We start from the raw sequence: 56,485 nt of genomic DNA, 5'->3' as shown, positions 1-56,485 counted from the left end.
CGGCAGGCTGATGAGGGAGGTGTCGGGAACCACCTTGCTGAGCGCCGTGGTGACGCCCAAGGCGAACATGTAGAAGCAGAGGCCGACGAGAAGGCGGAAGATGAACTTGCTCATCTCCACGCGGTTCTCGGCCTCGTTCAGCTGGCGGCGCAGGGTCTGGACCGTCACCTCGTTGGTGCGGCGCAGACGTGCGGCCAGTTCATAGGCCAGATTGATCTTGAGACGGCTGTCGACGCCGAGCCGGCTGTCGGGATGCTCGCGCAGGCGGGCGAGCGGAACGGCGATGACCTCGCTGTCTTCGGCGGCGCGGACGGCGCCGGAGCGCGGACCGCTGTCGAGCAGCGACACCTCGCCGATGGACTGGCCCGCCGTCAGCAGGGCGAGGCGATGGCGGACGTCGGTGCCCTCCTCGCGCTTCAGGACCTCGAAGCTGCCGGAGAGGATGAAGAAGAGCGCGTCGCCAGGATCGCCCTCTTCGAACAGAAGCTGGCCCCGGGGGATCTTGCGGGGGCCATCCATGATGGCGGCCAGTTGCCGGATGTTCTCGTCCGAGAAGCCTTCCAGAAGAGGCGCGTTCCTCAGACGCTCGTCGATTTCCAGATGCCGCGCATCCGACGGCGCGCCACCAAAACCTTCCATCTCATCCCCCTCGCCCGAAAAGCGCGGGCACCTTAGCGCAAGGGAGAAGGGGTTAGAAGTGACATGAGAAATCGGGACGCGCCCGGCTCACACGACGCAGAGGCAGGCCCCTTCCTGGTCCATGGCGATGGAATCCACGGCGACCGGCAGTTTCTGCGCCTTCTCCGGCATCTTGGGCCGGTGGGCCTCGCCGCGGCAGGCGTCGATCGGCACATCCTCCCCCTGCATCAGCGGGCAGCGTTCGAAGATCTCCGCCACCCAATCGACGAAGACCCGCACCTTGGGCGACAGGTGGCGGTTCTGCGGATAGAGGGCGGAGATCGGCATCAGGGCGGGGCGCCAGTCCGGCAGAATCTCCACCAGGGCGCCGCTGCGCAGGTGGGGCAGGGCCATGAAGCGGGCGGGCTGGATGATGCCAAGCCCTTCCACCCCGCAGGTGACGTAGGCGTCGGCGTCATTGACCGAGACGGTGCCGGCCATCTTCACCTCGCGCTCCACCCCGTCGCGCTCGAAGCTGGGCTCGTGGACCTTGCCGGTCCGGGTGAAGTATTTGACGGCGACATGGCTTTGCAGCTCGTCCAGCGTATTCGGCGTGCCGTGGGCGGCGAGGTAGGACGGGCTGGCGCAGGTCACCGACCGGAAGGCGCCGACCCGGCGGGCGATCAGGCTGGAATCCTGAAGCTCGCCGACGCGCAGCACGCAGTCCACCCCCTCCTGGATCAGGTCGATGGGCCGGTCGCTGAGCCCCAGCATCAATTCGATGTCGGGATAGGCGCTGTGGAACTCGTGGATCGCCGGGATGATGACCAGCCGGCCGATGGAGCCCGGCATGTCCACGCGCAGCCGGCCGCGCGGCGACTTGCGCGCGCTGGTGAAGGAGGACTCGACTTCCTCCAACTCCTGCAGGATGCGGGTGGCGCCTTCCAGATAGGCGGCGCCGTCCAGCGTCAGGTTCAGCTTGCGGGTCGTCCGCTGCAGAAGCCGGACGCCCAGCGACGCCTCCAGGTTCTGGATGGTGGTGGTGACCGAGGCGCGCGGCAGGCCCAGCGTGTCGGCCGCCTTGGTGAAGCTGTTTGCCTCCACAACCCGAACGAAGACGCGCATCGCGTGAAGCTTGTCCATGGCCGTCCTGTCCCGCCCTGCGTCGGCACCGCGCCCGGTATGGACGGTGCCGCTGGTTGAAGAGCGGCTATTTAACCATGACGGGCGTCGCTGTCGATCATTCGGACGGACATGGCTGGGCGGACATGACTGGGCCGATGGGGCAGGCAGGGGCCGCTACGGCTCGCTGTAGCTGGTGGGAACGATGCGCAGCTCGAAGCGGGCGGGGTCCTGCTGGAAGATCAGGCCGCCGAAGCGTTCCGAATAGGGCGGGAGATAGTCGAATTCGGCCTCAGCCGCCTCGACGACGCGGTCGCCGGACCGCAGCTCCCCGCGCACGCGCAGGGTGGCGGCGGTGGCGGTGGTGCGGTTGCGGATCTGGAAGCGCACGGTGTGGCCATGGCCGCCGGCCTGGGTTTCCACAACGGTGATGTCGATCCTGCCGGGCACCTCGCCGTGCTCCCGCAGGCCGTACTGCACCATGTAGACGATCATCGCGGCGATCAACAGGGCGCCGATGCCCGCCGCCACCCATTCCAGGGGGGAGGTCGGCACCGCCCGCTCCGTCTCGCTCCTGCCCGTCTTCCGATCCGCCGGCTGCGGCGGAGGTCGGGTCCGTTCCGTCGCGGCGTCCTTGCGCCGGGGTGCCGGTCCGCCTTGTGGGGTCATGGTGGGTGTGCCCTTCCTTCCGGTCACAGGATCAGGCGGGCGGCCGCCGCGCCGATGGCGCAGGGGAAGCCCAGGACGACGGTGGCGCTGATGATCTCGGCCAGCCCGGTGCCGTCGGTCCGGCCGAAGGTCCACAGCAGGTAGAGGCAGATCGCCAGCACGATGACGTAGCCGACGACGGTGAAGCGCAGGAACAGGCTCCAGAATCCCACGCCGCCGGGCGGCTTCGACCCGCCGGGCAGCTCCACCGCATAGACGAAGGCGTGCATCAGCACGAGCGACAGCAGCAGCAGCGCAATTTCCCGCCACGGATCCATCATGTAGGACAGCAGGACCATCTCCTCCGTCGGGGCGACGTTGAGGCCGAGGAAGAGCGCGCCGACTCCCATCAGGAACAGTTCCTGCCCGTATGTCATGGAGTCCTGGCGCTGCGTGCTCTCGGCCGTCTTCTCGCCCAACTGGTCGCGGGCCAGCATGGCGCCGATGGCGGCGGGGAAGCTCTGCAGCGCGATCTTGCCGATCACCTCGCGCGCGGGCATGTCGAAGGACAGGACCTTGAAGATGCCGAGGATGACGGCCGACATCGCCACCGCCACCGCGATGGCGACGAAGGCGTCGGCGATGTCGTCGCGCAGGCTGGCGTTGACCTTGAAGCCGCTGACCACCGACAGGCCGATCAGCAGCGGGATCAGCAGGACCAGCAGCAGCACCAGCCGCCAGGGCGTCATGGTGAAGCCGATCCACCACATCTCCATCGTCATCAGCATCGGCAGCGAGAAGATCAGCGCCCCGGCGAAGGCGCGTGCCAACCCGACCAGAAAGGACCGATGGTCCTCGTAGACGGGCCTTTCCGGTGTAGCGGCATCCGAGTGGCCGGTATCGGCGGTCATGCATCGTCTCCCAAACCCCGCCGCACGGTCGTCGCGGCCCGCTTCCCAGGGTCAACGCTTACGGCCACGCACAGGTTTCCGGGTTCTCCGAAGGAAGATGAGGTGCCGAGGAAACCGCCGAGCCTCTGCTGTGTTGACCCTGGTGGGACCATGGGGTGCGGGGCCAATCGCATTTCGGATCCGAGCGGCGATGTTCCGTGTCGAATACCCCTCTCCCGCAAGGGGAGAGGGGCTGTTGCTGCTCGCGAAAGCAAGGCGCTGTTGTCGAAGAGCGGGGAGAGGAGGAGGCATGGACTGGCCGGGCCGGCGAACAGCGCGAAATCCTCTGCGGCCGGTCTTGCCGGCCGTGGTTCTGGCGCTTGCCGGGTGCGAGGGGAGGCAGTCGGCGCTGGATGCGGCCGGCGTCAGCGCGCAGGAGATTCTGGTCACCAGCTGGATCCTGTTCATCGGCGGGGCCGCGATCTTCCTGGCGGTGATGGCGCTGGCGCTCTATGCCGCCTTCGTCCGGCCGGAGCGGTTTCCCGGCCGCCGCGCCTGGGTGATCGGCGGCGGCATCCTGTTCCCGGTCGTCACGCTGACAGCACTCCAGCTGCATGAATTCGCGCTGGCCCGCCGGCTGGCGACGCTGGCGCCGGAACCCGCCTTCGTGGTCGAGGTCACCGGGCTGATGTGGTGGTGGGACGTCCGCTACCTCCTGCCGGGGCAGGAGCCGCTGCGCGCCGCCAACGAGATCGTGCTGCCGGCCGGCCGGCCGGTGGAGTTGCGGGTCGCCAGCGCCGACGTGATCCACAGCTTCTGGGTACCCAGCCTCGCCGGCAAGATCGACATGATCCCCGGCCATGTGAACCGCCTGCCGCTGGTGGCGCAGCGGCCGGGGCTCTACCGCGGCCAATGCGCCGAATATTGCGGGGCGCAGCACGCCCTGATGGCCTTCGACGTCCGTGTCCTGCCTCCGGACGAGTTCGACGCCTGGATGGCGGCACAGCGCCGCCCGGTGCCGGAACCGCCGACGCCGGAGCTGGTGCGCGGCCGCGATGCCTTCTTCGCGCTCGGTTGCCATTCCTGCCATGCGGTGCGCGGCACGGAGGCGGACGGGCTGGTCGGGCCGGACCTCAGCCGCATCGGCGCCCGCGCCTCGCTCGCCGCCGGGACGCTGCCGACGCGGGTGGAGACCATCGCCGCCTGGATCGCCGGCGCCCAGCACATCAAGCCCGAGAACCGCATGCCGTCCTTCGACGTGACCGACGGCGAGACCCTGCATGCCATGGCCGCCTGGCTGGAGAGCCTGAAATGACGCTGCGCACCGACGAGCCCCGCGACGAGTTCACCGGCGGCCGGCCGACTCCCAGCCCCATGCCCCGGCCGCCGGGGGAGGAGGAGGAGCTGCGCCGCCTCTGGCGTCTTCCGCAGGGAATCGCCCGCCTCACCGCGGTGAACAATACCAAGGTCGGCGTCTGGTACATCGGCACCGCGCTGCTGTTCTTCCTGATCTCCGGGGTGCTGGCGCTGGTGATGCGGCTGCAATTGGCGATGCCCGGAAACGACCTGCTCGACCACGGCACCTACAACCAGTTCTTCACGGTTCACGGCACCGGAATGATGTTCCTGTTCGCCGTGCCGATCGTCGAGGCCATCGGCGTCTTCCTGCTTCCCTCCATGCTGGCGGCGCGCGACCTGCCCTTTCCCCGGCTGTCGGCCTTCGCCTTCTGGGCCTATTTCTTCGGCGGCATCTCCTTCTTCTGCTCGCTGATCTTCGACGCGGCGCCCGACGGCGGCTGGTTCATGTATCCGCCGCTGACCAGCTACGAGCATTCGCCCGGCATCAACGCCGATTTCTGGCTGCTCGGCATCGGCTTCATCGAGATCTCGGCCATCGCCGGCGCCATCGAGATCGTGGTCGGCATCCTGCGCACCCGCCCGCCGGGCATGACGCTGGACAAGCTGCCGATCTATGCCTGGTCGATGCTGGTGATGGCGGGGATGATCATCTTCGCCTTCCCTGCCGTCATCGTCGCCACCGCCCTGCTGGAGATCGAGCGCGCCTTCCACTGGCCCTTCTTCATCGCCGAGCGGGGCGGCGATCCGCTGCTGTGGCAGCATCTGTTCTGGTTCTTCGGCCATCCGGAGGTCTACATCATCTTCCTGCCGGCGGCCGGTTTGGTGTCGATGATGGTGCCGACGCTGGCCCGCCGGCCGCTGGTCGGGCATGACTGGGTGGTGCTGGCGCTGGTCGGCACCGGGTTCTTCAGCTTCGGCCTGTGGGTCCACCACATGTTCGCCACCGGCATCCCGTCGCTGTCGCTCAGCTTCTTTTCCGCCGCCAGCATGGCGGTGGCGGTGCCGAGCGGCATCCAGGTGTTCGCCTGGATCGCCACGCTGGGGGCGGGGCGGGTGCAATGGACGGTCGCCACCCATTTCCTGTTCGGCTTCCTGTTCATCTTCGTGCTGGGCGGGCTGACCGGCGTGATGGTGGCGGTGGTGCCCTTCGACTGGCAGGCCCATGACAGCTACTTCATCGTCGCGCACCTGCATTACGTGCTGATCGGCGGCATGGTGTTCCCGGTCTTCGCCGGGCTGTACCATTGGTGGCCGACGCTGAACGGCCGGCTGCTGTCGGAGCGGCTGGGGCGCTGGGCCTTCTGGCTGATGTTCATCGGTTTCAACGTCGCCTTCTTCCCCATGCACATCAGCGGCCTGCTGGGCATGCCGCGGCGGGTCTACACCTATCCCGGCGATCTCGGCTGGAACCTGCTGAACATGATCTCCACGGTGGGCTCCTTCGTGCTGGCCTTGGGCGTGCTGCTGGTGCTGATCGACATTGCGCGCAGCGCCTTCGGCGGCGGGGAGAAGGCGTCCGACAACCCGTGGAACGCCGGCACGCTGGAATGGCTGCCGAACGAGCTCTACGCCACCCGCAGCATCCCGCACGTCACCAGCCTCTATCCCCTGTGGGACAAGCCGGACCTGCCGTGCGAGGTGCGCGAGGGTGCCCATTTCCTGCCCGGCGCCCCGACCGGCCGGCGCGAGACCATCGTCACCAGCCCGATCGAGGCCAAGCCGCAATATCTGATGCCGCTGCCGGGTCCGCATTGGGGTCCGTTCCTGGCCGGGCTGTTCACGGCCGCGCATTTCCTGTGCCTGACCGTGCAGTGGTATTATCCCTCGCTGATCCCGGCGGTGCTGGCCATCGCCATGGTGATCTGGTGGCTGTGGGGCCTCGACACCGGTGCCGACCACCCGCCGCAGGATGTCGGCGGCGGCTGGCGCGTGCCGGTCTACATCCAGGGGCCGAAGAACCATTCCTGGTGGGGCGTGGTGGTCCTCCTGCTGGTGGACGGCACCGCCTTCGCCTGCCTGATCTTCACCTACCTGTTCCTGTGGACGGTCAGCCCGGACGTCTGGCCGGTGGGCGGAGACGGGCTGCCGGGACTGCCCTGGCTGGCCGGCGGGCTTGCGCTGTGGGGACTGTCGGCGCTGGCAATCGGATGGGCGCGCAGGGCGGTCGACCGCAACCGGCACGGCCGCGTCCGCATCGGGCTGATCCTGGCCTGGGCGGCGATGGTCGGCGGCATCCTGCTGGACGCCAATGCCCAGATCGGGACCGGCCTCGTCGGTGCGGCCAGCGCCTATGGCGCCATCACCTACATGCTGGTGGCGTGGCAGGCCTTCCATGTGGCGGTGATGACGCTGATGCTGGGCTACACGCTCGCCCGCTCTGCCGCCGGGCTTCTGCATGCGGAGCGGCGGGTGACCTTCGACAACACCCTGCTGATGGGCTGGTACAGCGCGGCGCAGGGGACGATCGCCCTGCTGCTCCTGCACCTGTTCCCACGTCTGGCGATTTGAGAGGGGGCGTCATGTCGGGCCGCAGCTTTCCCGTTACCTTCGGCGCGATGCTGGCGCCCTTCCTGATCTGGGCCGGGCATTTCGGCCTGGTCTATGCCATCAACGGCGCGGTTTGCGCGCGGGCACCGGACGGGGCGATGCTGTTCGGCTATCCGATGTCTGCGACATTGGTCGCCGCCGCGACGGTCCTCGCGATGGCCTGGGTAGCGATCCTGCTGGTGATGGCGCTGCGCGGGACCGGGCCGGCCGGGCATGTCGCCTCCGCCGACCCGCGCCGCTTCGCCCGCTGGTTCGTGGTTGCCGGGGCGGGCTCGGCTCTGGTCGCCATCCTGTGGGTCGGTCTGCCGGCCCTGTTGGTGCCGGCCTGCGGGTGATGCCGAAACCCTGAAAAAGGCTTCGCCGGCTTCGAGGCACCGGCGGCGGCCGGAGGGGCCGCCGCGGATGTCTCGAAACCGGCGTTGCGGCTTCAGAAGACCCTGGCCGCTGGAGTTACTGCTGGGTGCCGGTCTGGCCCATGGAGCCCTGCGGGGTGCTCTGGTTCTGCGGGGTATCGCTCGGCACGGTGCCGGTGGTGCCCGTCGTACCCGTGGTCCCCGTCGTGCCGGTGCCCGTGTTGCCGGTCGTGCCCGTGCCGCCGGCGGTGCCGGTGTTGCTGGTGCTGCCGCTCAGGTTCAGCGCGGCCATGGTCTGCTCGTCGGCGCGGCCGGTGGCGCGCAGGCCGTTCTCGCGCTGGAACTGCATCAGGGCGCGGCGAGTGTTGGCGCCCCACATGCCGTCCACGGCGATGTCGCGGCCGTCGGTGCGGTCGTTCAGCGCCTGCTGGATCTCGCGCACCTGCTCGCTGCTGAGATTGCTGGACGTCATGCTGCCGGAGCGGCGGGCCGACGAACGGTCGGAGCCGCTGCCCGACGTCTCTTCCCGGACCTCCTTGGTCGCACGGTCGGTCACGCGGTCGGTCTTCTTGCTCAGGCTCTCGTCCATGCTGTTGCCGGCAACGGCGCCGCCGACGCCACCGACCACCGCACCGACCGGGCCGCCGACCACGGCGCCGGCCACGGCACCGCTGCCCGCGCCGGTCGCCGTCCGCGAGGTTTCCGTGCTGCCGCAGGCGCTGAGCGCGAACAGGGCGCCGGCTGCCGTGGCGGTCATGACGATCTTCGAAATCCCACGCATGGTTGCCATCCTTCTCGATTACGCTTCGATGTTGGCGACCCGCCGCCCGGTGCGGCCTGTACTGTCCTGCCGCACGGCAAGCGACAGCTGGGTCATGTGATGAACAATCAACAGCGGGCCTTCTTGTTCCCTGGCATCGTATCAGGATTTTCCGTCATCGCCCTTCACCATGGCGTCACCGTGAGCGCGGCGGGAGTAATACTCGGCGACTGCATCGATCTGTTCGTCGGTCAGTCGGCGGACCGCGGCCTCCATGATGCGGGACAGCGCCGTGTTGCCGCGCGCCTCGTCGCGCCACAGCCGCAGCTGCCCGGCGATGTAGGAGGCATGCAGGCCGTCCAGCGTGGGATAGCGCGGGTCGCGCGCATGGCGGCTGTCGCCCGCCCCTTCGTGACAGCCGGAGCAGGCGGCGACGCCGCGTCCCGGATCGCCGGACTCCGCGATCCGCCGGCCAAGTTCCTGCAGTTTCGGATCGGATTCTCCGGCTGCAGGCGTTGGTGTTGCAGGCTTTTGCGCGGCGTAATGGTCGGCCAGCCCGCGGATGGCCTCCTCGTCCAGACCGGCGGCGACGGGCTGCATGATGCCGCTGAACCGATTGCCCTGGGCATAGGCGCGCAGCGTCTCGAACAGGTAGTCCGCCGACTGCCCGGCGAGCCGCGGGAAGGCGCCGTCGGCCCCGCCATTGCCATCCCGGCCGTGGCAGCGGGCGCAGTCCTGCAGCGTCTCCCCCAGACGGGCGGTTTCCGGGCCGCTGACGGGGCCGGTCAGATCAGCCACATGGGTGCGCCCGTCCGGCTGGGTCCCGCCGAAAGCGAGGCTGCGGTATTCTTCCGCGCTCATCCCTTTGAGCCGCAGGAGAAAGGCGGTAACCGCCCAGGGCTCGTCCTTGCGCTGCTGTGCCGGCCAGGCCGGCATCCCGGCATATTTGATGCCGTTCAGCGTGATCCAGTACAGCTCCTGCGGCTTCCAGTCCGCCAACTGGCTTGGCAGATAGGGCGGCTCCGGCATCATGTGGCGGGAGATCGGGTTGCGCGGCGCGTCGGGCGCGCCGTGGCAGGGCGCACAGCCATTCTCATAGTGGCCGGCGCCGCGGCGGATCAGCGCCGGGTCGTCCAGGTCGGGCGAATCCTCGACGAAGGCGGCGTGCGTTTCGACCGAGCTGCGCATCGCCATCTCGAAGAACATCTCGACGGGTGTCCAGTGCTCCTTGGTCGCCGCGACGCTGTAGAGGCCGGACCATGCGAACAGCAGCCCGCCGATGCCGGCCGCCACCGCCGCCAGGGCGAGGGTCGTCAGGATGCGCCGCATGCCCTCACCCGGCCTTTCCGCCGGAGAACCGGCCGTCCTTGATGCGATCGTCCCAAATCCGATCATCAGCGCTCTGCCGCAGCCAGCGCGCCGCACCGGCCAGCACCAGCGCGACATAGGCCAGCGACCCGACCACCCCCATGATCAGCCCGCCGAGCTGCTGGTCGGCCAGCGGCGACAGGCCCCAGGCCGCGGTGGTGGTCAGGTGGTAGGGGAACAGCGGCGTCCCGGCGAAGATCAGCAGCCCCGCCAGCATCGCCAGATGGACCGAGGTCCCGAAGGCCGCCAGCAGCCCGCGCAGGCGCATGGCGTTCCCGGCCGGCGCCAGCACGCTCCGCCATGCCGCCACCGCTCCGGCGAGCAGGGTGCCGTGCATCAGCCACAGCACCGCGTCGTTCGCCAGCGCCGCCATGTAGGGGCCCGGCAGGTGCCAGACCCACAGCGTGATGCCGAACAGGCCCCAGGCCAGTTCAGGCCGCTCCAGCGGCCTGACCGCGGTCCGAAGCCAGCCCGGCCAGCGCACCGCCCCGGCCGGCCAGCCGAGCACGAACAGCGGGGCCGCGACCTGCACGGTCAGCAGATGCTGGGCGACGCGGGCGGAGAACAGGGCGGAGGTGAGGTTGCACAGGGGAGAGACGAAGGCGATGCCCAGCACCAGCCAGCCGGCGGCGAGGCACCAGGGCCGGTGCCCCGAAACGCCGCCTGCCGCCTGCGTCCGGCGCGTCACCGTCGCCAGCCCGGCCGCCGCCAGGACGAAGACGGCCAACAGCCATGGATCGGTGTTCCAGGCCATCGACAAGCTCCCCGGCACCGGCGGGGCGCCGCAATAGGGGACGAAGGGAAGGGCGTCTGTCGGCATGGCGTGGCCTCGCGGAATCCGGGATCTCTCCGTCCTGTCCAATGACCCGGACGGCGGGATGTTCCCGATAAGGCGACGTTTCAGCCCGATTGACCGTAATGGGAGGGAGCAGAAAGCCCGCTGGGATGTTGTTCCGCGCATGGCCGATCGGACATCCACTCGGATACGGGCCAATCGGAACTGTTGCCGGAGACCGTGATGCCCTCCGTCCATCCCTGCCGCGCCCGCGTCCTTCCCGCCTTCTGTGCGGCGATGCTGGCGGGGCTGCTCGCCGCCGGACCCGCGAAGGGGCAGGGACAGCCGGGCGCCGGCCGGAATGCGCCGCCGCCTGCGGTGACAACCGTGCCGGTGCAGAACCGCGACGTGGCCCCGGTGACGGAGTTCATCGGTCGGATCGAGGCGATCCGCTCCTTCGACGCGAGGCCGCGGATCGAGGGAACCGTGGAGCAGGTTGCCTTCCAGGAGGGGCAGGACGTCCATGAGGGCGACCTGCTCTATGTGATCGAGCCGGCGCCGTACCAAGCGGCTCTGGACAGTGCCAAGGCGCAGCTCGCCAGTGCAGAGGCCAAGCTGCGCGAGGCGGAGCGGGCCTACAGCCGCGCCGACGAACTGCGGCAGCGGGGTAACGTCTCGCAGGCGCAGCTGGATCAGGCGCTGGCCGACCGCGACGCCGCCCAGGCGGACGTGATGATGAACCAGGCGCAGGTCCGCACGGCGGAGATCAATCTCGGCTACACCCGCATCTCCAGCCCGGTGGACGGCCGCATCGGCGCCACGGCGGTGACCCAGGGCAACCTCGTCAACCCGTCCACCGGCGTGTTGGCGACGGTGGTGCAGCTCGACCCCATCCGCGTCGTCTTCTCGGTCGCCGACCGCGACATGCTGGCCTTCCAGCGCCGGTTCGACGTGCGCCGGCCGGCCCAGGCGGCGGCGGAGAAATACGTGCCGACGCTGATCCTGCCCGACGGCAGCGAGTACGCCGAACAGGGCCAGGTCGAGTTCGCCAACAACCGCGTCGATCCGCAGACCGGCACCGTCAGCATCCGCGCCACCTTCGCCAACCCGCAGCGTCTTCTCCTGCCGGGCCAGTATGTGACGGTGCAGCTCCGCCGCGACCAGCCGGAGCAGCGGCCGGTGGTGCCCGTCGCCTCCATCCAGCAGGACCAGCAGGGCAGCTACGTGCTGGTGCTCGACGACCAGAACAGGGTGCAGCGCCGCCCGGTGCAGACCGGCGCGCAGGTGGACCAGTTGCTGGTGGTGGAAAAGGGCCTGACCGCCGGCGAGACCGTGGTGGTCGGCGGCGCGCAGAAGGTGCGGCCGGGCATGGTCGTGCAGCCCACCCCGGCGGAGCAGATGACCGAAAGCACGCAGGCGGGGGTCGCTCCAATCGGAACCGGCCCCGCGGGTGCGGCCGGCAGCAGCGGTGCCGCTCCGGCGAACGGTGCCGGCTCCGGCGCGGCGAAGGAGTGAGGCGATGTTCTCCGCGCTCTTCATCCGCCGCCCGAATCTGGCAATCGTCATTGCGGTCGTCACCCTGATCGCCGGCTTCCTGGCGCTGACCGCCATCCCGGTCGCGCAATATCCGTCGATCACCCCGCCCACCGTCCAGGTGTCGGCGACCTATCCCGGCGCCAATGCCCAGGTGGTGGCCGACAGCGTCGCCGCCCCCATCGAATCGCAGGTGAACGGCGTGGAGGGCATGCTCTACATGTCCTCCACCAGCACCGACACCGGCAGCTATTCGCTGACCATCACCTTCGCTCCCAGCACCGATCCCGACATCGCCGCGGTGAACGTGCAGAACCGCATGTCGCTCGCCACCGCGAGCTTGCCATCGGAAGTGACACGCCAGGGCGTCACCGTGCGCCGGCAGTCGCCCAACATGCTGATGGCGGTGAACGTCTATTCGCCCAGCGGCACCTTCGACCCGATCTTCATCTCCAACTATGCCAGCCTGAACCTGCGCGATTCCATCGCCCGCGTTCCCGGTGTCGGCGACGCGCAGGTGCTGGGCGCGCTGGATTACAGCATGCGCATCTGGATGAATCCGGACCGCATGACGGCGCTGGGCATCACCGCGACGGACGTGGTCGGCGCCATTCAGAATCAGAATGTCCAGGCGCCCGCCGGCCAGATCGGAGCGCCGCCCATCGGCGGCGACCAGCAGCAACAGTTGACCATCATCGCTCGCGGTCGCCTTAACGATCCGCAGGAATTCGCCAACATCATCATCCGCAGCAACGAGAATGGCGGCATCGTCCGCGTCGGCGACGTGGCGCGGGTGGAGTTGGGGGCGCAGTCCTACACCTCCTCGTCCAAGCTGAACGGCGCGCCCGCGGCGACGCTGGTCGTCTACCAGTCGCCGGGCGCCAATGCGCTGGACGTCGCCAACTCGGTGCAGGCGGAACTGCAGCGGCTGTCGCAGCGCTTCCCCGAGGGGCTGGAATACGCGGTCGTCTTCAACACCACCATCTTCGTCACCGCAACCATCGAAGAGATTGTGCTGACGCTGGGCATCACCTTCCTGCTGGTGGTGGCGGTCATCTACGTCTTCCTGCAGGACTGGCGGGCGACGCTGATCCCAACCCTGGCGATCCCGGTGTCGATCATCGGCGTCTTCGCCGTGCTGCTGGTTCTGGGCTACAGCGCCAACACCATCACGCTGTTCGCGCTGATCCTCGCCATCGGGCTCGTCGTCGACGACGCCATCGTGGTTGTGGAGAATGTCCGCCGTGTCATGGAGGAGCATCCAAAGCTTTCGGCAAGGGACGCGTCGGCCAGGGCGATGGGGCAGGTCAGCGGCGCCATCGTCGCCTCCACCCTGGTGCTGGCGGCGGTGTTCGTGCCAGTGGCCTTCCTGCCGGGCATCACCGGCCAACTCTACCGCCAGTTCGCCGTCACCATCGCAGCGTCCTTCATCATCTCCGGCATCAATTCGCTGACGCTCAGCCCGGCGCTTTGCGGCCTGCTGCTGCGTCCGCCGACAGCACCCTGGCGGCCGCTGGCGGCCTTCAATGGCGGGCTGGACCGGGTGCGCGACGGCTATGGCCGGCTGGTCCATGGGCTGGGGCGGCGGCTGATCGTCGGGCTGTTGCTGTTCGTGGCGATCACCGCCGGCGCCTTCGCCCTGCTGCGGGCCTTGCCCACCGCCTTCCTGCCGGCGGAGGACCAGGGCTATTCCTTCGTCAACGTACAGCTTCCCAGCGCCGCGTCCGTCACCCGCACCCAGACCGTGATGGACAACATCAGCGAAACCATCAAGCAGGAGCCGGGCGTCGCCGACGTCATCGCCATCTCCGGCTTCAGCATCCTCAGCGGCCAGGGCTCCAACGTCGGCCTCGTCATCGTCGCGCTCAAGCCCTGGGCGGAGCGGGGCAGCGACCAGACCGTCGACGCCATCCTGGGCAGTCTGCGCCCGCGCTTCGGCGCGATGCCGCAGGCGACGGTGACTGCCTTCAACCCGCCCTCCATCCCCGGGCTGGGCGCCACCGGCGGCTTCGATCTGCGCGTGCTCGCCACCGGCGGCCAGACCCCGCAGGAATTGGGCGCCGTTCTGCGCGGCCTGCTGGTCGCCGCCAATCAGGACGCCAACCTGCAGGCGGTGTTCAGCACCTACAGCGCGGAGGTGCCGCACCTGTATCTGGACGTGGACCGCACCCGCGCCTCGCTGCTGGGGGTCTCTCCGGCCGACATCTTCACGACGTTGCAGGCCCATCTCGGTGCCAGCTACGTCAATGATTTCAACCTGTACGGCCGTGTCTTTCAGGTGAAGGTGCAGGACGCCGCGGGCTATCGCGATCAGGTGAAGCAGATCGACCAGCTCTATGTCCGCAGCCAGACCGGCGACATGGTCCCGCTGCGCAGCCTCGTGTCGGTGCGCACCACCCTGGCTCCCGACAGCATCACCCGCTACAACCAGTTCATGTCCGCCTCGGTCAATGGCCAGCCGGCGGCCGGGATCAGCACCGGCCAGGCGCTGATCGGGATGCAGGGGGTGGCGCAGAACACGCTGCCGCAGGGCTACGCCACCGAATGGACCGGCCTGTCCTATCAGGAGAGCCAGGTCGGCAACCAGGGCCTGATGGTGTTCGGCCTTGCCCTTCTGTTCGGCTACCTGTTCCTGGTGGCGCAGTACGAGGACTGGCTGGTGCCGCTGGCGGTGCTGCTGTCGGTGGCGGTCGCCGTGCTGGGGGCCGGCGTCGGGCTTTGGGTCACGGGGATTCCGAACGACGTCTATGCGCAGATCGGGCTGGTTCTGCTGGTCGGTCTGGCGGCGAAGAACGCCATCCTGATCGTCGAGTTCGCGCGCGAGCAGCGGGCCGACGGCCGGTCCATCGTCGATGCCGCGGTGGCCGGCGCCCGCCAGCGCTTTCGCGCCGTGCTGATGACGGCGCTGGCCTTCATCCTGGGCACGGTCCCGCTGCTGGTCGCCACCGGCGCCGGGGCGGCCAGCCGGCGGTCGATCGGCACCACCGTGTTCGGCGGCATGGTGGCGGCGACGGTGATCGGCATCATCTTCGTGCCGGTGCTGTTCGTCGCCTTCCAGCGCCTGACCGAACGGCTGCGCCGCCGCCCGGCCGAGGCGCGCGTGCGCCCGGCGACGGAGGGGTAGAGGGATGCCGAAGGACTGCCGGGGCCTTGATTCGTTTGCATAAGAACCCACATCAGCATGGTCCCCGACATCCTTGAAAGTGGCGTCCTTTGTGCGACGCTTCCCCGCGCATCGGCGCGATGGCGGCCGGCTCCGGGCCAGACGCCGACCGACCTGTTCCCTGCCCGGTCTGCGGCTGACCGGGAGGGCGGGCGGCGGCCTTGCAGAGCGATGGGCGGTCGGGGCAGGGAGTTTTCCATGCCGAACAAGAACCAACCGCTTCCCGAAACCCGGTCGGCCGAACCGCTGACCCTCTTCCTGAAGGACATGCGCCGCTACGAAGTCCTCGCTGCCGAGGAGGAGCGGGAGCTTGCCCGCCGCTGGCGCGACCATGACGATGCCGAGGCGCTGGACCGGCTGATCGGCGGACACCTGCGTCTGGTCGTCGGCGTCGCCAAGCGATTCCAGCGCTATGGGCTCCCGCTGTCCGATCTGGTGGCGGAGGGCAACATCGGGCTGATGCGCGCCGCGCGGAAGTTCGATCCCGACAAGGGCTTCCGCTTCTCCACCTATGCCCACTGGTGGATCCGCGCGGCGATCCAGAACCATGTTCTGCAGAACTGGTCGCTGGTGAAGATCGGCACCACCACCGCGCACCGCACCCTGTTCTTCGGCCTGCGCCACCTGAAGGCCAAGCTGAAGGAACTGGACAGCGGCGACCTGTCGCCCGAGGCGGCGGCGGCCATCGCGATCGAATTGGACCTTCCGGAACGCGACGTGGTGGAGATGAACCGCCGCCTCACCGCCGACCGCTCGCTGAACGCCACGGTGGGCGAGGAGGGCGAAATGGAGTGGCAGGACCTGCTGGCCGACGACCGCGCCGACCAGGAGACGGCGCTTGCGGAGACGGAGGAGCGTATCCAACACAAGCGCCTGATCGCGCTGGGTCTGGAAAAGCTGAACGAACGCGACCGTCAGATCCTGATCGCGCGCCGCCTGCTGGACGAGCCGGTGACCGCCGACGAACTCAGCCGGCGATTCAACCTGTCGCGCCAGCGCATCGGACAGATCGAGGCGGCGGCGATGCAGACCGTCCGCAAGGCGGTGCTGGCCGGACGGGCCGCCCAGGCGACGCAGCGGCCTGCCGCCCGCAAGCCGGTCAAAGGGCGGTCGAGACGGACGGGCGGGGTGCCGGCCTGAACCAGTCCAGGCACCCGGCGGGCACCACGCCGTTGCTGACCAGCAGCGCGCCCTTGCGGTAAAGGTCGAGCGCGCTGCCGCCCTCCGGCAGGTCGATGGCCCAGAGCTGCCCGCTGGGATCGCTCCACACGGTGAGGCCATCCACGGAGGCGAGGGCGGTGAGCGCCTCGGCCGGTGCGGTGCCGGGACGGAACAGCACCAGCGTGGCGGTCCCGCCCGGCGGCGGCAGGGCGGCGACCGCCCCGGCGACTCCGGCCGTCAGTGCCAGCAAGAGCGGTGCGGCGGCGCGGCGCAAGCCTCCGCCGCCGGAATGTCCGCTGCCGGTTCGCCCCAGCCACCAGCCGGCGGCAGCGACGGCGACGCCGAAGGCGAAGAACCACAGCAGGTCCCAGAACAGCTTGTTCTCCACGTCCATGCGGATGCGGTGAAGGCCCAGGAGCCAGTGCGACATCAGCCCGTCCAGCATGTGCCAGACCCCGAAGCCGACCAGCGCCCAGCCCATCAGCCGGCGCCCGCCGACCTCGGCAAGCCCCCGGTGCCCGCGCCACAGCTGCCACAGCCCCACCGCGGCGATCACATACATCAGCGCATGGAAAAGTCCATCCGCCAGGACCTGGACCCCGATGTCGGCGAAGGCCGGATCGGCGAGGCCTGAGAGCAGGTGGTGCCATTGCAGGATCTGGTGCAGCAGGATGCCGTCGAAGAAGCCGCCCAGTGCGAATCCCAGGCTGAACCCGCCCAACAGCAGGGTCCGGCCAGGGCCGCGCCTGACATCGGACATCGGCATCGGGTGCGGCATCGGATCGTTCGGATCGGCGGTCATGGGCTGATGTCCCCGGTTTCTGTCTGGTGGTTTCTGATTGGATTTGGCCCCGCATCCCTAACAAAGCCGCCATGGGCGGGTTCCTGCCCTTTCGGGTTCACCCGATTCCGGGTTGGTTTCCGCAGCCGCCGCGAGAAGGGCGTAACGCTTTTCCCCTCCCGCGCCGCGATGGAAGGATCCCCCCATCGCGTTGGACACCCGGCCGGTGAAAATGGCCATGGTGGACTAAGTCCCCCGTGGTGATGCCGGACCGGCAGTGGTCCTGCACCGCCGCGATTCGTGCGCCCTTGCCGAAGGTGGCGAGCGGCCAGTCCTGCCCGGCCAATTCCCCGGCAGGAAGCCCCGCGACAGCAGGAGAGGCACAGCCGCATGCAGCAACGTCAGGCTCGCGACGTCCGGCTCGATCTGTTCAAGGGCGTGGCCCTTCTGATCATCTTCATCAACCATGTGGGCGGAAATCCGCTGGCCAAGGTGACGCCCGGCCGGTTCGGCCCATCCGATTCGGCGGAGATCTTCGTCTTCATCTCGGGCTATGCCATCGCCCTGGCCTATGGCCCGGTGCTGGCGGAACGCGGGTTCGCGGCCTGCCAGCGCAAGGCGCTCGGCCGCTGCCGCCAGCTGTGGGCGGCCAACATCGCCACCATGCTGGTCAGCGCGCTGGTGGTGGCGCTGGCGGTTCATGTCGGCGATCTGCCGATGGAGGCCTCCAACCGGCTGCAGAGCTTCGCGCCGCTGTTCGACAGCCCGGTCATGGCGATGGCGTGGCATCTGGTGCTGATGTATCTGCCCTTCGCGCTCGACATCCTGGCGCTCTACATCCTGCTGGTGGCGGCGGCGCCGCTGTTCCTGTGGTCCTACGCCCGCTTTGGCATGACGGCGGTGGTGGGGTCGGTGGTGCTCTATCTGCTCGCCCAGGGGGCGCCCGGCCTGATGCCGCCCAACCTGTGGGAGGGAAGCTGGAACTTCAGCCCGCTGGCGTGGCAGTGCGTGTTCTTCCTGGGCACCAGCCTTGCGCTGGTGGTGCGAAGCGGCCGGATCACCCTTCCGCGCTCTCCCTGGCTGCTGGCGGCGGCGCTGGCGGTGGTGGTGGGCATGGCGCTGTGGAAGGGGGCGGCCTCCGACCTCGGCCGGGCGCTGGTTCCGGCAGGGCTGCATGGCTGGCTACCGGAGCAGACGATCCCCTTGGCGGACAAGGACACGCTGGGCCCGATGCGGCTTCTGCATTTCCTGGCGCTCGCCTGCGCGGCGGCGCTGCTGGTGCCGCGGGATGCGGCATGGCTGCGCTCGGCGCCCGCGCGGCTGCTGACCGCCTGCGGGCGGCACTCGCTGCCGGTCTTCTGCGTCGGGGTCGTGCTGTCCATCACCGGAACCGCGCTGTTGATGGCGGGGAAGGGGTTGGTGATGGTGCTGGCGGTCAATCTGGGCGGCATCGCCCTGCTGCTTGCGCTGGCGGTGGTGCTGGAGCGCCGGCGGACCCGCCAGCTGCCGGCGAAGGGGGCCGCGGTCCCGGCATCGCCGTCACCGTCGGCCGCCGTCGTCCCGGAAACGCCCTGAGGCCGGGGGAAAGCTACGGCTGGGCTTCTTGAATCCTGCGCCGGGTGAGCGCATATTTCTTATATGCAATTCAACCCGGCCATACCGTCTTTCCAGACGCTGAAGCCAAACCCGCAGACACCCGCGGTGCAGATCGCGATGTCTCCGGCGGTGCAGGCGGCGCAGCAGACGGCGCCGCCGGTCCGTACCCAGACCATCGCCGCTCCGCAGGCGGCCGGCAAGGCCGACCAGACGCGCGAGACGCGCACCGCCACCCAGGGCAACCAGTCGGTGGACACCGTCGCCAATGCGCTGACCGCCCAGGTGAACGGGCAAGGGTATCGCAAGCGCGGATCGCTGCTGGACGTTTCGGTCTGAAGGCCGGCTTTTCAAAGCTCTTGCCGATTAACGCACTGATAAAAGAAAAGGGGCTTTCCTCCCGCCGGAGGAAAGCCCCTTTTCAATGTCCGCCGGAACGAACGGTTACTTCAGCTCGTCCATCGTGTCGATGACATGGGTGACGATGCCGTATTCCTTGGCCTCGTCGGCTTGCATCCAGTAGTTCCGGTCCGTGTCCTTGGCGACCTTTTCGAAAGGCTGCCCGGTCTCACGCGCGATGATTTTGTTCAGACGCTCGCGCATGCGGATGATTTCCTTCGCCTCGATGGCGATGTCCGTCGCCCGGCCGCCCGTTCCGCCCAGCGGCTGGTGGATCAGGAAGCGGGTGTTCGGCAGGCAGAACCGGTCTTCCTTCTTCGCCGCCAGATAGATGTGGCAACCGGCGCTGGCGACCCAGCCCGTGCCCAGCATCTTCACCCGCGGCTTGATGAAGCGGATCATGTCGTGGATGGTGTCGCCCGCCTCGACGTGGCCGCCCGGCGAGTTGACCACGACGGTGATGTCGTCGTCGTTCTCATGGGCTAGCGCCAGCAGCTGGGCCGAGACGACCTGCGCCAGCTTCATGTCGATCTGACCGAAGATCAGGACCGTGCGCGCCTTGAACAGGCTCTGCTGCACGGCGGCGAACTGCGGCTGGGCGCTTTCCTTCGACTTCTCGTCCGGTTCCTTTTCAGGTTCGTCGTCGAACCGGGTGTATCCGACCTGCGCCATTGATGTTCTTCTCCCTGGTATCGGAAGCGGGGTATCGGGACCGGGATGCGCTGCCGGAGGGGTGCCCCGACTGCTGTCCCGCTGCCGCATGCGCCTTGCCTGCTTCACCACATAGCCCGTCCGGGCTTCATGTTCAACGTCCGGCGGGGCAAAATCGATGGGCGGAGCCGCGGCCGGATGGAACGTTTGAAACGCCGTGCAACGGTTTTCCGGCCCTGTTCCACTGTTCAACTCGCCGAACACGAGGGTGTCCTCCAAGGTCGCAGGCACGACGCCCATTCCTACCACGCGGCAGTGGGGCAGGTAAGAGGCGGTTCGAAATCCCGGCTGGGGCATTGACGCCCTTTGCCGCCCGCAGCCAAAATCGCCCGGGCAGGAGCGGGGGCGGCGGAATGCACGGAACTGGAACGGGGCAGGGCTGGCTCGACGACGGTTCGACGGGCGTTTCGGTGATCATCGCCGCCCACCGCGCCCACGACACCATCGTCCGGGCGGTGCAAAGCCTGCTGGACCAGGATTGGACGGCTTGGGAGGCGGTGGTCGTCAGCGACGACGGTACCGACTACCGCCCGACCCTGCAGGCCGCCGGGATCGACGATCCGCGGCTGATTTTTACCGGCACCGGCCGGGTGGGCGCCGGGGCGCCCGCCGCCCGCAATGCCGGGCTGGCGGTGGCGCGGCTGGCGCTGGTGGCGCCGCTGGACGCCGACGACCGGTTCCGCCCCGGACGCCTTTCCGCCCTGGCGCCGCTGGCTCTCGCCCAAGGTGCGGCCTTCGACAATGTCGCCGTGGTGCGCGACGAGGACGATTCGCCGCTGCTGCGCCTGTACGAGGAGGGTCAGGCCCCGGCGCGGCTGGATGGCGAGGGGTTCCTGGCGACCTCCGTGCCGATGTTCCCGGTGGTGCGGCGCGATCTGGTGCCGGCTTGGGACGAGGATGTGAATTTCTGCGACGACGTGGTGTTCAATGTCCGGGTGCTCGACGCCGCTGGTCCGGTGCCGCTGGTGGCGACGCCTTTCTACGAATACCGCCAGCGCGCCGGATCCATCACTTTCTCCGCCGACAGCGGAGAGCGGGCGGAGCGTTGCTACCGCCATGTGCTGGACCGGCTGGCCGGCGACGGGCTGGGCATCCGGGACGAGGCACTGCGCCGCCGGTTCATGCAAGCCATCGCCGCCAAGCGCGCCCGAAACGCGGCATACGAGGCCGCCTTCAGGGCAGGACGCTGCGCCAATTTCCAGGAGTTCCTGGCGTTGGGAGAGGGGGTAAACCCTTAATCGCCAAGCTCCCGCTGGTTTTGCTTTACCATTTTGTGTCAGCCTTGGTGCGTCGCACACCGCCGGACCGGACAAGGGGTAAACCCCATGAGCGCCCCGACCTGCTGCCTCGCCCGCATTCCCGCCAGTGGCAAATTCTGGCTGAAGAACGCGTTGGTTCATGACGCCCTGCGCGACATCAGGATCGAAGATGGACGTGTCCGGGCGCTGGTTCCGGCCGGCGAGTCGCCCTGCTGCGCGCCGGGGCTGGACCTTGAGGGCGGCGAGGTCCGCCGGATGGACGATGGCGGAGCGGTGGCGGCCGGCGATCCCGCCGATCTGTGGGTGACGCTGTGCGGCGGACGGACGGTCCCGATGCGGGCGGGCAGGCTTGACAATGCCGACCGTCGGGATGTGGCGGCCATAAACGGTCCGGCGGACGGTTCGGATCGTTGAACCTTCTCGACATCGGATGTGAACTGAACGATATAGTTCAGTTTGCCTCGCGCGCTTTTCGGTTGCGCTGCGGCAAGGTGAAACTCGTCCGGGTCCCGGTCCCATGCGCCACACGCTTCGCATCGCTGCTCTTCTCGTCCTGGCGACTCTCGCCGGTGGGGCCTACTGGTACTTCGTGAAGCAGGGCGGCAGCGTCGCCGGGCTGACTGCGATGGTGAACGGCGCGGTGTCCGGCGGTGCGCCGGCCGCCGGCGGTGCATCGGGGGGAGGCAAGCCGCCGGGCGGCGCACCGCCGATGCCGGTGGAGGCCGTCCCCGTGCGCATCGGCACGGTGGAGCGGACCGTCACCGCAGTCGGATCGCTGCTGTCCAATGAATCGGTGGTGATCCGGCCGGAGATCGCCGGCCGCATCAGCGAGATCGCCTTCAAGGAGGGGCAGCGCGTCGCAAAGGGCAGCGTGCTGGTCCGGCTGGACGACGCCATCGCCCGCGCCACGCTGGCCCAGGCCCAGGCGAGCATCGCCTTCTCCCGCGCCGAGCTGTCGCGCGCCGACCAGCTGGTCCGCCAGAACACCGGCCCCCTGCGCAACCGCGAACAGGCCTCCGCCAAGCTGCTGGCCGACGAGGCGGCGGTGCAGCTGGCCAAGGCGCAGCTCGACAAGCAGGTGATCACCGCGCCCTTCGATGGGGTGCTGGGCCTGCGCAAGGTGTCGGTCGGCGACTTCGTCCAGGCCGGCAAGGACATCGTGAACCTGGAGGACATCGATACGCTGAAGCTGGATTTCCGCGTGCCAGAGATGTTCCTGCCGGCGGTGAAGGTCGGCCAGACGGTGAAGGTGGCGGTGGATGCCTTCGGCGGGCGCGGCTTCGACGGCACCGTCTATGCCATCGACCCGCTGGTGGACGTGAACGGCCGCGCGCTGGCGATCCGCGCTCGCGTGCCGAATCCCGACGGCGCGCTGCGTCCCGGCCTGTTCGCCCGCGTGTCGCTGACGCTGACCACCGTTCCCGACGCCGTGCTGGTGCCGGAACAGGCCATCGTCGCCTTCGGCAAGGACCAGTTCGTCTTCAAGGTGGTGGACGGCAAGGTGGCCCAGACCAGGGTCGTGCTGGGCGAGCGCCGCAATGCGGAGGTGGAGATCGCCAAGGGGCTCGCCCCCGGCGACATGGTGGTGACCGCCGGCCAGCTGAAGATCCGCGACGGCGCGGCCGTCGCCGTGGTGCCGGCCAAGCCGGCGGCCAACAAGTCGACGGGGAGCTGAGGCGATGGTCCTCTCAGACATCTCGATCCGCCGCCCGGTGCTGGCGACGGTGATGAGCCTCGCCCTGATGCTGATCGGCATCGTGTCGTACCAGCGCCTGTCAGTGCGCGAATATCCCAAGATCGACGAGCCGGTCGTCACGGTGGAGACGACCTACAAGGGCGCCTCGGCCCAGATCATCGAAAGCCAGGTGACGCAGACGCTGGAGGACAGCCTCGCCGGGATCGAGGGCATCGACGTGATGTCCTCGATCAGCCGGGCGGAGAAATCGCAGATCACCCTGCGCTTCCGGCTGGACCGCAATGTCGATGTCGCCGCCAGCGACGTGCGTGACCGGGTGGGCCGCGTCCGCGCCGCCCTGCCGTCTGAGATCGACGAGCCGGTCATCGCCAAGGTGGAGGCCGACGCCCAGCCGATCATCTATCTCGCCTTCTCCTCCGACCGGCATTCGCCGCTGGAGGTGACGGATTTTGCCGACCGCTACGTCAAGGACCGGTTGCAGAACCTGCCCGGCGTCGCCCAGGTCCGCATCTTCGGCGAGCGCCGCTTCGCCATGCGGCTGTGGCTCGACCCGCAGCGGATGGCCGCCTACCGGGTGACGCCGCAGGATGTCGAGAACGCTCTGCGCCGGCAGAATGTCGAAATCCCGGCCGGCCGCGTGGAAAGCGTGGCGCGCGAGTTCACCGTGGTTTCGGAAACCGACCTGCGCAGCCCGGCCGAGTTCGAGAACATCATCCTGCGCGACGATTCGGGCTATCTGGTCCGCCTGCGCGATGTCGGCCGGGCGGAGCTGGGGGCGCTGGACGAGCGGGTCAGCGCCCGCTTCAACGGCCGCGGCGCCGTCGCCATCGGCGTGGTGAAGCAATCCACCGCCAACCCGCTGGACGTGTCGAAGGCGGTCAACGACGCGCTGCCGAAGATCCGCGCCGCGGTGCCCGACGGCATGGGGGTGGATGTCGGTTACGACAGCTCCGTCTTCATCGCCAAGTCGATCGATGCGGTGTTCCACACCATCTTCGAAGCGATCATCCTGGTCGTTCTGGTGATCTTCTTCTTCCTGCGCTCGCTGCGGGCGACGCTGGTGCCGCTGGTGACAATCCCGGTGTCGCTGATCGGCGGCTTCGCCCTGATGTACGCCTTCGGCTTCTCCATCAACACGCTGACCCTGCTGTCGATGGTGCTGGCCATCGGCCTCGTCGTCGACGACGCCATCGTCATGCTGGAGAACATCTTCCGCTATGTGGAGGAGGGGATGCCCCCCTTCCAGGCGGCGCTGAAGGGGTCGCGCGAGATCGGCTTCGCCGTCATCGCCATGACGATCACGCTGGCGGCGGTCTATGCGCCCATCGGCTTCATGACCGGCCGGACCGGGCGGCTGTTCACCGAATTCGCGCTGACGCTGGCCGGTGCGGTCATCGTGTCGGGCTTCGTGGCGCTGACCCTGTCGCCGATGATGTGCTCCAAGCTGCTGAAGCACGAGACCAAGCACGGCATCCTCTACCGCGCCATCGAACGCTTTCTGGAGGGGATGACCAACGGCTACCGCAGCCTGCTGCGCCTGTCGCTGCGGGCGCGGCCGCTGGTGCTGCTGATCGGCTTCGGCGTCGCGGCGGCGAGCTATGGCCTGTTCACCGGGCTGAAGTCGGAGTTGGCGCCGGTGGAGGACCGCGGCACCATCGTCGGCATCGCCATCGCGCCGGAAGGCTCCACGCTGGACTACACCATGGGCTATGCCCAGCAGATGGAGGCACTGTTCCGGCAAATCCCGGTGCTGGAGAAGTTCTTCGTCGTCGTCGGATTTCCCGTGGTCAACCAGGGCATCGCCTTTGTCCGCCTGATCGACTGGGATCTGCGCGACGTGAAGCAGCAGGCGATCACCGCCCAGCTGTTCCCCAAGATGTTCGGCATCCCCGGCATCATGGGCTTCGTCACCAACCCGCCGTCGCTGGGCCAGAGCCCGACCGAGAAGCCGGTGAACTTCGTCATCCAGACCTCTCTGCCCTTCGAGGAACTGCAGGCGATGGTCAACGCCATGATGGCGGAGGCCCGCAACTTTCCCGGACTGGTCAACCTCGACACCGATCTGAAGCTGAACAAACCGGAACTGAAGGTGTCGCTGGACCGCGACAAGGCGGCCGACCTGGGTGTGGACGTCGATACCGTGGGCCGCACGCTGGAAACCCTGCTGGGCGGCCGGCAGGTGACGCGCTTCAAGAAGGACGGCAAGCAGTATGACGTGATCGTCCAGGTCGCCAACATCGACCGCCGCAACCCGGACGACATCGCCGGCATCTATGTCCGCGGCGGCACCAGCGCCACCGGGGGAGCCGGGCAGATGATCTCGCTCGCCAATCTGGTGAAGGTCGAGGAGCGGGTCGCGCCGAAGGAGCTGAACCACTTCAACAAGCTGCGCTCCGCCACGATCACCGCCACGCTGGCGCCGGGGACCTCGCTGGGCGAGGCGCTGGGGGTGATGCAGGCGGCGGCGAACAAGGTGCTGCCGGCCACCGCCCAGACCGACTATGCCGGGCAGAGCCGCGAGTTCCGCGAATCGGCGACCGGGCTCTATTTCGTTTTCGTGCTGGCGCTGGCCTTCATCTATCTGGTGCTGGCCGCGCAGTTCGAGAGCTTCATCGACCCCTTCGTCATCATGCTGACCGTGCCGCTGTCGATGACCGGCGCGCTGGCGGCGCTGCAGATGAGCGGCGGGACCATGAACGTCTACAGCCAGATCGGCCTCGTCACCCTGGTCGGCCTGATCACCAAGCACGGCATCCTGATCGTGGAGTTCGCCAACCAGCTCCAGCGCGCCGGCACCGACATCCGCAAGGCGGTGGAGGAGGCGGCCGTCCTGCGCCTGCGCCCGATCCTGATGACCACCGGCGCCATGGTGCTGGGGGCCCTGCCGCTGGCCTATGCCGAGGGCGCGGGCGCGGAAAGCCGGCAGGCCATCGGCGCCGTGATCGTCGGCGGCATGACGCTGGGCACGCTGCTGACCCTGTTCGTCGTGCCGACGGTCTACAGTTATCTTGCCCGCAAGAGGCCGATGCAGGATGAGGGGGAAGGAGTGGGCGTAGCGCATGGCGCGGCCCATCCGCCCGCCCATCCGGCCGAGTGAGGAGCCTTGCGCCATGGCGAGCATGCGCTCCGTTCTGGAGGGCTGAGCGCGGCAGGCTTTTGGGCGTCACTTTTCCATCGTCTTCCCCGCGAAGTCGGGGATCCAGGGAACTCCGCGTGTAAGCTGCTGAGCCGGCCATCATGCGGTCCGTCGTCCATATGCAGAAACGCAAAGCGCCGCCGGACCGGACTTCATGCCGGTTCGGCGGCGCTTTGCGTTAGGGGTGATCCCTGCTGGGAGGGACCTGTCGGATGGCCGAGATTGTTTGGAAAGGGATCCAGCCGACATGTTCTGGCCGGGCGGCCAGTGACCGGTTCCATCCGACAGGGGCCGACAGGGGCCGAGGGGCGGGAAGGCCGCCTTGCTCTTCGCCTGCCTGCCCTTCGCCTGCGCGATCGTCAGGCGGTTGGGTCAGGAAGAGGCAGGGTCAGGCGGCGAGCCGCTGCTCCTGTACTCGTCGGCTCCGACGAAGGCGTTCGAACAGCTGCTGGATGCTGTCGGGGCTGATCCCATCGCGCGCCATCACGGCGATCACGATCGGATCCGCAAGCAATTCGGAAAGGGTCGGCGTCGTGTTCCGGTCCATGCGTCCCTCCCTTTTGGTCCGGCTTCCGATCACCGTGGCCGTCCCGGAAGGGGGATCGGCGGACGGTCGAAGCCGGCAATGGCGATTGGCCTAATCCCTGCTGCGCGCTCGTCTCGGCTTTCGGCATCCGGATGGCCGCCGGGGATATAGCCCCTTTGATCCGGATTGTGCGTTGAAAATACAATATGGCGACCATACCGCAGCCGGAGTGGTATTGTCACCCGTCCTTTTGTCAATCAGCGCTATATCTTTCCGTGAGTCAGTAATGGTTGGCGCCGCCACCGGTCGGCGGACCATCGGCGTTACTGTTCACCCCTGTCCCGGACGGTCCCGCGTCAGGCTTGCCCCGGCGGAGGGGCCGCCGGAGTCGGGTGCGGGAATCGTAACATCCGCCTGGACCCGGCGGACTTTCGCATGGGACAGGCAAAGCTCCGCGGCGCGGTCGGCCAGATAGTCCGGACCGGGTATATCGGATTCGGCACAAAGACGGCGCAAGTCTTCGACGATGTCCTCGTAAGACATCACGGCGGCGATGTCGTCGGGAAAGCCGGGGCCGGGATGGGTGACGGTCAGCGTCAGGTCGAAGGACACCAGCGGCCGGTCGGCGCGGCCGGCGATGGCGACCGGCGCGGCGAAGCCGCGCACCAGGATGGTGTAGGTGAGCGGCGCGCCGCCCGGCTGGACCATGACGGCCCGTTTTGCGCTATCGTCCGACAACACACTCTCCCGGCCGGCGGCCCGCCACCGGCATTGCATTCAGGCCGGCACTATAAGCGGTGCCGCCGCCGCTTGCCACCGCACTCGGTCGGCGGCGGAGGGGCAGGTTTCCCTTGGATCAGAGCCCTTCGGCGATCCGCAGCACGGTCTCGCGCCCCGGCACCTCGTCGCGCAGCGCATCGATGCGGCGGTTCAGCACCGGATGCAGGACGTCGGCGGCGATGTCCGCCAGCGGGCAGAGGACGAAGGCGCGCTCCGCCATGCGGGGGTGGGGGATTTCCAGGTCCGGTTCACTCAGCACCCGGTCGGCATAGAGCAGGATGTCGATATCGATGGGACGCGGTCCGAAGCGAAGCCCGCCCTGATCGCGGCCCAGCGTCGATTCGATCCCCTTGAGGAAACGCAGCAGCGCCTGAGGGTCCAATTGCGTGGTGCCGCGCACCGCCATGTTGAGGAAGGCCGGCTGGTCCGTCACGTACATCGGCGCCGTCTCGTAGAGCGCCGACTGCGCATCGATCTCCACCGCCTCGCCCAGCCGACGGATCGCCTCGGCCAGATTGGCGGCGCGGTCGCCCATGTTGCCGCCCAGCGCCAGATGGACGGTGACGGGAGAGGAGGAGGTAGGCGTAAGCTCGGCCATGGCGTCGGCGGTCCTGATGTGCTGGGATGGGCGGGTGGCGGAACTCCTAGCAAATCTCCGCCCGCCCGTCATGCCGCCCGTCATGCGGGGGGCGTCCGCTCCTTCGGGGAACGGACGGGCGGCGGCGGGGTTTCAGCATCATATCAACCGGTTGAGATGAACCCGGCAATGACACGATATCCTGGTGGAGGACGAGACATGGGCCGCGTACGGAGCATGGGCGCTGCGGTGATCCTTCTCGGCGGCACGGCCGCCATCCTTGCGGGCTGCGCCACCGGCCCCGATCCCGAAGTGGCGCGGCGCGCCCAGACCGCCATGATCGGCATGCCGAAGGCCGATCTGCTGGCCTGCGCCGGCGTGCCGGACCGTCAGGCGATGGCGTCGGGCCGGGAATACTACACCTATGTGGCGCGCCCGACGGCCGCCTACAGCCCCGGCAGCAGCATCGGCATCGGCGCCGGCAGCTTCGGCGGCAGCGGCGGCGTGGGGCTCGGCCTCGGCTTCGGGGTGCCGGTCGGCGGCAGCACCACGTCCGGATGCGAGGCGACGGTGGTGGTCGGCCCGCGCGGCACGGTGGAGCAGGTCAGCTACCCCGCGGGCGCCTCGCTGTCGGCCTGCACGCCGATCGTCAGCAACTGCATGGCGCCGCGCGGCTGACGGCATGTCGCGGCGAGGCTTCGCGCCCATAAGACTTAGAGACGAGGCGGTCGGGGCTGTCGCGGCGCCGTCCGATCCCGTATTCTCGACATGAACCCCGGCCCCGGAAACTCCGGCCATGGCCGGGGACCGACGGCCGCAAAGGGCCGCATCAGGGTTGGCATAGGGTTGGAGGAACCACGAACCATGGATATGAGCGGAAGCCACCGGATCGAGGCCAACCGCGAGGCGGTGTGGGCGGCGCTGAACGATCCCGACATCCTGCGCCAGTGCATCCCCGGCTGCGAGGAGGTGGTCCGGCAGTCCGACACCGAGATGACCGCCAAGGTCGTCGCCAAGGTCGGTCCGGTCAGCGCCAAATTCGCCGGCAAGGTCACGCTGTCGGACCTCGACCCGCCCAATGGCTACACCATCTCCGGCGAGGGATCGGGCGGAGCCGCCGGTTTCGGCAAGGGCGGCGCCACCGTGACGCTGTCCGACGACGGCGGGGCCACCCTGCTGACCTACACCGCCAAGGCCCAGGTCGGCGGCAAGCTGGCGCAGATCGGATCGCGGCTGGTCGACGCCACCGCCCGCAAGATGGCGGAGGAGTTCTTCGCCCGCTTCACCCAGATCGTCGGACCGGCGCCGGCCGAAGCGGCTCCGGCGGTGACGCCCACGGTCGCAGCCGAACCGGTTGGCGCCAAACCGGCCGTCCGGCCGGCCGTCTACTCCGACACCACGACAACGGCCGCGACCTCCGCGTCGAAACCCGCCACCCGCATGGCGGAGCCGCCGCCGGAGATCCCGCTGCCTCTGCCGGCCGGGCTCGGCAGTGGGCTTGGCAACCGGATCGGGGGTGCGATCGGCGGTGGAAGCGGCGGTTTCTACGTTCCGTGGGCTGCACTGCTTTTGGTTGTGGTGCTGCTCGCGTCGCTTGCTTTGATTCACTAGTGTGACAGATTGTTCATTGGTCGTACGGCCATATCAAAGGGGTTTGACGTACCCCTGGAATGTGTATGCTGCCGCGCGATTCCGGTCGGCGCCGTCGGCCGGTCGATCCATCGGAAGGGAAGCCGAAGTATGAAGAAGCTGTTGATGGGCGTAGCCACCCTGGCCGCGATCGTGACGGGTGCCGGTGCCGCGCAGGCCGCCGATGCCGCCGCCGGCAAGGATGTCTTCAAGGTTTGCATGGCCTGCCACACCACCGAGCAGGGCAAGAACAAGGTCGGTCCGTCGCTGCACGGCGTCGTCGGCCGTCCGGCCGCCGCGGTCGATGGTTTCAAGTATTCGGGCCCGATGAAGGAAAAGGCCGCCGGCGGCCTGACCTGGACCGCTGAGAACCTGGACGCCTACATCAAGGCCCCGAAGGAAATCGTCCCGGGCGGCACCATGGCCTTCGCCGGCCTGAAGGACGACGCCAAGCGTGCCGACCTGATCGCCTTCCTGGCCGAGCAGAAGTAAGACCGCGCATCCCGGCCCAGCCGGGAGCCGCGGACGGCGAAAAGGGCCGGAGGCATAGCCTCCGGCCCTTTGTGTATATGCGTCCGGTCCTTTGGTGCCGAGTCTCAGCCGGCAGCGGCCAAACTCTTGCTCGCCACCTCGTAGACGTCGGGCGACAGACCCGCAGTGGCGACGATCCGTTCCAATTCGGCCTTCATCACGGCCTGACGGGCCGCGTCATAGCGCCGCAGGCGGGAGAAGGGGCCCATCAGACGGGCCGCAACCTGCGGATTCATCGGGTCGAGGCGAAGCACCTGATCGGCGAGGAAGCGGTATCCGGCTCCACTCCGGTCGTGGAAGCGGACCGGGTTGCCGTTGGCGAAACCGCCGATCAGCGCATAGACCTTGTTGGGGTTCCGGATCTCGAACGCGTGGTGGCCGAGCAGGGCCGTCACCCGGTCCAGCGTGTCGGCGCGGTGCGACATCGCCTGCACGCTGAACCACTTGTCGACCACCAGCGCCTCGCCCTTCCAGCGCTCGTAGAAGTCCGCCAGCGCCTTGTCGCCTTCCGGCGAGGTGGCGTTTGACAGGAACTGCAGCGCCGCGATCTCGTCGGTCATGCCCTTGGCACTGCGGTATTGGGTCAGGCACAGCTCCAGCGCCTCCGAATCCTCCAGCGCCATCAGGTAGGCGAGGCAGAGGTTCTTCAGCGCCCGCTTGCCGATCGCATCGGCATCGACGGAGAAGGGCTCCTGGCTGCTGTTGCGGCGGTAGAGGTCGAGGAACTGCGCCCGCAGGCGGCCGGCCAGCGTCTTGCGCGCGAATTCCCGCACCGTGTGGATGGCATCGGGATCGACCACCGCCATCTGGGTGCCGAGATAGGCCTCCGTCGGCAGAACCAGCGCCTGCGCGGCGAAGGCCGGGTCGCGGCCGGCATCGGCCAGGATCCGGGCGAAGGCGTCCGCATAGCCCTCCGGCAGCACCGGATCGCGCCCGGCCTGCCGGTCGGCGACGAGGTTCAGCAGGATGCGGGTGCCCAGGATCTGCCCGGCCTCCCACCGATTGAAGGCGTCGCTGTCGTGCGCCATCAGGAAGGTCAGGTCGTCGTCGGTCAGGTCGGTCTTCAGCTTCACCGGGGCGGAGAAGCCGCGCAGCAGCGACGGCACCGGCCGGGCCGGGATGTCGTGGAAGGTGAAGCTCTGGCTTTCCGCCGTGACGTGCAGGATGCGGCTGGTGCCGTCCGCCGCCTCCTCGCCATCAAGACGCAGGGGCAGGTCCTGCCCGTCGGGGCCGAGCAGGCCGACCACCAGCGGGATGTGCATCGGCTGCTTGGTCGGCTGGCCCGGCGTCGGCGGGACCGTCTGCTTGACCGTCAGGGTGAAGGTCTTGGCCGCCGTGTCATGGCTGCCGGCGATGTCCAGCTCCGGCGTGCCGGCCTGCCGGTACCACAGTTGGAACTGGGTCAGGTCGACGCCGCTGGCATCGGCCATGGCCGCGACGAAATCGTCGCAGGTGACCGCCTGACCGTCATGACGCTGGAAATACAGATCGGTGCCCTTGCGGTACTTCTCCGCTCCCAGCAGGGTGTGGATCATGCGGATGACTTCCGCACCCTTGTTGTAGACGGTGGGGGTGTAGAAGTTGTTGATCTCGACATAGCTGTCCGGGCGCACCGGATGGGCCATGGCGCCGGCATCCTCCTGGAACTGCACGGTGCGCAGGCCCTGGACATCGGCGATGCGCTTCACCGCGCGGGAATGCATGTCTGACGAGAATTCCTGGTCGCGGAAGACGGTCAGCCCTTCCTTCAGCGACAGCTGGAACCAGTCGCGGCAGGTGACGCGGTTGCCGGTCCAGTTGTGGAAATACTCGTGCGCGACCACCGCCTCGATGTTGAGGAAATCGGTGTCGGTCGCGGTTTCCGGCTTGGCCAGGATGTATTTGGTGTTGAAGACGTTGAGCGACTTGTTTTCCATCGCCCCCATGTTGAAGTCGCCGACCGCGACGATGTTGAAGATGTCCAGGTCGTATTCCAGGCCATAGACCTCTTCATCCCAGCGCATCGACTTGATCAGCGAGCGCATGGCGTGGTCGATCTTGTCCTCGTTCCCCGGTTCCACATAGATGCGCAGGGTGACGTCACGGCCCGAGGCGGTGCGGAACCGGTCCTCGCCATGGACGAGGCTGCCGGCGACCAGCGCGAACAGGTAGCAGGGCTTGGGGAAGGGATCCTCCCAGCGCGCCCAGTGGCGCCCGCCCTCCAGATCTCCCGACGCGGCGAGGTTGCCGTTGGACAGCAGCACCGGGTAGCGCGCCTTGTCCGCGGTGATGGTGGTGCTGTAGCGCGCCATCACGTCCGGCCGGTCGATGAAATAGGTGATCTTGCGGAAGCCTTCCGCCTCGCACTGGGTGCAGAAGTTGCCGGAGGACTTGTAGAGCCCTTCCAGCGCGGTGTTCTCCTGCGGCTTGATGCGGACGATGGTCTCCAGCGTGTAGCTGTCCGGCACTTCCAGCACGATCAGGTGATCGGGCGTGACGGTGAACTCGTCCGGCCCCAGCGTCCGCCCGTCCAGCGCCACCGACACCAGATCCAGCCTCTGCCCGTCGAGCGACAGCGGCTCCGTCGCCGCCTCCGGACGGTCTGGGTTGCGGCGGATCGCCAGCACCGTGCGGACGGTGGTGACATCCTCCCCCAGGTCGACGAACAGGTCGACCGTGTCGATCAGATGCGCCGGCGGGCGATAGTCCTGAAGCCGGATGGCCTTCGGCGTGCCTTTGTCCATGTGCCTTGTCTCTGGTCTGTGTCTGTCTTGCGGAACAAGCCGTTCGGGACAGGTCCGAGGGACAAGGACTGTAGCAAGGCGGCGGCGGGCTGTCTTGAGTGGGAATGGGGGTGGAGCCGGAGGATGCCCGGCGGGATTTTCTACCGCTTGACCTGAGCGACCTTCAGCAGGGTGAAGGCGCCCATCTGGTCGATGTATTGCTGATAGAAGAAGCGCCATTTCTTGCCGTTGCGCACGCCCACCAGCGTGACCTTCACCGCATCGGTGCCCGGCACATTCATGTATTGCGACTTGTGCAGGGTGGTGGCGTGCATGCGCATGCCCTGGCGCAGCCCGGCCTCGTCGATTCGTCCCTGAGCGGTCTGCAGATTGCCGTGCGAGGCGGAGAAGGTGCCGCCGCCATGGTCGCTGAAGCCGAAGGAGCAGCCGTCCATCGTCGGTGTGAACATCACGTCGGCCTCGTCCTCCAGCACGACGAGATGCTTGAAATCCTGGTCGTAGGGCAGCCAGTAGGCTTTCCAGCTTCCCGGCTGGTTGCCCTGGTCGTACCGCACCGACCAGACATCGGCATTCTTGGTGGTGAACTGGGAAATGATACCGGTCCCCTTGCGGGTGCAGGTCATGCCGTCGTCGCTGAGCGTGAAGCTCTTGACGCCGCCGACGCGGTAATTGGGCTGGTAGGACTGATACTGGATCCAGATCAGGTTGTTCTTGAGGAAGCTTTCCGGATTCGCGACCAGATCGGCGATGTTGGGCATGGGGGTGTGCTCCTTGCGCGGCGGATCAGACGATGCCGAAGACGGGCCGCTTGAACCCTGCCACGGTTTCGTTGCCGGCCAGGAACCAGTAGGGCTTCATGACCGCAAACTGCTGGTTGTCGTCGCGCAGCAGCACATAGGCGCAATAGACGGTCCCATCATCCGGCCGCAGGAAGGCCGCGATCCATGGATTCTGCTTGGTGCCGATATGGGCCGCGTGCCCTAGCTTGCGGGTGATGTCGTTGCGGTAGCCGACCAGCGTCGCCGCATGTCCCTGACGGAAGGGCAGTGCGGCAAGTTCCTGATAGTTCTGGAGAATCCGTGGGTTGCCGTCGCCTTCCTCGGCATACCACTGCGCCACTTCCATGTAGTCGTTGGCTCGCGCGTTCGCCCGGTCGTAGCGCGCCTGCTTCTGCCGGTCGGTATGGCCGGCGGCGGTCTTCTTCAGAAAGCTGATCAGTCCCATCGTTCGCTCCTCCCCCTGTCTCGAACGGGACGCTAGCAGAGCAACCGGGGAGGCGCAAAAGGGTGGGGGTCATATGATGGTATGCGGTTTGGGGGTGCGCTGATCCGAGGCTTCAACGATTGTTGGGGTTTCGAATTATCTGCTGGGCGCTTCCAGTTTATGGCCGAACCGAACAGGGCACGTTTGCTCTGGTGTTACAACGGCGCGCTCATTCTTCTGATTCCCTCCACATCTGTGCCTTGTTGATCCATAGGCGGAAAACGATACCCTCAGACTCCCATATTGCTCTAAAAACCCATTTCGGTAAATTTCCGGCTTCGGCGTCGTGCGTATAGGCGCGGAAGTGGCGATGAAGCGCATCTGGCAAATATGGTGGGGCAAGTGACAGCTAATACATTGTTTACGATCGGCTATGAGGGTGCGGTCGTAGATGACTTCATAGCTACCTTGCTTAAGGTTGGCGTCCAGACTGTTATCGATATTCGGGATATCCCCGTGTCGCGTCGTCGCGGTTTTTCAAAGTCATCGTTGTCGCAACACTGTGTGGACCAGGGGCTGACATATGTTCACCTACGTCCCCTCGGCGATCCGAAAGAGGGGCGGGAGGCGGCGAGAGCCGGCCGTTATGAACAGTTCCATACGATCTTTTCGACGCACCTCAGCACGCTCGGCGCGCAGAGTGCGTTGAGTGAAGCGATCAAGATTGCAAGTGATAGCGTCTCTTGCCTACTATGCTACGAGCGGGATCACCGTTTTTGCCACCGTAACATTGTGGCGGGTGAGATGAGGAAGCTCGGGGCATTCACCTTGAGGCACATCGGAGTGCCGCAGGGAAAATAGCAGCCGAGCCCAATTCTGGGGACAGCTAATGGTGGAAAGTGATTTAAAGTCAGGGGAAGCAGAGGCGATTGTTTTAATAAAAGCCGCGCCACAGGTGGGCCTCAAACATGGCGAGACAGTTTGTTGCGCGGCTTTGGATGTCTATGGAAAGTGGCTAAGACTTTATCCGGTCTCATTTAGGTATTTAGATCAAGGTAAAAAGTTTTCGCGTTGGGATCGAATTCGCTTTCGTTGGCGGCTTCCGAATGATGATCGTCGTTTAGAGTCACGTAGAGTTGATCAAGATACTTTGTCTATTGTTGGTAGCTTGAAGCAGTCTGAACGGCAAAGCTTTTTGGATCGAGCAATCGTTACCAGTTTAGATCGCGAGCGGGAGGCGGGCCGCAGTCTTGCCCTTTTAAAAGTCGAAGTACGTGACTTCCGGTACCAAAAGAAGACTATTGATGAATTTCTAACAGAAAAGGCGAAATTTGAAAGTCTGCGGGCTCAGAGGGACATGTTTAATAGCAAAAATTTGATTCCATACGAACCGTGCCCTTATCGGTTTAAATACCGGTATAAAACTGACGATGGAGATCGTGAGGGAACGTGTCAAGATTGGGAAATTGAAGCCACTTTTTACCGATGGTCGAGAGAATATGGCGAGAAGGCGGCTCTCGAAATGATGCAGAAGACCTTTGGCGAAGACTACCCTCTTAAAGGCATGCTTCTAGCCATGGGAACACATTCGGTTTACCCGGACCGTTGGCTTATCAACGGGGTGATTCGTTTGGATCATATACAGCAGTTAAGTTTGCTTTAAAGGCAAAGCACTGCTTCAAAACCGCTCCTGTTTCGGTTGGCATGGCGGAAGAGGTGGGATTCGAACCCACGGTAGGCTTACACCTACGACGGTTTTCAAGACCGTTGCCTTAAACCACTCGGCCACTCTTCCCCAGGCCCACGGGAGTAGCGAATGCGTCGCGGTGGGTCAAGTGTCGCGCGCAGTCTGCTGCGATTTGCCCGTCAGTTGCGGCCCATCAGTTGCGAATGGGGCGGCCCAGCGTGCGCAGGCGGCGGGTCGGTTTGGGTGGGCTGGGGCTGTCGGAGAAGTCGGGCAGGCTGGGGGCGCGGGCGATGGTCCTGCGAATCAGGTCGGCGGTGGCGTCCAGATCCTCCAGAACCTCCGGCGCCACGCGGTCGGCGTAGCGGGGGCTCAGCAGGCGGGTGCGGGTCTGGTCGATACTGCGCAGTTCCGGTTCGAACAGCTCGCGCGCGCCGATCGGCAGAACCTGATCCTGGCGCATGCCGGAGAAGTAATTGCGCATCGCCCGCACCAGCATGCGGGTCAACAGCAGGTCCATCCGTTCGAACTCGGCGCGCAGATCGGTCAGGCGCGACTCGTCGACGCCCTGCAGGCGCTCCTCGGTCAGGGCGAACAGGGCGCGGATTTCCTCCACCTTGCGGCGGAAGTCGAGGAAGGAGGCGAAACGGTCGTCGCCCATGTCGCGCTGGGCCCGTTCCGCAAGCCGCGATGCCTCGGTCGCCTGACGTTCAAGCGCCGCCAGCAGCCCCTTTACTTCTTCCCGGCCGTTGTCGCGCCCCCACGCCATGCCGCCCTACGCTCCCACTGTGACCGTGGCGGCCGGTTGTCATGCCGGCCGCGCAGTCATCTTAGAAGCGAGAGTTTTAACAAAATGCTGTTGTTACGCAGATTCCACGGGCGCGGTCACACGTCGCGCAGTTCCAGGATGACCGCGGTGTGGTCCGACGCCTTTTCTAAGCCGCGCGGTCCGCGGTCGATGGTGCAGCCGGCCAGACGGTCGGCGGCCTGCGGCGACAGCAGGAAATGGTCGATGCGCAGGCCGTTGTCGCGCGGCCAGCTGCCGGCCTGATAATCCCAGAAGGTATAGGCGTGGTCGTCGTCATGCAGGGCGCGGTAGGCCTCGGTCAGCCCGAGGTTCAGCAGGGCACGGAACTTGGCCCGCGATTCCGGGCGGAACAGAGCATCGCCGGCGAAGGCCTGCGGCGAGAACACGTCGCGCGCCTCGGGGATGATGTTGTAGTCGCCGCCCAGCACCACTGGGATTTCCTGTGCCAGCAGGGTCCGGGCATGGTCGTACAGCCGGTCCATCCAGCGCAGCTTGTAGGCGAACTTCTCGCCCGGCACCGGGTTGCCGTTGGGCAGATAGAGCGAGGCGATGCGCACGCCGGCCACGGTCGCTTCGACATAGCGGGCCTGCTCGTCCTCCGGCTCGCCGGGCAGGCGGGTCAGCACGTCTTCGGCCGGAGCCTTCGACAGCATTGCTACGCCGTTGTAGGCCTTCTGCCCGACGGCATTGACATGGTAGCCGAGGTCTTCGAACGCCGCGGTGGGGAAAGCGGCGGTTTCGCATTTGATTTCCTGGAAGAGCACGACGTCGGGGGAAGTCGTGCGCAGCCAGTCGATGATCAGCGGAAGGCGGGCCTTCGCGGAGTTGACGTTCCAGGTGGCGATCTTCACGAAACAGGCCTGCCTTTTCTTCTTTATCTTTGGCTTCAGACGGCGGTCTTAGACCGCGAAGGAGTTGCCGCAGCCGCAGGACGCGCTGGCGTTCGGGTTCTTGATCTGGAAGGCGGCGCCCATCAGGTCCTCGACATAATCCAGCGTGGCGCCGGCCAGAAGGTCGAGCGAAGCGTCGTCGGTGACCACCTTGGTGCCGTCCTTCTCGAAGACATGGTCCTCGTCGGTCGCGGTCTCGTCGAAGGTGAAGCCGTACTGGAAGCCGGAGCAGCCGCCGCCGGACACGGTCAGGCGCAGCATCAGCTTCGGATTGCCCTCCTGCTCGATCAGGAAGGCGACGCGCTTGGCCGCACTCTCGCTGACGGCGAGGACGCGGGCTTCGGTGGGCAGTGCGGTATCGGGCATGGGGTGGCCCCTTTGGTGCGATGCGGGAGTTGCCACAAATGTAAGTGGGAACGCACCTCACGTCAAAGTATGGGCACGGTTGCGCCAAACCGTTGCGCTTCTGGCACGCTCGTTTGCACCCTGGCCTTGGGGCTGGGGCATAGCACGCCTTCGCCGTTGCACCCGCGTCCCCCCGCCGGTAGTGTCCGCCCTATGACGGCGGACTGTTTTCACGATCGGCTGGCTTCCTATGCCTGCAACCCGGCGGACACGCGCGGGCGGCTGGTGGCGGAGCCGGAAAGCCCGACGCGCTCGTGCTTCCAGCGCGACCGCGACCGCATCGTGCATTCCGGCGCCTTCCGCCGGCTGAAGCACAAGACCCAGGTCTTCGTCTATCACGAGGGCGACTATTACCGCACCCGGCTGACCCACAGCCTGGAGGTGGCGCAGATCGCCCGCTCCATCAGCCGCACGCTGTCGCTGAACGAGGATCTGGCGGAGGCGGTGGCGCTGGCCCATGACCTTGGCCACACCCCCTTTGGCCATGCCGGGGAAGAGGCGCTGAACGCCTGCATGGAGCCCTATGGCGGATTCGCCCACAACGACCAGACCCTGCGCATCCTGACGCGGCTGGAGCGGCGCTATGCCGAGTTCGACGGGCTGAACCTGACCTGGGAAGCGTTGGAAGGGGTGGTCAAGCACAATGGACCGCTTCTGCCGCTTCTGCCGGGTTTCCGCCTGCCCACCACCATCGCCGCCTTCCAGGGCGAGTGGGATCTGGAACTGCAGACCAATCCGGGCGCCGAGGCGCAGGTGGCGGCGCTGGCCGACGACATCGCCTACAACAACCACGACATCGACGACGGCCTGCGCGCCGGCCTGTTCATGGTCGAGGAGGTGGCGGAGCTGCCCCTGGTCGGCCCGATCATCCGCGAGGTCTGCGACCGCTATCCGGGGCTGGAGCGCTCCCGCCTGATCCACGAGACGGTGCGGCGAATGATCAACGCCATGGTGGTCGATCTGGTGACGGAAACCCGGCGGCGGCTGGCGGAGCACAAGCCGGGAAGCGCCGCCGAACTGCGCGCCCTGCCGGTGGCGATGGTCAGCTTCTCCGACGGGATGCTGGAGGCGCAGGGGCCCTTGCGCGCCTTCCTGCGCCAGCGCATGTACCGGCACTATCGCGTGAACCGCGAGATGAGCAAGTGCAAGCGCGTGGTGCGCGCCCTGTTCCAGCTGTTCATGGACGAGCCGAACACATTGCCGACCGAATGGCAGCGCGATATCGCCAAGCATGGCGGCGACGCCGATCTTGCGGTGCGCGCCCGCCATGTGGCCGATTACATCGCCGGCATGACCGACCGCTATGCGCTGGCCGAACACGACCGGCTGTTCGACCTGCATGTAAAAACCTGACGCGTGAAGACCTGAGCCGGCTAGGCTCCTGCGACCTCCTGAAAAGACGACCTGAGACGATGAATATTTTCAAGGCCTTCGAGACCGATATTCGCAAGTTGCTGGAGGAACTGGCCGCGGAGGGTGCCATCCCCGCCGGGCTGGACAGCAGCCGTCTGACGGTCGAGCCGCCGCGCGAGGCCTCGCACGGCGACCTGTCCACCAACGCCGCCATGATCCTGGCGAAGTCGGCCAGGATGGCGCCGCGCGCCCTCGCGGAACTGCTGGTGGCCAAGCTGAAGGGCCGCGCCGACGTGGCGTCGGTGGAGATCGCCGGTCCGGGCTTCGTCAACCTGCGGCTGACGCCCGATGTCTGGCGCGACCGCATCCGCGACGTGCTGAACGCCGGAACCGCCTATGGTGACAGCGATCTCGGCGGCAGGACGCCGGTCAATGTGGAGTATGTGTCGGCCAACCCGACCGGCCCGCTGCATGCCGCCCATGGCCGCGGCGCGGTGTTCGGCGACGCACTGGCCTCGCTGCTGGAGAAGGCCGGCTACGCCGTCAGCCGCGAATACTACATCAACGATGCCGGCGCCCAGGTCGACGTGCTCGGGCGGTCCACCTTCATCCGCTACCGCGAGGCGCTGGGCGAGGAGGTGGGCGAGATCCCGGCCGGCCTCTATCCCGGCGAGTACCTGAAGGAGGTCGGTCAGGCCCTGGCCGAGCGCGACGGCAACCGCTGGGTCGGCACCGACGAGTCCGAATGGCTGCCGGCCTGCCGTGACTTCGCCATCGCCATGATCATGGGCTGGATCAAGGAGGATCTCGGTGCTCTCGGCGTCACCATGGACGTCTACAGCAGCGAGCGCGCGCTGGTGACCGCCGGTGCGGTCGACAAGGCGCTGACGGCGCTGGAGGAACGCGGCCTGATCTACACCGGCGTGCTGGAGCCGCCGAAGGGCAAGAAGCCCGACGATTGGGAGCCGCGCCCGCAGACCCTGTTCAAGTCCACCGATTTCGGCGACGACGTCGACCGGCCGTTGAAGAAGTCGGACGGCTCCTTCACCTATTTCTCGAACGACATCGCCTATCACTTTGATAAATATAAGCGCGGCTTCGGCAGCCTGATCGACGTGTGGGGCGCCGACCATGGCGGCTACGTCAAGCGCATGCAGTCGGCGACCACCGCGGTGACCGAAGGCAAGGCCTCGCTGGACGTGAAGCTCTGCCAGCTGGTCCACCTGATGCAGAACGGCCAGCCGGTGAAGATGTCCAAGCGGGCCGGCACCTTCGTGACGCTGCGCGATGTGATCGATCAGGTCGGGAAGGATGTGGTCCGCTTCATCATGCTGACCCGCCGCAACGACCAGACGCTGGATTTCGACTTCGCCAAGGTGACGGAGCAGTCGAAGGACAACCCGGTCTTCTACGTGCAGTACGCTCACGCCCGCTGCCGCTCGGTGTTGCGCCATGCCGCGACGGCCCTGCCGAACCTGGACCAGACGCCGGCCGCCCTGGCCGCGGCGGCGAACCTCGCCCGCCTGGATGCCGAGGAGGAGATGGCGCTCGCCAAGCGCATGGCCACTTGGCCGCGCGTGGTCGAGGCGGCGGCGGAAGCGCATGAGCCGCACCGCATCGCCTTCTTCCTCTACGATCTCGCCAGCGATTTCCACGCGCTGTGGAACCGGGGCCGCGACGATGCCTCGCTGCGCTTCCTGATCGAGGGCGATGCGGAGCTGACGACGGCCCGTCTGGCGCTGATCGCCGCGGTGGCGACGGTCATCGCCTCGGGCCTGACGGTGATGGGTGTCGAACCGGTGGAGGAACTGCGTTCATGAAGTACGACGGCGACGTCAACTACGCGGCCAATCCCTATGGGATGCCGCCCCGACAGGCCGCGAGCAAACGCGGGCTGCTGGCGCTGGGCTTTGCCGTGGTCGGCGTCGTTGCGTTCGCCGGTGCGGCGGTCGTCGGCCTGCGCGGGCCTGCGCGGCTGTCGGGCGACGGTCCGCCGCTGCTGACCGCCGATCCGGGGCCGGTCAAGGCGCGCCCCGACCAGCCGGGTGGGCTGGAGGTGCCGCACCAGGACATCCTGGCCTATGAACGTCTGCGCGACCATGACGGCGGACGCGGCCAGCAGGTCGAACGTCTGCTGCCGCCGCCGGAGGTGCCTCTGCCGCGTCCGGTGGTGACGCCGCAGATGCCGGCGGTGGTTCCGCTGCCGTCGGTGCCGTCGGTCGCCCAGCTTCCGCCGGGTGCCACCGCCACGGTGCCGCGCGACAGCGTCGCCGCCGCGGTGGCCGCCGCCGCGCCGCTGGCGGCGCCCGAGCCGGCACCCGGGCTGCCCGCCTTGCCGACCGGCACGCCGCAGGCGCAAACGCCGTCCACCCAGCTGCCGCCCAATACGGCGGGCAAGCCGCAGCAGCCCGCCGCCGTTCCGGCCAAGCCCGCCGCGGTTCCGCAGCAGCAGGTCGCCGCCGTGAAGCCGCCGGCCGCTCCGCCGCCCCAGGCACAGCAGCAACAGCAGCAGAGCGCTGCACCTTCGGTCGGCCAGTTGATCGCCAAGCTGGAGGCCGCATCGCTGCCAGCCGCCCCGGCCAAGGCGGCGCCTCAGCCGGCGAAGGCCGCCCCCGCCGTGATCGGCGGCAGCGGAAGCTGGCGCATCCAGCTCGCCTCGGTGCGCAGCGAGGGCGAGGCCGCGGCCGAATGGCGCCGTCTCGCCGGCCGCCATCCGGATGCTCTGGGCGGCCTGTCGATGCAGGTCGCCAAGGTCGATCTCGGCGACAAGGGCGTGTTCTACCGGGTGCAGGGCACAGGCGCCGACGAGGCGCGGGCAAAGTCGGTCTGCGCCCAACTGCGCGCGCAAAATGTGGGGTGTGTGGTTGTCCGTCCCTGATTTTCCGGGTCCTGATTTTCCGGGCCCTGATTCCGTGGGCCGTGGTTCGGCGAGTTCCATCCCGGTTGCCCACCCGCGCGCGGTCGTCTTCGGCTGCGCCGGATTGGAAGTGACGCCCGACGAGGCCGCCTTCTTCCGCGATGCCGATCCGCTCGGCTTCATCCTGTTCCGCCGCAACTGCGACAGCCGCGGCCAGATGCGTCGGCTGGTCGATGACCTGCGCACCAGCGTCGGCCGGCAAGACGCCCCCGTCCTGATCGATCAGGAAGGCGGCCGGGTTGCGCGCATGCGCCCGCCGCATTGGCCCGCCCATCCGCCGATGGGCGTGTTCGGTGCACTGGCCGGGCGCGATGCCGATGCCGGGCGCGAAGCCGCCTGGATCAATGGCCGGCTGCTCGCCCATATGCTGGCGGAGGTCGGCGTCACGGTGGACTGCGCGCCTGTGTGCGACGTTCCGGTGGAGGGGGCGCACGACATCATCGGCGACCGCGCGTTTTCCCGCGATCCCGCCGTGGTGATCGCGCTGGCCCGCGCCACCGCCGAAGGGCTGCTGGCCGGCGGCGTGCTGCCGGTGGTCAAGCACATCCCCGGACATGGCCGCGCCTTCGCCGACAGCCATGCCGAGCTGCCGGTGGTGGAGGCCGACCGCGCGACGCTGGAGGCGACCGACTTCGCCCCCTTCCGCGCGCTGGCCGACCTGCCGCTGGCGATGGTCGCGCATGTGGTGCTGAAGGCCATCGACCCGACCGCCCCGGCCAGCACGTCGCCCATCGTGGTGCGCGAGGTGGTGCGGGGGCCGTCCATCGGTTTTAGCGGGCTGCTGTTCAGCGACGACCTGTCGATGAACGCGCTGCAGGGCGATCCCCGCACGCGGGCCGAAGCGGTGCTGGCGGCGGGCATGGATGTCGTGCTCCACTGCAACGGCGAGCTGGACGAGATGCGGTCGCTGCTGGGCGCCGTTCCGGTGCTGAGCGGTGCCGCGGCTGAGCGCTGGGCGCGGGCCGAGGCGATGCGCCATGCACCCGAACCTGCGGACATCGCGGCATTGACCAACCGGCTGGCCGAGCTTCTCGGCACGGCCCAGGCCTGACGGACGGGAGCGGACGATGGAGGAATGGATCTTCCAGGTGACGGCCGTGGCCCTGCCGGCCATCATCGCCATCACCTTGCACGAGGCGGCGCACGGCTTCGTCGCCTGGAGGCTGGGCGACGACACCGCCTATCGGCTGGGGCGGGTCACCTTCAACCCGATCCGCCACATCGATCCGTTCGGCACGGTCCTGCTGCCGGCGCTGATGTACTTCACCACCGGCTTCGTCTTCGGCTGGGCCAAGCCGGTGCCGGTGAACTTTGCCCGGCTCGACCATCCCCGCCGCGACATGGTGTGGGTGGCGCTGGCCGGACCGGGGACCAACTTCCTGCTGGCGGTCGCGTCGGCGGTGATCTGGCGGCTGGTCAACCCGGAAAACAGTCTGGCGGAGCTGTGGATTCGGTCCGCCGCCGAGGTGTCGGTGCTGGTCAACGTCATCCTGATGGTCTTCAACCTGATACCGCTGCCGCCGCTGGACGGCGGGCGCGTGGCGGTCGGCATCCTGCCGGACGTGCTGGCGGTGCCGTTGGCCAAGCTGGAGCGCTTCGGGCTGCTGATCCTGATGGCGGCCTTCTTCCTGCTGCCGATGCTGGGGCGCCAGTTCGGCATGGATCTGAGCGTCATGCATTGGGTCCTGGGCCCGCCGGTGGATGCGGTGATCGACTTCATCCGCATCCTGACCGGCAACGACTGAAGGCTTTCCAATGGCCGAAGTGCTGGCCGAGCTTACGGCCGATACCGCCGCGTCCGCGGAGGCGTCGCCGTCCGAACAGCTGCTGCTGGTTCTGGACGGCTTCGAGGGGCCGCTCGACATGCTGCTGGCGCTGGGTCGCGACCAGAAGGTCGACCTGACGCGCATCTCCATCCTGGAACTGGCCGACCAGTACCTCGCCTTCGTGGCGGAGGCGCGGAAGGTGCGGCTGGAACTGGCGGCCGACTATCTGGTGATGGCGGCGTGGCTGGCCTACCTGAAGTCGCGCCTGCTGCTGCCCGAACCCGAGGGGGAGGAGCCGTCCGGCGAGGACATGGCCGCGGCACTGGCCTTTCAGTTGCAGCGGCTGGAGGCGATGAAGGGCGTTGCGGCCAAGCTGTTCGCCCGCCCTCGGCTGGGGATCGACGTCCACCCCCGCGGCGCGCCGGAGGATTTGGACCTGCGCCGCAAGTCGGTCTATGAGGTCACGCTGTTCGACCTGCTGCGCGCCTATGGCCAGCAGCGCGCCCGCAAGGAGGCCGGCGTCCTGCACATCGCCCCGGTCCGCCTCTATTCCATGGAGGAGGCGGTGCAGCGCCTGACCGCTCTGCTCGGCCGCATGCCGGATTGGGCGACGCTGGCCAGCTTCCTGCCGGGTGGGGAGGGCGGCGGGCTGCTGACCCGCTCCGCTTTGGCCGCCCATTTCGCGGCGACGCTGGAACTGGCGAAGGCCGGCCGTGTGGAACTGCGCCAGGAGGGCGCCTTCGCCCCGCTTTATGTCCGCGGACGCCAAGCCGGCGACATGCCCGCGGACCCATCGGATTCTTGAGGACCATGATCAAGGAAGTCACCGACGCCCAGGAGGCGGAGGCCCGCATCGGCCGGCTGCGCCTGCTGGAAGCGCTGCTGTTCGCCTCGGCCGAACCGCTGGACGAGGAGACGCTGGCCGGCCGCGTCGGGCCGGAGGTCGGCCTGCTGCTGGAGGAACTGCGCGCCCATTACGCCCCGCGCGGCGTCAATCTGGTGCGCACCGGCGGCGGCTGGGCCTTCCGCACCGCGGTCGATCTGGCGCCCGAGTTGCGCCGGGAGGAGGAGGTGTCGCGCAAGCTGTCGCGCGCGGCCATCGAAACCCTGGCGATCATCGCCTATCACCAGCCGGTGACCAGGGGGGAGATCGAATCCATCCGCGGCGTGGCGACCAGCAAGGGCACGCTGGACCTGCTGATGGAGCATGGCTGGATCCGGCCGGGCAAGCGGCGCGAGACGCCGGGCCGGCCGTTGACCTGGATCTCCACCGACCATTTCCTCGACCATTTCGGTCTGGAAAGCCTGCGCGACCTGCCCAGCGTCGATGATCTGCGCGCCGCCGGTCTGCTGGACAGCCGTCCGGTGCTTATGGGGCTCGGGACCACCGGGGACGACGGCGGCTTGGCCGCGACCGGCGACGACGGCGACGTGGAGTCCTGAGCAGGGCCGCGTTTTTCGGGCGGGTCCGCGCGAATTCCCGTGAAACCTCAATGACAACCGGTTAAGGATGGTGGGGCGAACGTTGCGGCCCAATGGCCTTTCTGCCATAGTGCCGGCCCGCCGCAAAGGCCGTTCAAACGTGATAGGCGCGCCATGGGTTCTTTCAGCATCTGGCACTGGATCATCGTTCTACTGATCGTTCTTCTCCTGTTCGGCGCTGGAAAGTTGCCGAAGGTGATGGGCGATCTCGCCAAGGGTGTGAAGTCCTTCAAGGCGGGCCTGCAGGACGACAGCGATGACGCCGCTTCCGGCGCCAATGCCAAGGTCATCCCGAACCAGCCGGCCAACACGGCCGAAACCGCGGCCAAAAAGGACGAAGCGGTCCGCAACTGACCGGCGGGCGCGCGGGGTCCCTCGTGTGTTCCGTTCGCGCGCCATCCTGTCCACCGCATTCGTGAAGCCGGAAGAACATGTTCGACATCGCTTGGTCCGAACTGATGGTGATCGCCGTCATCGCCCTTGTGGTCATCGGGCCCAAGGATCTGCCCAAGGCGATCTTCACGCTCGGCAAATGGGTGCGTAAGGCGAGAGGCGTCGCGCGCGAATTCCAGACCCACATCGACGACATGATGCGGGAGACCGAGTTGGACGAGCTTCGCAAGGAAGCCCTGAAGACCCGCGACCTGAACATCAAGAAGATGATGGAGGACACCATCGACCCGAAGGGGGAGATGGGGAAGGCATTCGATCCCAAGGGCTTCGACGTGGGGCTGAACGGCCATGCCGGCAGCACCCCGGAACCGGACCTGCCCCAGGCGCCGGCGGCTCCCCCCGCAGTTGCCGACAGCGTGGCGCCCTCCGCCGCCCCGTCGCCGATCACCACTCAGCCGTCTCCGGTGCAGTCCGCGCCGGTGCAGCCGGCCACTCAACCGGCAGCCCAGCCGGCCGAAGTGGCCTCCGCCCAGTCCACCGATAAGCAGACCTAAGGTCGAAGACGGACCATGACCGGCGAAACGCATCAGGACGAACTCGAAGAAAGCAAGATGCCGCTGATCGATCATCTGATCGAACTGCGGAACCGGCTGATGTGGTCGGTCGGCGCCATCCTGATCGCCTTTCTGCTGTGCTATGCCGTGTCGGACCGGATCTACAATTTCCTGGTCCAACCGCTGGCCGACCTGCTGGCGGGGCAGGGCCGCCGGATGATCTACACCGGCCTGACGGAAGCCTTCTTCACCTATGTGAAGGTGGCATTCTGGGCCGGCTGCTTCATCTCCTTCCCGATCATCGCCAGCCAGATCTGGATGTTCGTGGCGCCGGGCCTGTACAAGCACGAGCGCAAGGCGTTCCTGCCGTTCCTGGTGGCAACGCCGGTGATGTTCCTGACCGGCGCTGCCATTGTCTATTACTTCATCTTCCCAATGGCCTGGCGCTTCTTCCTGGGCTTCGAGTTCCATCCCGGCGGCGACGGCAACGCCCTGCCCATCGAGTTCGAGGCGCGCGTCGGCGAATACCTGCATCTGGTGATGTCGCTGATCTTCGCCTTCGGGATCGCCTTCCAGCTGCCGGTCCTGCTGACCCTGCTGGTGCGCGTCGGCATCGTCAGCACCGACGCGCTGGCGTCGAAGCGGCGCTATGCCATCGTCGGCGCCTTCGTCGCCGCGGCGATCCTGACCCCGCCGGACGTCATCAGCCAGGTCAGCCTGGCGGTTCCGCTGATCGGGCTGTACGAGATCGCCATCATCATCGGCCGTCGCATCGAAAAGGCACGGGCCGCGGCAGAGGCTGAATAAGCCCACGGTCTCTTGTCCGTTGTGACGCAGGGTAATAATCCGTCCGCCGTGGACATGCCGCCAATCTCGCGCTAAAAGCACGGTTCGGCCAATGGAAGGCCTTAGCCGCGCACCCGGAGCCTTGACCGTATGCAGACCGCCAACGACATCCGTCGCACGTTCCTGGATTTCTTCGCCAAGCAGGGCCATCAGAAGGTCGACTCGTCGCCGCTCGTGCCGCGCAACGACCCGACGCTGATGTTCACCAACGCCGGCATGGTCCAGTTCAAGAACGTCTTCACCGGTGCCGAGACGCGGCCCTACAAGCGCGCGGTCACGTCGCAGAAATGCGTGCGCGCCGGCGGCAAGCACAACGACCTGGACAATGTCGGCTACACCGCGCGGCATCACACCTTCTTCGAGATGCTGGGCAACTTCTCCTTCGGCGATTATTTCAAGGACGACGCCATCGCGTTCGCCTGGAACCTGATCACCAAGGAATACGGCCTTCCGGCCGACAAGCTGCTGGTGACGGTACACACCTCCGACGAGGACGCGGCGGCGATCTGGCGCAAGGTCGCCGGCCTGTCGGACGACCGCATCATCCGCATCCCGACCGACGACAATTTCTGGCGCATGGGCGACACCGGCCCCTGCGGCCCGTGCTCCGAGATCTTCTTCGACCACGGCCCGTCCATCGCCGGCGGCCCGCCGGGCAGCGCCGACCAGGACGGCGACCGCTTCATCGAGATCTGGAACCTCGTGTTCATGCAATATGAACAGCTGGGTCCGGACAATCTGGTGCCGCTGCCCAAGCCGTCGATCGACACCGGGATGGGGCTGGAGCGTCTGGCCGCCGTCCTGCAGGGCAAGCACGACAACTACGACATCGACCTGATGCGGGCGCTGATCATGGCGTCGGCCGAGGCGACGAAGACCGCGCCTGACGGCGCGCATGCCGTGTCGCACCGCGTCATCGCCGACCATCTGCGCTCCACCTCCTTCCTGATCGCCGACGGCGTCCTGCCGTCGAACGAGGGCCGCGGCTATGTGCTGCGCCGCATCATGCGCCGGGCCATGCGCCACGCCCACATGATCGGCGCGCGCGAACCGCTGATGCACCGTCTGGTCCCGGCGCTGATCCAGCAGATGGGCGACGCCTATCCGGAGCTGAACCGCGCCCGCGCCCTGATCGTCGAGACGCTGAAGCTGGAAGAGACCCGCTTCAAGCAGACGCTGGAGCGCGGCCTGCGCCTGCTGGAGGACGAGGTCGGCCATCTCGGCGAGGGCCAGCCGCTGGCCGGCGACGTCGCCTTCAAGCTGTACGACACCTACGGCTTCCCACTCGACCTGACGCAGGACGTTCTGCGCGGCCAGGGACGTGGCGTCGACGAGGCCGGCTTCAAGGCGGCGATGGACGAGCAGCGCCGCAAGGCCCGCGAATCCTGGGCCGGGTCGGGCGAGGTCGGCACCGAGAAGCTGTGGTACGAGATCAAGGACGACCTGGGCGCCACCGAGTTCTTCGGCTACGACACCGAGGTGGCCGAGGGCAAGGTGACCGCCATCGTCAAGGGCGACGCCCGCGTCCAGGCCGCCAACATCGGCGATCAGGTGCTGGTCGTCGTCAACCAGACGCCCTTCTACGGCGAATCGGGCGGTCAGGTCGGCGATGCCGGCGTGATCTTCTCCGCCAATGGGGCCGAGGTCGCGGTTTCGGATACGCTGAAAAAGCTGGGCGCGGTGTGGGCCCATGTCGGCACCGTCACCAAGGGCACGCTCAAGGTCGGCGACGTGGTGGAACTGCGCGTGGACAGCGAGCGCCGCTCCGCCATCCGCGCCAACCACTCCGCCACCCACCTGCTGCACGAGGCTTTGCGCCATCGGCTCGGCGAACATGTCACCCAGAAGGGCTCTTTGGTCGCGCCGGAGCGCCTGCGCTTCGACATCAGCCAGCCGACCGGCCTCTCCGCCGCCGACATCGCCGCCGTCGAGGACGAGGTGAACCGCCGCGTGCTGGGCAACAGCGAGGTCATCACCCGCCTGATGTCCCCGGACGAGGCCCGCGCCCAGGGCGCAATGGCCCTGTTCGGCGAGAAGTACGGCGACGAGGTCCGCGTGGTCTCCATGGGCGGCCCGCATGGTGAACTCGACCGCGACTACTCCATCGAGCTGTGCGGCGGCACCCATGTCCGCCGCACCGGCGACATCGGCGTGTTCAAGATCGTCTCCGAAGGCGCCGTCGCCGCCGGTGTCCGCCGCATCGAGGCGCTGACCGGCACCGGCGCCAAGGCGTGGCTGTCCGAGCGCGACCATCTGCTGACCGAAGCGGCGAGCGTCCTGAAGGTGAAGCCCGACGAGGTCCCGGCCCGTGTGGCGGTCCTGGTCGAGGAACGCCGCAAGATGGAGCGCGAACTGGCCGAACTGCGCCGGCAGGTCGCCATGAGTGGCGGAGCCAAGGCCGAGGGCGGCAACGAGGCCAAGGACGTCGCCGGCGTGAAGTTCGCCGCCCGCGTGGTCGAAGGCCTGCCGGCCAAGGACCTGAAGCCGATGGCCGACGAGCTGAAGAAGCAGGTCGGCTCCGGCGTCGTGGTGCTGATCGCGTCGAACGAGGGCAAGGCGTCCATCGTCATCGGCGTGACCGACGACCTGACCGGCACCTTGAGCGCGGTCGATCTGGTCCGCGTCGGCGCCGAGGCGCTGGGCGGCAAGGGCGGCGGCGGCCGGCCGGACATGGCCCAGGCCGGCGGTCCCGACGCCTCGCTGGCCCCTGCTGCGATCGAGGCCATCGAAAAGGCGATCGCGGCCAAGAAGGCCTCCTGATCCCATCGACACCCGGCCCCCGGTTCGCTCCGGGGGCCGTTTTTCTGTTCATGCCGTTTTTGTCGAGGTCCGGCGATGGAACTCCCGACTCTTCCCTTCACCGTGACCGACTGGGCCGCTGTCCCGGTCACCGAACATCCGGGCGAAACCGGCAAGGCGCTGTGGCGCAGCTTCCGGGCCGGCGAATTGCGGGTGCGGATGGTCGAATACACGCCGGGCTATCTGGCCGACCATTGGTGCGACCGCGGCCATGTGCTGTTCGTGGTCAGCGGTGAACTGATCACCGAGTTGAAGGACGGCCGCCGCTTCGTCCTGACCGCCGGCATGAGCTATCAGGTGTCGGATTTCGGCGACCACCCGCATCGGTCCTCGACCGGAATCGGCGCCACCCTGTTTATCGTGGACTGAAACATCGTCGATTGAGGGAGCAGGCCCATGCGCTTCACCGGCACCGACCGCTATGTCGCCACCGACGACCTGATGGTGGCGGTCAACGCCGCCATCACGCTGGAACGGCCGCTTCTGGTGAAGGGGGAACCCGGCACCGGCAAGACCGTGCTGGCGGTGGAGATCGCCCGCGCTCTGAACAAGCCGCTGCTGTCCTGGCATGTGAAGTCGACCACCAAGGCGCAGCAGGGACTGTATGAATACGACGCGGTCAGTCGTCTGCGCGACAGCCAACTGGGCGAGGCGAAGGTCCACGACATCGCCAACTACATCGTCCGCGGCAAGCTGTGGGAAGCCTTCGAGGCGCCGGAGTCTCCGGTCCTGCTGATCGACGAGATCGACAAGGCCGACATCGAGTTCCCCAACGACCTGCTGCTGGAACTCGACCGCATGGAATTTCATGTGTACGAGACCCGCCAGACGATCACGGCGGCCAAGCGCCCCATCGTCATCATCACCTCCAACAACGAGAAGGAGCTGCCGGACGCCTTTCTGCGCCGCTGCTTCTTCCACTACATCCGCTTCCCCGACCGCGAGACGATGGAGCGCATCGTCGATGTCCATTACCCCGGCCTGAAAGCCGCGCTGCTGCGCGAGGCGCTGAACCTGTTCTACGACCTGCGCGAGGTTCCGGGGCTGAAGAAGAAGCCGTCCACGTCGGAACTGCTGGACTGGATCAAGCTGCTGATGGTCGAGGACGTTGATCCCGAGACCCTGCGCGCCAAGGATGCCCGCACGCTGATCCCGCCGCTGTGCGGCGCGCTGCTGAAGAACGAGCAGGACGTGCACACGCTGGAACGGCTGGCGTTCCTGGCGAAGCGGGGGCGTTGAGGGGCGGAGCTCTCGGTGCGGTTGCCCCCACCCTAACCCTCCCCCGCTGGGGGGGAGGGAATAAGTGCTTGATTGGAAGAGCGGCGGCAGTCCCTCCCCCGCCCAGCTCTCGCACAAAGCTGTGCTTTGTGCTGACGCGGCAGGCGGACCGTAGGTCCGCTGAGAGCGGGGGAGGTTAGGTGGGGGCAACCGCCGCAACCACTCCCCTCAAACCCCTTCCACCTCCTCCATCGCCACCCCCAGCGCCGTCCCCGTTACCGACTGCACCGTCACGCAGCTGCGTCCGCCGCCCAGCGGCATCACGCGGATTTGCGTGCCGATGCGCTCGACCATCGCCGGAACGTGGCTGATCACCCCCACCTGACGCCCGCCCGCCTGCAAGGCTTCCAGACACGACAGCGCCACGTCCAGGCTATCGGGGTCGAGCGTGCCGAATCCCTCGTCGATGAACAGCGTGCCGATCCCGCCGGAGGTTCCCGCCGCCATCGCGGACAGCCCGAGCGCCAGGGCAAGCGACACCAGGAACAGCTCGCCGCCCGAAAGGCTGTGCACGCCTCGCCGTTCGTCGCCCATCTCGCGGTCGACCACCTGAATTTCCAGATCGGCCCCCGCCACCCGTTCCAGCCGATAGCGGCGGGCAAGATCCTCCAAATGCCGGTTGGCATGGGTCAGCAGCAGGTCCAGGCTCAGGCTCTGGGCGAAGTTGCGCATCTTCTGCCCATTCGCCGAGCCGATCAGCTGCGCCATCTTGCCCCACAGGGCACAGCGTGCCTGTTGTGCCTCGATCGCCACCCGCAGCCCGGCCAGCCTTTGGCGGTTGGCGTCGTCGGCCTCCAATCGCCCGCGCGCAGAGCCCAGCCGGTCGCGGTCCTGCTCCAGCACCGCGCGGGTGCTCTCTGCCGCCGCCGCTGCCTCGTCGACGCTCAGGGCCGGCCCGCCCGCCGCATGATGCTCAGCTCGCTGACGGCGCCGTTCGGCAACCACCAGCGCCGTATCGCCACGCGCCCGCTCCAGCACCGCCAGCGCCAGTTCTTCCGCCTCCAGTTCGCTTTCGGCCGCCGCCAGCAGCCGTCGGACCTCTTCCAGCCCGATACCCCGCTCTGCCGCCGCCCGTTCCAGCCGCTCCCCGGCCACCATCGCCTTGTGGGCGCACAGCCGGGCGGCCTCGCCGCGGGTCTCCCGTTCCTGCTCCGCTGCCGACAGGCGGGCGATGGCATCCTGCCGCGCAAAGGTGGCCTTCTCCACCAGTGCTTCGGCCTCGTGCCGCTCGCCGGCCAGCAGCTTGCGCACCAACGCCACCGCCCGCCCGCCCAGCAGAGCACCGCGCGCCGTCCGCGCCTCCGCCAACCGCGCGGCCAGATCGGCGGCCCGCCCGCGCGCCTCCTCCTCCGCCCGCAGTGCGGCGTCCAATTCGGCGGTCTGCACCGCCCGCTCGCCGCTCGCCCGCTCGACCTCGCGGTTGGCACGGGCCAGCGCGTCAGTCTTTTTCCGATATTCGGCGACCCGTGCCGCCAATCCGGCCCGGTAGTCCTCCGGCTCCCGCTCCAGCCGAGACCGCCATTCGGCTTCTCCGGCCAGCCCTTCAGCCAACTCCGCCAGGGCGGATTGCCGGTCGGCCTCGGTCCGCTCGAGTGCGGCCACCGCGAGCGCCAAGGCCTGCCGTCCGTCCGCCAGCCGCTGCCGGGTCGCTTCGCATTCCGTTGCCAGCCCGGCCGCCGTGGTCTCCAGCCGCCGATGCTCCTGCTGTGCCGCATCCACCCGCCGGCGATGGTCGAGCGCCTGTTCCTCGTCGGTCGCAATGGCCGCAAGCCGCCGGTCCACCGCTTCCACCGCCTGACGGATGTCAGCGAGCGTTCCGTCCTCAACATCCCACCCGACCGCCGCCGTCTGATCTGCCCAACGGAGCTGGAGCCCTTCGGCCTCCCGCGCCAGAGCGGCCAGCCGTGCCGTCAGCCCATCGGCCTCCTTGCGCACCGCCCGTTCCGCCGCATCCAGCGCCGCGTGGCGGGCGACCATTACGGCCAGGATCTCGCGCAATCCGGCAAGGTGCCGCTCCTGGTCCTGCGTTACCCGTCCGAGCGGCGTCTCGCCGGCGCCTGTCCAGGGATGGTCGACCGATCCGCAGACCGGGCAGGCCTCGCCCTCCACCAGCCTTCCGCGCAGGCTTTCCACATCCTCGCGCTGGGCCAGCAGCAGCCGTTGCAGGGTCTGTTCCGCCTCCTCGACCGCTGCGCGTTGCCCGGCCCGGCTTTCCGCAAGCTCGCGCGCCGCCGTGCCGTCACGTTCCGCCTCGCCCAGCCGCTGCAGGCGGTCCCGTTCGGCCGTTTCACGCTCGGTCGCAAGCCGTTGGCGGGCCTCGCCGGTGGCGAGCAGCGCCAGCAACCCATCCCGTCGCCGGCCGGCCTCGCCGCGTGCCTGCCTTGCCTCGTCGAGCGACGGCGCCGGCTCGCTCCGCAAAGTCTCCAGCCTCTGCTCAGCCGTACGGCAGCGCTCCCGCGCCTCGGCGAGCCTGACTTCCATGCCTTCCGCAGCGGCTTCCGTCGAGGCAAGCTCCCGTTCCAGCCGCTGACGCTCGCGGTTCGCGGCCTCCCAGGCTCGACCATCGGCGATGGCGCGTCCCAGCAGCCTGTCCCAGCGCTCCCACTGGTTCGCGACCACGGCGAAGGTCGTCTGATCCCGTAGCCAGACCTCAAGCCGCGCGGTATCGTTGCGTGCCGCCGACAGGGCGGTGTCGATGTCCTGCACCGCCTTCCGCGCCGTGCCGCTCCGCTGCGCCGCCGCCTTTGCCGCCGTCTCGGCAGTTCCCTGTTCGCTCGTCAGCGCCGTGATTCGTCCATCCAGGTCGGCCGCGCGTTCAAGGTCCGGTTCCGCCTTGGCTTGCTCCGCGCAAGCGGCTTCGAAGCGCCGCCGGGACTCGCCATGACGGGCGGCGGCTTCCTCCACCGCCAGCCGCGCCGCCTCCCAGGCCTCTGTCGCGCGCCCCACGGCCGCGGTCGCTTCGGTCGCTTCGCCGCTTGCCCGGTCGGCATCGACCAGCAATGGCCGCAGCGGTTGAAGCCCGCGCAGCCGGGCAGCCGCCTCACGCCGTCCCTCCGCCTCGACCCATACCCGCTCGGCCGCTTCGGCCGCCTCGACCGCCTTGCCCTCGGCCACCGCGAGTTGACCGTCGCGCTCATGCCAGGCGAGCGCCGCCTGGACGAGGGCAAGCGCCCTCTCGCCAGTCCTTACCGCTTCCGCCGCCTCGCCGGCCTCATTCTGCAAGGCGGCGCGGTCGTCGTCGTTCAGCACCCCGATGCCGCCGCCCTGGGCCGTCAGCGTGTCGAGCGTCTGCTTCTCCGCATTCGCCCGCTCATGCGTTGCGACGGACAGCCGGGAGTAAATCTCCGTTCCCGTCAGCAACTCCAGCAGGGCGGACCGCTCGCGCGGCGGCGCCTTCAGGAAGGTGGCGAAATCGCCTTGGGCCAGCAGGACCGCGCGCCGGAACTGCTCGAAGGTCAGGCCGAGCCGCCGTTCGATCTCCTCCAGCACGCTCTTCTTGCCGTCGCCGAAGCGCCGCTCGCCGTCCAGGCTGCTCAGCGACATGCTCTGCTGCTGCAAGGCCCCCTGCGCCTTCTGCCGCGCCCTTCGCACCTCCCAGCGCGCACGATAGGCGTCGCCGTCGATCCCGACGAAATCCACCTCCGCCCAGCCGAATCCGGCACCCCGCCGCAAGACGGTGCGCACGTCGGTGGTCCGGATGCTGTTGGGATCGCCCTCCGGTCCCAGCATCTCGCCGCGCCCTTCCGGCAGCCGCGGCATGCTGTCGAACAGGGCAAGGCACAAGGCATCCAGGATCGTGCTCTTGCCGGCGCCGGTCGGCCCGGTGATGGCGAACAAGCCGGCCCGCCGCAGCGGTTCCCGGTCGAAATCGATGGCAAAGGGGCCGTCCAGGCTGGTCAGGTTCGCGCCGCGAACCGCGAGAATCCGCATCACATCGTCTCCTGAACGCCGGTCAGCAACTCATGGAAGGCCGTCATCAGGTCCGGGTCGGGGTCGCCTTCGTGGCTGCGGCGGTAGAGGCGCCGGAACACCTCTTCCGGCTCCAGCGAGGCCAGATCGACCGGCGGCGCGCTGTCCGCCAGCGTCTGCCCGCTGCCGGTCAGCCGCACCCCCAGCTTCAGCAGCCGCACCGGCCGGCCAGCCAGCACCGCCTCGACTTCGTCGCGCAGGGCGGGGCGTGGTTCCGGCAGAGTGACCGTCACCTCCAGGAAGGGCCAGGCGTCGCGGGGCAGGGCACCGTCCAGGTGCAGCCGTTTCAGCCGCTCCAGCGCTGCTTCCGGACTTGCCTCGGCGACTCGATGGATCGTCACATGGCGCGGTACGCGTAAGGCCTCATGTCCGACCAAACGACCCGCCGCGAACTCGGCCAGGATCACCTGATGCGGGTAAGGCTCCTCGTCCAGCGCGAGCGGAATGGGTGAGCCGCTATAGCGCACCTCTTGACGTCCGCCCACCGCCTGCGCCCGGTGCAGATGGCCCAGCGCGACATAGGCCGCGTCTTCCGGGAATATATCGACTGGCAGGGCATGAAGGTTGCCGCCCAGGATCTTGCGTTCGCTGAGTTCCGACAAGGCGCCGCCGCGCATGTAGCAGTGACCGGTGAGGATCAGCGCCTCTCCCGGGCGGCAACGATCACGGCCGCCGGTCCAGGCCTGCGTATAGAGCCGCCGCACGCCCTCGATCAGCGGATCGAGGTCCTCCGCCTCCTCGATAGGCGGCAGATCGGATGGCCGCAGGTAGGGCATGGCGACGCAACGGGCCGCGACGGCGCCATCGGCATCGCGCAGCGGCACGATCAGCGGCGACGGGTCGAACATTCCGTCGGCGGAGGAGGGCAGGGTGCCGATCACACGCACGCCCATCTCCGTCATCAACGGCGACGGGGCCTCCAGCCGGCTGGCGCTGTCATGGTTTCCGGCGACCACTACAATGTCCAGCCGCGGGTGCAGAGCCTTGGCCCGCGCGACGAAACGGTAGAACATGGCAAGCGCGGGGATCGGCGGGTTCTGCCCGTCGAACACATCGCCGGCGATGACGAGCGCGTCCACATCATGCTCGCCGATGCGGTCGATCAGCCAGTCGAGGAAACGCTCATGCTCGGCATCGCGGGGAATGCCGTGCAGAGTCTGGCCGAGATGCCAGTCGGCGGTGTGGAGAAGACGGAAGCTCCGCATGATCCTGCGCTCGCAACGAAACGATGCGCCACTCTACGGATCGCGCCACCGGCTGCGCCCACAAAAAACGACGCACCCGAAAAAATGCCGAGGCGGCGAAAAAACCGCTTGCCAGTTTTGGGGGAGGGCGCCTATAACCCGGTCCACCGACGGCGGGGCGCTGAACGAAGCGCGGCGCTGGCGGCAGAAACGGAAGCAAGAACAGCAGCTTAGCTGTTTAATCTTCCGGCTTCGACCGACATACCTCCGGCCCACTCTGGTCCGATCCCCGAAGAGGGAGGCGGAAGAGCGGCCG

50 protein-coding genes and 1 tRNA gene (1 of these 51 cut by a window edge) are annotated in these 56,485 nt (G+C 67.7%); 30 read left to right on the top strand and 21 right to left on the bottom strand.

Translation table 11 applies throughout. From position 1 onward, the window contains the following. The 4 genes from J2Y49_RS25840 to J2Y49_RS25825 all read right to left on the bottom strand — a co-directional run. Positions 1-639, bottom strand: partial view of a cyclic nucleotide-binding domain-containing protein gene (locus J2Y49_RS25840; RefSeq protein WP_310118087.1) — the 5' portion only. 549 nt of this gene lie to the left of the window's left edge; only the first 639 of its 1,188 coding nucleotides appear in the window; its start codon is at positions 637-639; its stop codon lies beyond the left edge, outside the window. A gap of 87 nt (positions 640-726) precedes the next feature. Further along, positions 727-1,761, bottom strand: coding sequence for a LysR family transcriptional regulator (locus tag J2Y49_RS25835; protein ID WP_310118085.1), 1,035 nt, complete (start codon positions 1,759-1,761; stop codon positions 727-729). Positions 1,762-1,917: 156 nt separating this feature from the next. Continuing rightward, positions 1,918-2,295 carry a TIGR02588 family protein gene (locus J2Y49_RS25830; RefSeq protein ID WP_310118083.1) on the bottom strand — a complete coding sequence of 126 codons (378 nt, stop codon included), beginning with the start codon at positions 2,293-2,295 and terminating at the stop codon, positions 1,918-1,920. 137 nt (positions 2,296-2,432) lie between these two features. Beyond that, positions 2,433-3,299 carry a TIGR02587 family membrane protein gene (locus tag J2Y49_RS25825; protein WP_310118082.1) on the bottom strand — a complete coding sequence of 289 codons (867 nt, stop codon included), beginning with the start codon at positions 3,297-3,299 and terminating at the stop codon, positions 2,433-2,435. Between the two features lie 289 nt (positions 3,300-3,588). Here J2Y49_RS25825 and coxB point away from each other — a divergent pair, with 289 nt between their 5' ends. From coxB to J2Y49_RS25810, 3 genes are read left to right on the top strand one after another with little or no spacing between them, the layout of a single operon-like run. Beyond that, positions 3,589-4,593 carry a cytochrome c oxidase subunit II gene (gene coxB, locus J2Y49_RS25820; RefSeq protein ID WP_310118080.1) on the top strand — a complete coding sequence of 335 codons (1,005 nt, stop codon included), beginning with the start codon at positions 3,589-3,591 and terminating at the stop codon, positions 4,591-4,593. Further along, positions 4,590-7,145, top strand: coding sequence for a cytochrome c oxidase subunit I (gene ctaD / locus J2Y49_RS25815; RefSeq protein ID WP_310118079.1), 2,556 nt, complete (start codon positions 4,590-4,592; stop codon positions 7,143-7,145). The genes coxB and ctaD overlap by 4 nt, the downstream gene beginning before the upstream one ends. An 11-nt stretch (positions 7,146-7,156) precedes the next feature. After that, the gene (locus J2Y49_RS25810) at positions 7,157-7,519 is read left to right on the top strand and encodes a hypothetical protein (RefSeq protein WP_310118078.1); all 363 of its coding nucleotides are present in this window, start codon (positions 7,157-7,159) and stop codon (positions 7,517-7,519) included. Positions 7,520-7,634: 115 nt separating this feature from the next. Here the strand turns inward: J2Y49_RS25810 and J2Y49_RS25805 are convergent, their stop codons facing one another. From J2Y49_RS25805 to J2Y49_RS25795, 3 genes are all read right to left on the bottom strand, one after another. Then, on the bottom strand, positions 7,635-8,318 hold the full coding sequence (locus J2Y49_RS25805) for a peptidoglycan-binding domain-containing protein (protein ID WP_310118076.1): 684 nt from the start codon (positions 8,316-8,318) through the stop codon (positions 7,635-7,637). A 141-nt stretch (positions 8,319-8,459) separates the two neighbouring features. Continuing rightward, positions 8,460-9,626 carry a c-type cytochrome gene (locus J2Y49_RS25800; RefSeq protein ID WP_310118074.1) on the bottom strand — a complete coding sequence of 389 codons (1,167 nt, stop codon included), beginning with the start codon at positions 9,624-9,626 and terminating at the stop codon, positions 8,460-8,462. A gap of 4 nt (positions 9,627-9,630) precedes the next feature. Then, positions 9,631-10,485 carry a cytochrome c oxidase assembly protein gene (locus tag J2Y49_RS25795; protein ID WP_310118073.1) on the bottom strand — a complete coding sequence of 285 codons (855 nt, stop codon included), beginning with the start codon at positions 10,483-10,485 and terminating at the stop codon, positions 9,631-9,633. A 198-nt stretch (positions 10,486-10,683) separates the two neighbouring features. Between J2Y49_RS25795 and J2Y49_RS25790 the strand changes: the two genes are divergently transcribed. From J2Y49_RS25790 to J2Y49_RS25780, 3 genes are all read left to right on the top strand, one after another. Next, entirely contained in the window at positions 10,684-11,955 is a 1,272-nt protein-coding gene (locus J2Y49_RS25790) for an efflux RND transporter periplasmic adaptor subunit (RefSeq protein WP_310118071.1), read from the top strand. Between the two features lie 4 nt (positions 11,956-11,959). Next, on the top strand, positions 11,960-15,097 hold the full coding sequence (locus J2Y49_RS25785) for a multidrug efflux RND transporter permease subunit (protein ID WP_310118069.1): 3,138 nt from the start codon (positions 11,960-11,962) through the stop codon (positions 15,095-15,097). 237 nt (positions 15,098-15,334) lie between these two features. Beyond that, the gene (locus J2Y49_RS25780; RefSeq protein ID WP_310118067.1) at positions 15,335-16,276 is read left to right on the top strand and encodes an RNA polymerase factor sigma-32; all 942 of its coding nucleotides are present in this window, start codon (positions 15,335-15,337) and stop codon (positions 16,274-16,276) included. On the opposite strand, the gene J2Y49_RS25775 is transcribed toward J2Y49_RS25780, so the two are convergent. Next, positions 16,236-17,099, bottom strand: a complete 864-nt coding sequence (locus J2Y49_RS25775; RefSeq protein WP_310118065.1) for a DUF2243 domain-containing protein — start codon at positions 17,097-17,099, stop codon at positions 16,236-16,238. The two genes, J2Y49_RS25780 and J2Y49_RS25775, sit on opposite strands and share 41 nt — an antisense overlap. Positions 17,100-17,468: 369 nt before the next feature. Between J2Y49_RS25775 and J2Y49_RS25770 the strand changes: the two genes are divergently transcribed. Then, entirely contained in the window at positions 17,469-18,653 is a 1,185-nt protein-coding gene (locus J2Y49_RS25770) for an OpgC domain-containing protein (protein WP_310118064.1), read from the top strand. Between the two features lie 126 nt (positions 18,654-18,779). Then, positions 18,780-19,010 (top strand): hypothetical protein, encoded by a 231-nt coding sequence (locus J2Y49_RS25765; RefSeq protein WP_310118061.1) that lies wholly within the window; start codon positions 18,780-18,782, stop codon positions 19,008-19,010. Positions 19,011-19,115: 105 nt separating this feature from the next. On the opposite strand, the gene J2Y49_RS25760 is transcribed toward J2Y49_RS25765, so the two are convergent. After that, on the bottom strand, positions 19,116-19,742 hold the full coding sequence (locus J2Y49_RS25760) for an ATP-dependent Clp protease proteolytic subunit (RefSeq protein WP_310118060.1): 627 nt from the start codon (positions 19,740-19,742) through the stop codon (positions 19,116-19,118). A 392-nt stretch (positions 19,743-20,134) separates the two neighbouring features. Here J2Y49_RS25760 and J2Y49_RS25755 point away from each other — a divergent pair, with 392 nt between their 5' ends. The 4 genes from J2Y49_RS25755 (at position 20,135) to J2Y49_RS25740 (ending at position 25,833) form a co-directional block, all read left to right on the top strand. Then, positions 20,135-21,019, top strand: coding sequence for a glycosyltransferase (locus tag J2Y49_RS25755; RefSeq protein ID WP_310118058.1), 885 nt, complete (start codon positions 20,135-20,137; stop codon positions 21,017-21,019). Between the two features lie 87 nt (positions 21,020-21,106). Further along, positions 21,107-21,454 (top strand): hypothetical protein, encoded by a 348-nt coding sequence (locus J2Y49_RS25750; RefSeq protein ID WP_310118056.1) that lies wholly within the window; start codon positions 21,107-21,109, stop codon positions 21,452-21,454. Between the two features lie 103 nt (positions 21,455-21,557). Further along, a complete protein-coding gene (locus J2Y49_RS25745; protein ID WP_310118055.1) occupies positions 21,558-22,715 on the top strand; it encodes an efflux RND transporter periplasmic adaptor subunit in 1,158 nt (385 codons plus the stop codon). 4 nt (positions 22,716-22,719) lie between these two features. After that, the gene (locus J2Y49_RS25740) at positions 22,720-25,833 is read left to right on the top strand and encodes an efflux RND transporter permease subunit (RefSeq protein WP_310118053.1); all 3,114 of its coding nucleotides are present in this window, start codon (positions 22,720-22,722) and stop codon (positions 25,831-25,833) included. A gap of 427 nt (positions 25,834-26,260) precedes the next feature. Here J2Y49_RS25740 and J2Y49_RS25735 read toward each other — a convergent pair whose 3' ends face one another. From J2Y49_RS25735 to folK, 3 genes are all read right to left on the bottom strand, one after another. After that, positions 26,261-26,419 (bottom strand): hypothetical protein, encoded by a 159-nt coding sequence (locus J2Y49_RS25735; protein WP_167562495.1) that lies wholly within the window; start codon positions 26,417-26,419, stop codon positions 26,261-26,263. 309 nt (positions 26,420-26,728) lie between these two features. Further along, positions 26,729-27,136, bottom strand: a complete 408-nt coding sequence (locus tag J2Y49_RS25730) for a hypothetical protein (protein ID WP_310118051.1) — start codon at positions 27,134-27,136, stop codon at positions 26,729-26,731. A 118-nt stretch (positions 27,137-27,254) separates the two neighbouring features. Further along, entirely contained in the window at positions 27,255-27,776 is a 522-nt protein-coding gene (gene folK / locus J2Y49_RS25725) for a 2-amino-4-hydroxy-6-hydroxymethyldihydropteridine diphosphokinase (RefSeq protein ID WP_310118050.1), read from the bottom strand. A 198-nt stretch (positions 27,777-27,974) separates the two neighbouring features. Between folK and J2Y49_RS25720 the strand changes: the two genes are divergently transcribed. The 3 genes from J2Y49_RS25720 to J2Y49_RS25710 all read left to right on the top strand — a co-directional run bounded on the left by J2Y49_RS25720 (position 27,975) and on the right by J2Y49_RS25710 (position 29,876). Further along, complete coding sequence (locus tag J2Y49_RS25720) at positions 27,975-28,433, top strand: hypothetical protein (protein ID WP_310118048.1); 459 nt, start codon at positions 27,975-27,977, stop codon at positions 28,431-28,433. A 186-nt stretch (positions 28,434-28,619) separates the two neighbouring features. Continuing rightward, positions 28,620-29,366 (top strand): carbon monoxide dehydrogenase subunit G, encoded by a 747-nt coding sequence (locus J2Y49_RS25715; RefSeq protein ID WP_310118047.1) that lies wholly within the window; start codon positions 28,620-28,622, stop codon positions 29,364-29,366. 129 nt (positions 29,367-29,495) lie between these two features. Then, positions 29,496-29,876, top strand: a complete 381-nt coding sequence (locus tag J2Y49_RS25710) for a cytochrome c family protein (RefSeq protein WP_310118044.1) — start codon at positions 29,496-29,498, stop codon at positions 29,874-29,876. A gap of 104 nt (positions 29,877-29,980) precedes the next feature. Here the strand turns inward: J2Y49_RS25710 and pepN are convergent, their stop codons facing one another. The 3 genes from pepN to J2Y49_RS25695 form a co-directional block, all read right to left on the bottom strand. Beyond that, positions 29,981-32,638 carry an aminopeptidase N gene (pepN, locus tag J2Y49_RS25705; RefSeq protein ID WP_310118041.1) on the bottom strand — a complete coding sequence of 886 codons (2,658 nt, stop codon included), beginning with the start codon at positions 32,636-32,638 and terminating at the stop codon, positions 29,981-29,983. A 140-nt stretch (positions 32,639-32,778) separates the two neighbouring features. After that, positions 32,779-33,396 (bottom strand): hypothetical protein, encoded by a 618-nt coding sequence (locus tag J2Y49_RS25700; RefSeq protein WP_310118040.1) that lies wholly within the window; start codon positions 33,394-33,396, stop codon positions 32,779-32,781. 25 nt (positions 33,397-33,421) lie between these two features. After that, complete coding sequence (locus J2Y49_RS25695; RefSeq protein ID WP_310118038.1) at positions 33,422-33,862, bottom strand: hypothetical protein; 441 nt, start codon at positions 33,860-33,862, stop codon at positions 33,422-33,424. Between the two features lie 369 nt (positions 33,863-34,231). On the opposite strand from J2Y49_RS25695, the gene J2Y49_RS32480 reads away from it, so the two are divergent. Both J2Y49_RS32480 and J2Y49_RS25690 read left to right on the top strand, forming a co-directional pair. After that, positions 34,232-34,702 carry a DUF488 family protein gene (locus tag J2Y49_RS32480; RefSeq protein ID WP_409017908.1) on the top strand — a complete coding sequence of 157 codons (471 nt, stop codon included), beginning with the start codon at positions 34,232-34,234 and terminating at the stop codon, positions 34,700-34,702. A 28-nt stretch (positions 34,703-34,730) separates the two neighbouring features. Then, positions 34,731-35,504 (top strand): hypothetical protein, encoded by a 774-nt coding sequence (locus J2Y49_RS25690; RefSeq protein WP_310118036.1) that lies wholly within the window; start codon positions 34,731-34,733, stop codon positions 35,502-35,504. A gap of 42 nt (positions 35,505-35,546) precedes the next feature. Here the strand turns inward: J2Y49_RS25690 and J2Y49_RS25685 are convergent. From J2Y49_RS25685 to erpA, 4 genes are all read right to left on the bottom strand, one after another. Next, positions 35,547-35,636: transfer RNA gene (locus tag J2Y49_RS25685), tRNA-Ser, on the bottom strand. Between the two features lie 85 nt (positions 35,637-35,721). Next, complete coding sequence (locus tag J2Y49_RS25680; protein ID WP_310118034.1) at positions 35,722-36,294, bottom strand: hypothetical protein; 573 nt, start codon at positions 36,292-36,294, stop codon at positions 35,722-35,724. 116 nt (positions 36,295-36,410) lie between these two features. Then, positions 36,411-37,184 (bottom strand): exodeoxyribonuclease III, encoded by a 774-nt coding sequence (gene xth / locus J2Y49_RS25675; RefSeq protein WP_310118031.1) that lies wholly within the window; start codon positions 37,182-37,184, stop codon positions 36,411-36,413. Positions 37,185-37,232: 48 nt separating this feature from the next. Next, positions 37,233-37,589: an iron-sulfur cluster insertion protein ErpA gene (gene erpA, locus J2Y49_RS25670; RefSeq protein WP_194912237.1), complete on the bottom strand. Its 357-nt coding sequence runs from the start codon at positions 37,587-37,589 to the stop codon at positions 37,233-37,235. 192 nt (positions 37,590-37,781) lie between these two features. Between erpA and J2Y49_RS25665 the strand changes: the two genes are divergently transcribed. The 13 genes from J2Y49_RS25665 to J2Y49_RS25605 all read left to right on the top strand — a co-directional run bounded on the left by J2Y49_RS25665 (position 37,782) and on the right by J2Y49_RS25605 (position 50,977). Next, positions 37,782-38,981, top strand: a complete 1,200-nt coding sequence (locus J2Y49_RS25665; RefSeq protein ID WP_310118029.1) for a deoxyguanosinetriphosphate triphosphohydrolase — start codon at positions 37,782-37,784, stop codon at positions 38,979-38,981. Positions 38,982-39,040: 59 nt separating this feature from the next. Beyond that, a complete protein-coding gene (gene argS / locus J2Y49_RS25660; RefSeq protein WP_310118028.1) occupies positions 39,041-40,801 on the top strand; it encodes an arginine--tRNA ligase in 1,761 nt (586 codons plus the stop codon). Beyond that, a complete protein-coding gene (locus tag J2Y49_RS25655) occupies positions 40,798-41,859 on the top strand; it encodes an SPOR domain-containing protein (RefSeq protein ID WP_310118027.1) in 1,062 nt (353 codons plus the stop codon). Before argS ends, J2Y49_RS25655 begins: the two co-directional genes overlap by 4 nt. Beyond that, positions 41,831-42,949: a beta-N-acetylhexosaminidase gene (gene nagZ, locus J2Y49_RS25650; RefSeq protein ID WP_409017906.1), complete on the top strand. Its 1,119-nt coding sequence runs from the start codon at positions 41,831-41,833 to the stop codon at positions 42,947-42,949. Before J2Y49_RS25655 ends, nagZ begins: the two co-directional genes overlap by 29 nt. Positions 42,950-42,965: 16 nt before the next feature. Further along, positions 42,966-43,643, top strand: a complete 678-nt coding sequence (locus J2Y49_RS25645) for a site-2 protease family protein (protein WP_310118024.1) — start codon at positions 42,966-42,968, stop codon at positions 43,641-43,643. A gap of 10 nt (positions 43,644-43,653) precedes the next feature. Beyond that, positions 43,654-44,469, top strand: coding sequence for a ScpA family protein (locus J2Y49_RS25640; RefSeq protein ID WP_310118023.1), 816 nt, complete (start codon positions 43,654-43,656; stop codon positions 44,467-44,469). A 5-nt stretch (positions 44,470-44,474) separates the two neighbouring features. Beyond that, a complete protein-coding gene (gene scpB / locus J2Y49_RS25635; protein WP_310118022.1) occupies positions 44,475-45,107 on the top strand; it encodes an SMC-Scp complex subunit ScpB in 633 nt (210 codons plus the stop codon). 153 nt (positions 45,108-45,260) lie between these two features. Then, on the top strand, positions 45,261-45,500 hold the full coding sequence (locus J2Y49_RS25630) for a twin-arginine translocase TatA/TatE family subunit (RefSeq protein WP_310118021.1): 240 nt from the start codon (positions 45,261-45,263) through the stop codon (positions 45,498-45,500). Between the two features lie 77 nt (positions 45,501-45,577). Then, on the top strand, positions 45,578-46,093 hold the full coding sequence (gene tatB, locus J2Y49_RS25625) for a Sec-independent protein translocase protein TatB (protein WP_310118020.1): 516 nt from the start codon (positions 45,578-45,580) through the stop codon (positions 46,091-46,093). Positions 46,094-46,108: 15 nt separating this feature from the next. Further along, positions 46,109-46,900, top strand: coding sequence for a twin-arginine translocase subunit TatC (tatC, locus tag J2Y49_RS25620; protein WP_310118019.1), 792 nt, complete (start codon positions 46,109-46,111; stop codon positions 46,898-46,900). 129 nt (positions 46,901-47,029) lie between these two features. Further along, positions 47,030-49,699 (top strand): alanine--tRNA ligase, encoded by a 2,670-nt coding sequence (gene alaS / locus J2Y49_RS25615; RefSeq protein WP_310118017.1) that lies wholly within the window; start codon positions 47,030-47,032, stop codon positions 49,697-49,699. 75 nt (positions 49,700-49,774) lie between these two features. Further along, on the top strand, positions 49,775-50,107 hold the full coding sequence (locus J2Y49_RS25610; RefSeq protein WP_310118014.1) for a DHCW motif cupin fold protein: 333 nt from the start codon (positions 49,775-49,777) through the stop codon (positions 50,105-50,107). Positions 50,108-50,134: 27 nt separating this feature from the next. Then, positions 50,135-50,977 (top strand): MoxR family ATPase, encoded by an 843-nt coding sequence (locus J2Y49_RS25605; protein ID WP_310118013.1) that lies wholly within the window; start codon positions 50,135-50,137, stop codon positions 50,975-50,977. A gap of 207 nt (positions 50,978-51,184) precedes the next feature. Here the strand turns inward: J2Y49_RS25605 and J2Y49_RS25600 are convergent, their stop codons facing one another. Together J2Y49_RS25600 and J2Y49_RS25595 are read right to left on the bottom strand one after the other, a co-directional pair. Next, the gene (locus tag J2Y49_RS25600) at positions 51,185-54,946 is read right to left on the bottom strand and encodes an AAA family ATPase (RefSeq protein WP_310118010.1); all 3,762 of its coding nucleotides are present in this window, start codon (positions 54,944-54,946) and stop codon (positions 51,185-51,187) included. Then, a complete protein-coding gene (locus J2Y49_RS25595) occupies positions 54,946-56,190 on the bottom strand; it encodes an exonuclease SbcCD subunit D C-terminal domain-containing protein (protein WP_310118008.1) in 1,245 nt (414 codons plus the stop codon). Before J2Y49_RS25595 ends, J2Y49_RS25600 begins: the two co-directional genes overlap by 1 nt. Between the last annotated feature and the right edge of the window lie 295 nt (positions 56,191-56,485).

It is taken from the genome of Azospirillum sp. BE72 (genome assembly GCF_031455875.1).
Taxonomy (GTDB): Bacteria; Pseudomonadota; Alphaproteobacteria; order Azospirillales; family Azospirillaceae; genus Azospirillum.
The sequence above is the reverse complement of the archived record's forward strand: the minus strand, read 5'-3'. Positions and strand labels throughout refer to the sequence as shown.

Coding starts and splice junctions, on each gene's coding strand:
- ctaD (WP_310118079.1), top strand. CDS start 4,590: ATGACGCTGCGCACCGACGAGCCCCGCGACGAGTTCACCGGCGGCCGG.
- J2Y49_RS25720 (WP_310118048.1), top strand. CDS start 27,975: ATGGGCCGCGTACGGAGCATGGGCGCTGCGGTGATCCTTCTCGGCGGC.
- J2Y49_RS25745 (WP_310118055.1), top strand. CDS start 21,558: ATGCGCCACACGCTTCGCATCGCTGCTCTTCTCGTCCTGGCGACTCTC.
- erpA (WP_194912237.1), bottom strand. CDS start 37,589: ATGCCCGATACCGCACTGCCCACCGAAGCCCGCGTCCTCGCCGTCAGC.
- J2Y49_RS25795 (WP_310118073.1), bottom strand. CDS start 10,485: ATGCCGACAGACGCCCTTCCCTTCGTCCCCTATTGCGGCGCCCCGCCG.
- coxB (WP_310118080.1), top strand. CDS start 3,589: ATGGACTGGCCGGGCCGGCGAACAGCGCGAAATCCTCTGCGGCCGGTC.
- alaS (WP_310118017.1), top strand. CDS start 47,030: ATGCAGACCGCCAACGACATCCGTCGCACGTTCCTGGATTTCTTCGCC.
- pepN (WP_310118041.1), bottom strand. CDS start 32,638: ATGGACAAAGGCACGCCGAAGGCCATCCGGCTTCAGGACTATCGCCCG.
- nagZ (WP_409017906.1), top strand. CDS start 41,831: ATGTGGGGTGTGTGGTTGTCCGTCCCTGATTTTCCGGGTCCTGATTTT.
- tatC (WP_310118019.1), top strand. CDS start 46,109: ATGACCGGCGAAACGCATCAGGACGAACTCGAAGAAAGCAAGATGCCG.
- J2Y49_RS25600 (WP_310118010.1), bottom strand. CDS start 54,946: ATGCGGATTCTCGCGGTTCGCGGCGCGAACCTGACCAGCCTGGACGGC.
- J2Y49_RS25790 (WP_310118071.1), top strand. CDS start 10,684: ATGCCCTCCGTCCATCCCTGCCGCGCCCGCGTCCTTCCCGCCTTCTGT.
- J2Y49_RS25770 (WP_310118064.1), top strand. CDS start 17,469: ATGCAGCAACGTCAGGCTCGCGACGTCCGGCTCGATCTGTTCAAGGGC.
- J2Y49_RS25755 (WP_310118058.1), top strand. CDS start 20,135: ATGCACGGAACTGGAACGGGGCAGGGCTGGCTCGACGACGGTTCGACG.
- J2Y49_RS25680 (WP_310118034.1), bottom strand. CDS start 36,294: ATGGCGTGGGGGCGCGACAACGGCCGGGAAGAAGTAAAGGGGCTGCTG.
- J2Y49_RS25800 (WP_310118074.1), bottom strand. CDS start 9,626: ATGCGGCGCATCCTGACGACCCTCGCCCTGGCGGCGGTGGCGGCCGGC.
- J2Y49_RS25715 (WP_310118047.1), top strand. CDS start 28,620: ATGGATATGAGCGGAAGCCACCGGATCGAGGCCAACCGCGAGGCGGTG.
- J2Y49_RS25630 (WP_310118021.1), top strand. CDS start 45,261: ATGGGTTCTTTCAGCATCTGGCACTGGATCATCGTTCTACTGATCGTT.
- argS (WP_310118028.1), top strand. CDS start 39,041: ATGAATATTTTCAAGGCCTTCGAGACCGATATTCGCAAGTTGCTGGAG.
- J2Y49_RS25605 (WP_310118013.1), top strand. CDS start 50,135: ATGCGCTTCACCGGCACCGACCGCTATGTCGCCACCGACGACCTGATG.
- J2Y49_RS25740 (WP_310118053.1), top strand. CDS start 22,720: ATGGTCCTCTCAGACATCTCGATCCGCCGCCCGGTGCTGGCGACGGTG.
- J2Y49_RS25710 (WP_310118044.1), top strand. CDS start 29,496: ATGAAGAAGCTGTTGATGGGCGTAGCCACCCTGGCCGCGATCGTGACG.
- tatB (WP_310118020.1), top strand. CDS start 45,578: ATGTTCGACATCGCTTGGTCCGAACTGATGGTGATCGCCGTCATCGCC.
- J2Y49_RS25760 (WP_310118060.1), bottom strand. CDS start 19,742: ATGGCGCAGGTCGGATACACCCGGTTCGACGACGAACCTGAAAAGGAA.
- J2Y49_RS25825 (WP_310118082.1), bottom strand. CDS start 3,299: ATGACCGCCGATACCGGCCACTCGGATGCCGCTACACCGGAAAGGCCC.
- scpB (WP_310118022.1), top strand. CDS start 44,475: ATGATCAAGGAAGTCACCGACGCCCAGGAGGCGGAGGCCCGCATCGGC.
- J2Y49_RS25805 (WP_310118076.1), bottom strand. CDS start 8,318: ATGCGTGGGATTTCGAAGATCGTCATGACCGCCACGGCAGCCGGCGCC.
- J2Y49_RS25655 (WP_310118027.1), top strand. CDS start 40,798: ATGAAGTACGACGGCGACGTCAACTACGCGGCCAATCCCTATGGGATG.
- J2Y49_RS25645 (WP_310118024.1), top strand. CDS start 42,966: ATGGAGGAATGGATCTTCCAGGTGACGGCCGTGGCCCTGCCGGCCATC.
- J2Y49_RS25735 (WP_167562495.1), bottom strand. CDS start 26,419: ATGGACCGGAACACGACGCCGACCCTTTCCGAATTGCTTGCGGATCCG.
- folK (WP_310118050.1), bottom strand. CDS start 27,776: ATGGCCGAGCTTACGCCTACCTCCTCCTCTCCCGTCACCGTCCATCTG.
- J2Y49_RS25835 (WP_310118085.1), bottom strand. CDS start 1,761: ATGGACAAGCTTCACGCGATGCGCGTCTTCGTTCGGGTTGTGGAGGCA.
- J2Y49_RS25750 (WP_310118056.1), top strand. CDS start 21,107: ATGAGCGCCCCGACCTGCTGCCTCGCCCGCATTCCCGCCAGTGGCAAA.
- J2Y49_RS25810 (WP_310118078.1), top strand. CDS start 7,157: ATGTCGGGCCGCAGCTTTCCCGTTACCTTCGGCGCGATGCTGGCGCCC.
- J2Y49_RS25700 (WP_310118040.1), bottom strand. CDS start 33,396: ATGCCCAACATCGCCGATCTGGTCGCGAATCCGGAAAGCTTCCTCAAG.
- J2Y49_RS25780 (WP_310118067.1), top strand. CDS start 15,335: ATGCCGAACAAGAACCAACCGCTTCCCGAAACCCGGTCGGCCGAACCG.
- J2Y49_RS25785 (WP_310118069.1), top strand. CDS start 11,960: ATGTTCTCCGCGCTCTTCATCCGCCGCCCGAATCTGGCAATCGTCATT.
- J2Y49_RS25695 (WP_310118038.1), bottom strand. CDS start 33,862: ATGGGACTGATCAGCTTTCTGAAGAAGACCGCCGCCGGCCATACCGAC.
- J2Y49_RS25665 (WP_310118029.1), top strand. CDS start 37,782: ATGACGGCGGACTGTTTTCACGATCGGCTGGCTTCCTATGCCTGCAAC.
- J2Y49_RS25690 (WP_310118036.1), top strand. CDS start 34,731: ATGGTGGAAAGTGATTTAAAGTCAGGGGAAGCAGAGGCGATTGTTTTA.
- J2Y49_RS32480 (WP_409017908.1), top strand. CDS start 34,232: ATGGTGGGGCAAGTGACAGCTAATACATTGTTTACGATCGGCTATGAG.
- J2Y49_RS25595 (WP_310118008.1), bottom strand. CDS start 56,190: ATGCGGAGCTTCCGTCTTCTCCACACCGCCGACTGGCATCTCGGCCAG.
- J2Y49_RS25610 (WP_310118014.1), top strand. CDS start 49,775: ATGGAACTCCCGACTCTTCCCTTCACCGTGACCGACTGGGCCGCTGTC.
- J2Y49_RS25775 (WP_310118065.1), bottom strand. CDS start 17,099: ATGACCGCCGATCCGAACGATCCGATGCCGCACCCGATGCCGATGTCC.
- J2Y49_RS25640 (WP_310118023.1), top strand. CDS start 43,654: ATGGCCGAAGTGCTGGCCGAGCTTACGGCCGATACCGCCGCGTCCGCG.